This is a genomic window from Pseudomonas sp. S2_C11, from assembly GCF_054668395.1.
Map to the genome: position 1 here is coordinate 127,501 of NZ_CP162765.1, position 55,176 is coordinate 182,676.

The following is a 55,176-nucleotide window of genomic DNA, read 5'->3' on the forward strand; positions in this document are numbered from 1 at the left end:
CTTGGCGTTGGTTGTCCAAGTTTAAGGTGGTAGGCTGAGATCTTAGGTAAATCCGGGATCTTAAGGCCGAGAGCTGATGACGAGTGTTCTTTTAGAACACGAAGTGGTTGATGCCATGCTTCCAAGAAAAGCTTCTAAGCTTCAGGTAACCAGGAACCGTACCCCAAACCGACACAGGTGGTTGGGTAGAGAATACCAAGGCGCTTGAGAGAACTCGGGTGAAGGAACTAGGCAAAATGGCACCGTAACTTCGGGAGAAGGTGCGCCGGTGAGGGTGAAGGACTTGCTCCGTAAGCTCATGCCGGTCGAAGATACCAGGCCGCTGCGACTGTTTATTAAAAACACAGCACTCTGCAAACACGAAAGTGGACGTATAGGGTGTGACGCCTGCCCGGTGCCGGAAGGTTAATTGATGGGGTTAGCTAACGCGAAGCTCTTGATCGAAGCCCCGGTAAACGGCGGCCGTAACTATAACGGTCCTAAGGTAGCGAAATTCCTTGTCGGGTAAGTTCCGACCTGCACGAATGGCGTAACGATGGCGGCGCTGTCTCCACCCGAGACTCAGTGAAATTGAAATCGCTGTGAAGATGCAGTGTATCCGCGGCTAGACGGAAAGACCCCGTGAACCTTTACTATAGCTTTGCACTGGACTTTGAATTTGCTTGTGTAGGATAGGTGGGAGGCTTTGAAGCGTGGACGCCAGTTCGCGTGGAGCCATCCTTGAAATACCACCCTGGCAACTTTGAGGTTCTAACTCAGGTCCGTTATCCGGATCGAGGACAGTGTATGGTGGGTAGTTTGACTGGGGCGGTCTCCTCCTAAAGAGTAACGGAGGAGTACGAAGGTGCGCTCAGACCGGTCGGAAATCGGTCGTAGAGTATAAAGGCAAAAGCGCGCTTGACTGCGAGACAGACACGTCGAGCAGGTACGAAAGTAGGTCTTAGTGATCCGGTGGTTCTGTATGGAAGGGCCATCGCTCAACGGATAAAAGGTACTCCGGGGATAACAGGCTGATACCGCCCAAGAGTTCATATCGACGGCGGTGTTTGGCACCTCGATGTCGGCTCATCACATCCTGGGGCTGAAGCCGGTCCCAAGGGTATGGCTGTTCGCCATTTAAAGTGGTACGCGAGCTGGGTTTAGAACGTCGTGAGACAGTTCGGTCCCTATCTGCCGTGGACGTTTGAGATTTGAGAGGGGCTGCTCCTAGTACGAGAGGACCGGAGTGGACGAACCTCTGGTGTTCCGGTTGTCACGCCAGTGGCATTGCCGGGTAGCTATGTTCGGGAAAGATAACCGCTGAAAGCATCTAAGCGGGAAACTTGCCTCAAGATGAGATCTCACTGGAACCTTGAGTTCCCTGAAGGGCCGTCGAAGACTACGACGTTGATAGGTTGGGTGTGTAAGCGCTGTGAGGCGTTGAGCTAACCAATACTAATTGCCCGTGAGGCTTGACCATATAACACCCAAGCAATTTGCTGACCTGAAAAGGCACCAGATTGCGGTGTGTGAAGACGAAACGAACCGAAAGTTCGAAATTCACAAACACCTAGCTGTCACATACCCAATTTGCTGAAGCGAGGCCGTCTGGTCCCGAGTCAGTACCCGAATTTCTTGACGACCATAGAGCGTTGGAACCACCTGATCCCATCCCGAACTCAGCAGTGAAACGATGCATCGCCGATGGTAGTGTGGGGTTTCCCCATGTGAGAGTAGGTCATCGTCAAGATTAAATTCCGAAACCCCAATTGCGAAAGCAGTTGGGGTTTTGTTTTGCCTGCGAGAAATGTGCCCGCTTGATTTCTATGCAACGGCCCGGGGCATGGCTATTATGCGGGCCTCATTGTGAGGCGATACCTGCATGCTGACGTTGTTGAATCTACTGAAGGATGGACGATTCCATTCCGGACAGGACTTGGGCGTTGCCCTGGGAATTAGCCGAAGTGCTGTATGGAAGCAGCTACAACAGCTTGAAGCTGAACTTGGCCTGTCGATCCATAAAGTTCGCGGTCGCGGATATCAATTGTCGGCGCCTCTGATGCTCCTTGATCCTCTTGAAATAACCAGGAAGATGCCGCAATGGCCGGTGCGTGTGTTCGACTCCGTCGACTCGACAAATGCCGAAGCTCTGCGCTCCATCAGTGAGGGCACCCCCGCGCCGTTTTTGGTGCTCGCGGAGCGACAATTGGCAGGCCGTGGTCGTCGAGGCCGCAAGTGGGTGAGCCCATTTGCGGAAAATCTTTATTACAGCCTGGTTCTTCGAATAGATGGCGGCATGCGTCAGCTTGAGGGGTTGAGCCTTGTTGTTGGCTTGGCCGTGATGCAGACCTTGCGAAGCGCCGGCGTGCCCAATGCCGGTTTGAAGTGGCCCAACGATGTTTTGGTGGGTAACAAGAAAATAGCCGGCATCCTGCTCGAACTCGTCGGCGATCCGGCGGATGTATGTCATGTTGTATTGGGTATAGGAATCAACGTGAATATGCAGGTTGCCGATGAGGTCGACCAGCAATGGACTTCTATAAAACTGGAGTCAGGCAAAGCCTGCGATCGCAATGCTCTGGTGGTTGAGTTGAGTAATCAACTCAAAGCTTATACCCATAAACACCAGCTCAACGGGTTCGCAAGTCTGCAGGCAGAATGGGCGGAAAATCATCTGTGGCAGGGTCGATCCGTGTCGTTGATCGCGGGTAACAGCCATATCGATGGGATAGTGCTCGGGATTGATAGCCAAGGCGGGTTGCGCTTGATTGTAGATGGTGTTGAAAAAGTCTTTAGTGGTGGAGAGCTCAGCCTGAGGTTGCGTGATGATTCTTGAGCTTGACTGCGGCAATAGTTTTATCAAATGGCGCGTGCTGGATGCGTCGGCGAGTGGGCTGGTCTCGGAAGGAGTTGTAGATTCCAATCAGGCTTTGCTTGAGAGTCTACGGATCATAAAGTCGCTCTCGCTGCGCAAGTGTCGTTTGGTAAGCGTCAGGACTAACGAGGAAACCAGCGCTTTAACCGAAATGCTTGAGCGCGCGTTCGGTATTCCTATCGTGTGTGCGAAACCCGCCCGCGAGATGTCCGGTGTTCGAAACGGCTATGAAGACTATGAGCGTCTGGGGCTTGATCGCTGGCTGGCGATGCTCGGCGGCTTCCACCTGGCTGCCGGAAGTGCTTGCCTGGTTCTCGATTTCGGTACCGCGGTCACTGCCGATTTTGTCGCGGCTGACGGTGAGCATCTCGGGGGGTTCATTTGTCCTGGTATGCCTTTGATGCGAAACCAGTTGCGCACCCATACCCGTAAAATTCGTTATGGTGATGAAGCAGCAGAGCGCGCCCTTTCCAGTCACGTCCCGGGACAGACCACCGTTGAAGCGGTGGAGCGCGGTTGTTCTTTGATGCTGAGGGGCTTCGTTCTCACTCAATTAGAGCTGGCTCGAGCGTACTGGGGAGAGCAATTCGCCGTCTTTATTACGGGAGGGGATGCCGAGTTGGTTAAAGGCGTCGCGCCTGACGCCAGGGTTGTGCCCGACCTGGTTTTTGTCGGCTTGGCGATGGCTTGTCCCTTGTCTTGAGGTTTATATGCGTTGGTTGTTCCTGCTGCTGGTTGTACTCAATGTTTTTTACTATGTCTGGCATCAGCAGGAAGCGCCCTTGCGAGCCAAAGATGTAACGCCTCTTAATCTGTATCGTGGTTCGCAGCAGGATATCCGTCTGCTGAGCGAAACCGCAGGTGAAGGTCGAAGAGGCGAGGTGGCGCCGCGTCAGCAGTGCTTGTTCCTTGGTGGATTTTCTGACGAAGATTCAATTGCCAGGTTGCAACAGCGTCTGGTGGCGATGAAAGTCAATGTGCAATCCCTGCCGAAAGATGCTGCCGGAAGCGGGTACTGGCTGGCAGCTGCGCCGGACAGCCAGCGTTTGTTGGGCGATCTGCAGTTGCAAAACCTTTCCAAGGAATTCAATGAGTTAAAACATAAAATAATGCTGTGCGAAGGGGTTGCACCTGCTCAATAGTTTGCATAGAATGGCGCCCGCTCCACAGCGAACACCTTAAACGGGATTCGAAGTGAAGCGTGTCAACGCAGCTAACCTCAGGTTTTTAAATGAGAAAATGCTTGACAGGGGTTTGGCATGATATAGAATGCCGGCCTGATTAGGAGGGGTTCCCGAGCGGCCAAAGGGATCAGACTGTAAATCTGACGTCTACGACTTCGAAGGTTCGAATCCTTCTCCCTCCACCAGATTTAAGCGTGAGCTGCAGGCTCCGCGGGTATAGTTTAGTGGTAGAACCTCAGCCTTCCAAGCTGATGATGCGGGTTCGATTCCCGCTACCCGCTCCAAGTTTGCAGGTTGTGCAAAAGGGTTATGCTCTTGTAGCTCAGTTGGTAGAGCACACCCTTGGTAAGGGTGAGGTCAGCGGTTCAAATCCGCTCAAGAGCTCCATATAACAAGGCAGATATGAAAATATCTGCCTTTGTTTTAATGGTTGATATTGTTTGTCTAATTTCTTCTGTAGAGGGTGATATCGATGGCTAAGGAAAAATTTGATCGTTCCCTGCCCCACGTCAACGTTGGGACCATTGGTCACGTTGACCACGGTAAAACCACTCTGACTGCTGCTCTGACTCGCGTTTGCTCCGAAGTTTTCGGTTCTGCAATCGTTGACTTCGACAAGATCGACAGTGCACCAGAAGAAAAAGCTCGCGGTATCACCATCAACACCGCGCACGTTGAGTACAACTCGAAGATCCGTCACTACGCTCACGTTGACTGCCCAGGTCACGCTGACTACGTGAAGAACATGATCACCGGTGCTGCTCAGATGGACGGCGCTATCCTGGTTTGCTCGGCCGCTGATGGTCCGATGCCGCAAACCCGTGAGCACATCCTGCTGTCCCGTCAGGTTGGCGTTCCGTACATCGTGGTCTTCCTGAACAAGGCTGACCTGGTAGACGACGCTGAGCTGCTGGAACTGGTTGAGATGGAAGTTCGTGACCTGCTGTCGACTTACGACTTCCCGGGCGACGACACTCCGATCATCATCGGTTCGGCTCGTATGGCGCTGGAAGGCAAAGACGACAACGAGATGGGCACCACTGCCGTCAAGAAACTGGTTGAAACTCTGGATGCCTACATCCCGGAACCAGTTCGTATGATCGACAAGCCATTCCTGATGCCAATCGAAGACGTATTCTCGATCTCGGGTCGCGGTACTGTTGTGACTGGTCGTATCGAGCGCGGTATCGTTCGCGTTCAGGACCCGCTGGAAATCGTTGGTCTGCGTGACACCACCGTTACTACTTGCACCGGTGTTGAAATGTTCCGCAAGCTGCTCGACGAAGGTCGTGCTGGCGAGAACTGCGGCGTTCTGCTGCGTGGTACAAAGCGTGACGACGTTGAGCGTGGCCAGGTTCTGGTCAAGCCAGGTTCGGTCAAGCCGCACACCAAGTTCACCGCAGAAGTTTACGTTCTGAGCAAGGAAGAAGGTGGTCGTCACACTCCGTTCTTCAAAGGCTATCGTCCACAGTTCTACTTCCGTACTACTGACGTGACTGGTAACTGCGAGCTGCCAGAAGGCGTTGAAATGGTAATGCCAGGTGACAACATTCAGATGACTGTTACCCTGATCAAAACCATCGCGATGGAAGACGGTCTGCGTTTCGCTATCCGTGAAGGCGGTCGTACCGTCGGCGCTGGTGTCGTAGCCAAAATCATCGAATAAGCGGTTGTAATGTATTTTTCGGGCCGGCATAATGGTCGGCCTGATTTTGTTTTAGGTCAGTAGCTCAATTGGCAGAGCGACGGTCTCCAAAACCGTAGGTTGGGGGTTCGATTCCCTCCTGACCTGCCAGATTCACTCGGTGTGTCTGGCTTTCTTTTCACAGGATCTTCATAGATGACTCCTAAAGCTGAAGCTCAAGGCTCTCGCTTCGATCTGCTCAAGTGGCTTGTAGTAGTCGCTTTGGTGGTTGTTGGCGTTGTTGGCAATCAGTATTACGCTGCTTCGCCGATCCTGTACCGTGTACTCGCTTTGCTTGCCATTGCTGCTGTAGCTGCCTTTGTAGGCTTGCAGACCGCGAAGGGCAAGTCTTTCTTTGTGCTGGTTAAGGAAGCTCGCACCGAGATTCGTAAAGTCGTGTGGCCAACTCGCCAAGAAACCACGCAGACCACGCTGATTGTCGTGGCTGTTGTTCTGGTTATGGCGTTGCTGTTGTGGGGTCTTGATTCCCTGCTCGGCTGGCTTGTTTCCTTGATTGTCGGCTAAGGGTGTCCCGTGGCTAAGCGTTGGTATGTTGTGCATGCTTACTCGGGTTACGAGAAGCATGTGATGCGCTCGCTGATCGAGCGCGTAAAGCTGGCTGGCATGGAAGATGGCTTCGGCGAGATTCTGGTTCCCACTGAAGAAGTGGTTGAGATGCGTAACGGCCAGAAGCGCAAAAGCGAACGGAAGTTCTTTCCAGGCTATGTGCTGGTCCAGATGGATATGAACGAGGGTACTTGGCACTTGGTCAAGGATACTCCTCGGGTGATGGGTTTTATCGGCGGTACCGCTGACAAGCCTGCGCCAATTACAGATAAAGAGGCAGAAGCGATTCTGCGTCGCGTTGCTGATGGTAGCGACAAGCCGAAGCCGAAGACTTTGTTCGAGCCGGGCGAGACGGTACGTGTCAATGACGGTCCATTCGCTGATTTCAACGGCGTTGTGGAAGAAGTTAACTACGAAAAGAGCCGGATCCAAGTGGCAGTGCTCATTTTCGGTCGCTCTACTCCGGTGGAGCTCGAGTTCAGTCAGGTCGAGAAGGTCTAACTGGACAAGCAATCCCAACCCCGCAGCCTTAGGCTGTGGGGTTTTGTCGTCACTGGGATAAACGCGCAAGTAACCGGGGAGCCTTTCGAGGCGTTCGAACCCGTAATTGGAGTGCCTCATGGCCAAGAAGATTACCGCTTACATCAAGCTGCAAGTGAAGGCCGCTCAGGCTAACCCAAGTCCACCGGTTGGTCCTGCTCTGGGTCAGCACGGCGTGAACATCATGGAATTCTGCAAGGCTTTTAACGCCCGTACCCAGGGTCTTGAGCCAGGTCTGCCGACTCCAGTGATCATCACTGTCTACAGCGACCGTAGCTTCACTTTCGAAACCAAATCCACCCCTGCTTCGGTTCTGCTGAAGAAGGCGGCCGGTCTGACCAGCGGTTCCGCTCGTCCGAACACCGTTAAGGTTGGCACCGTTACCCGTGCTCAGCTGGAAGAAATCGCGAAAACCAAAAACGCGGATCTGACTGCAGCTGATATGGATGCAGCCGTGCGTACTATCGCCGGTTCTGCTCGTAGCATGGGCCTTAACGTGGAGGGTGTGTAATGGCTAAGCTGACCAAGCGTCAAAAGGCTATCGCCGGCAAAATCGAAGCAGGCAAGGCCTACAACATTGTAGACGCCGCTGCTCTGCTGGCCGAGCTGTCGACTGTCAAGTTCAGCGAGTCGTTCGACGTTGCTGTAAACCTGGGTGTAGACCCGCGTAAATCCGACCAGGTTGTTCGTAGCGCTACTGTGCTGCCACACGGCACTGGCAAGACCGTTCGCGTTGCTGTGTTCACCCAGGGTCCAGCTGCTGAGGCCGCTCTGGCTGCCGGCGCTGATCGTGTAGGTATGGACGACCTGGCTGCCGAAATGAAAGGCGGCGACCTGAACTATGACGTAGTGATCGCATCCCCGGATGCCATGCGCGTTGTAGGTCAGTTGGGTCAGATCCTCGGTCCACGTGGCCTGATGCCTAACCCTAAAGTCGGCACCGTAACTCCAGACGTAGCCAACGCGGTCAAGAACGCCAAGGCTGGTCAGGTTCGTTATCGCACCGACAAAAACGGCATCATCCACACTTCCGTTGGCAAGATCGGCTTCGACGCCGTCAAGCTGAAGGAAAACGTTGAAGCCCTGATCGCTGATCTGAAGCGTATCAAGCCAGCTTCCTCGAAAGGTATTTACGTCAAGCGCGTTACCCTGAGCACCACTATGGGCCCAGGTCTGGTTATCGACCAGAGCTCGCTCGACGCGTAAGACAAAGGTTGGCGCGGATTGTCGCGCCAATTGAAAGATTGGGGTCCCTGCCTGGCGGGGGCTATCCAAGACCGTAGGCGGCGCAAGCCTTAAACCTCAAGCCTACGCAGATGGTGCTCCCGGTTCCTTACCGAATCAGACACCAAAACGACATTCGGTTCCGATCGAATGAAACGGTAACAAGCAGGAGTTAAACCCGTGGCAATTAATCTCGAAGACAAGAAGGCCATCGTCGCTGAAGTCAACGAGGCTGCCAAAGTCGCTCTGTCCGCTGTCGTGGTTGATGCACGTGGCGTAACAGTAGGCGCAATGACCGGACTCCGTAAAGAGGCTCGTGAAGCTGGCGTTTACGTACGTGTTGTACGTAACACCCTGCTCAAGCGCGCTGTTGCTGACACTCAATACAGTGTCCTCAACGACGTGTTCACCGGCCCGACCCTGATTGCATTCTCGAACGAACATCCGGGCGCTGCTGCCCGTATCTTCAAAGAGTTTGCCAAGGGTCAGGACAAGTTCGAGATCAAGGCAGCTGCGTTCGAGGGCAAGTTCCTCGCAGCTAATCAGATCGACGTACTGGCAACTCTGCCGACCCGTGACGAAGCAATTTCTCAGCTGATGAGCGTGATTCAAGGCGCAACCAGCAAATTGGCTCGTACTCTGGCGGCAATTCGCGACCAGAAAGAAGCTGCCGCAGCCTAAGGCTCGTCACTTTTCGCGTTTTTTGTTTATTTCGATGGTCGCGTAGGCCGTCCCCCAATTCAGGAATTGAGTCATGTCTCTGACTAACGAACAAATCATCGAAGCAATCGGCCAGAAATCCGTAGTGGAAATCGTTGAGCTGATCAAAGCGATGGAAGAAACCTTCGGTGTTACCGCTGCTGCCGCTTCGGCTGGCCCAGCTGTAGCTGCTGCTGCTGTTGAAGAGCAAACCGAGTTCAACGTTGTTCTGCTGGAAGCTGGCGAGAAGAAGGTTAACGTGATCAAGGCAGTTCGTGAGCTGACTGGTCTGGGCCTGAAAGAAGCCAAAGAGAAAGTAGACGGCGCTCCTCAGGTTGTAGCTGAAGGCGTTTCGAAAGAAGCGGCTGAAGACGCCAAGAAGAAGCTGGAAGAAGCAGGCGCTAAAGTCGAGCTGAAGTAAGCATCGACTTTGCTCCTCCAGCCCGAGCGTCAAGCGACAGGCTGATGGCTGGTGGCTCTTGCCACCGGCCTTTTTCCGTTATTGGCAGCCGACTGGGTCGGTGCTGATAAAGGCGCTGTAACCACCCGATGCGGTGGCGCAAACCATGGGGTTTGCACGATTTTCTGGCTGCTCCCGTCGGGAGGGGCCAAACAAGCAGGTGACCAAGCTGGGGAACGCTGATGGCTTACTCATATACTGAGAAAAAACGTATCCGCAAGGACTTTAGCAAGTTGCCGGACGTCATGGATGTGCCTTACCTCCTGGCCATCCAGCTGGATTCGTATCGTGAATTCTTGCAAGCGGGAGCGACTAAAGATCAGTTCCGCGACGTGGGCCTGCATGCGGCCTTCAAATCCGTTTTCCCGATCATCAGCTACTCCGGCAATGCTGCGCTGGAGTACGTCGGTTATCGCCTGGGCGAACCGGCATTTGATGTCAAAGAATGCGTATTGCGCGGTGTAACTTTCGCCGTACCTTTGCGGGTAAAAGTGCGCCTGATCATCTTCGACAAAGAATCGTCGAACAAAGCGATCAAGGACATCAAAGAGCAAGAAGTCTACATGGGTGAAATCCCCCTGATGACTGAGAACGGTACCTTCGTAATCAACGGTACCGAGCGTGTTATCGTTTCCCAGCTGCACCGTTCCCCGGGCGTGTTCTTCGACCACGACCGCGGCAAGACGCACAGCTCCGGCAAACTGCTGTACTCGGCTCGCATCATTCCTTACCGCGGTTCGTGGCTGGACTTCGAATTCGACCCGAAAGACTGTGTCTTCGTGCGTATCGACCGTCGTCGCAAACTGCCGGCTTCGGTACTGCTGCGCGCACTCGGTTACACCACCGAAGAGGTGCTGGACGCGTTCTATACCACCAACGTATTCCACCTGAGCGGCGAAACCCTCAGCCTGGAACTGGTGCCATCGCGCCTGCGTGGTGAAGTTGCGGTTCTGGACATCCAGGACGAGAAGGGCAAGGTCATCGTTGAGCAAGGCCGCCGTATTACCGCGCGCCACATCAACCAGATCGAGAAAGCCGGTATCAAGACGCTGGACGTGCCACTGGACTACGTCCTCGGCCGCACCACCGCCAAGGCTATCGTGCACCCGGCTACCGGCGAAATCCTGGCCGAATGCAACACCGAGCTGAACACTGAAGTCCTGGCAAAGATCGCCAAGGCCCAGGTGGTTCGCATCGAGACCCTGTACACCAACGACATCGACTGCGGTCCGTTCGTCTCCGACACGCTGAAGATCGACTCCACCAGCAACCAATTGGAAGCGCTGGTCGAGATCTATCGCATGATGCGTCCAGGCGAGCCGCCAACCAAAGACGCTGCCGAGACCCTGTTCAACAACCTGTTCTTCAGCCCTGAGCGTTATGACCTGTCTGCGGTCGGCCGGATGAAGTTCAACCGTCGTATCGGTCGTACCGAGATCGAAGGTTCGGGCGTGCTGTGCAAGGAAGACATCGTCGCGGTCCTGAAGACTCTGGTCGACATCCGCAACGGTAAAGGCATCGTCGATGACATCGACCACTTGGGTAACCGTCGTGTTCGCTGCGTAGGCGAAATGGCCGAGAACCAGTTCCGCGTTGGCCTGGTACGTGTTGAGCGTGCGGTCAAAGAGCGTCTGTCGATGGCTGAAAGCGAAGGCCTGATGCCGCAAGACCTGATCAACGCCAAGCCAGTGGCTGCGGCGGTGAAAGAGTTCTTCGGTTCCAGCCAGCTGTCGCAGTTCATGGACCAGAACAACCCGCTGTCCGAGATCACCCACAAGCGTCGTGTCTCTGCACTCGGCCCTGGCGGTCTGACTCGTGAGCGCGCAGGCTTCGAAGTCCGTGACGTACACCCGACTCACTACGGTCGTGTCTGCCCGATTGAAACGCCGGAAGGTCCGAACATCGGCCTGATCAACTCCCTGGCTGCGTACGCTCGCACCAACCAGTACGGCTTCCTGGAAAGCCCGTACCGCGTGGTGAAAGAGGGTGTGGTCACCGACGAGATCGTGTTCCTGTCCGCTATTGAAGAAGCCGATCACGTGATCGCGCAGGCTTCGGCGACCATGAACGAGCAGAAAGTCCTGATCGACGAACTGGTTGCCGTACGTCACCTGAACGAATTCACCGTCAAGGCGCCGGAAGACGTCACCCTGATGGACGTTTCGCCGAAGCAGGTTGTGTCGGTTGCAGCGTCGCTGATTCCGTTCCTTGAGCACGACGACGCCAACCGTGCGTTGATGGGTTCGAACATGCAGCGTCAGGCTGTACCGACTCTGCGCGCTGACAAGCCGCTGGTAGGTACCGGCATGGAGCGTAACGTAGCCCGTGACTCCGGCGTTTGCGTCGTGGCTCGTCGTGGTGGCGTGATCGACTCCGTCGACGCCAGCCGTATCGTGGTTCGTGTTGCCGATGACGAAGTTGAAACCGGTGAAGCCGGTGTCGACATCTACAACCTGACCAAATACACCCGCTCGAACCAGAACACCTGCATCAACCAGCGTCCGCTGGTACGTAAAGGTGATCGGGTTCAGCGTAGCGACATCATGGCCGACGGCCCGTCCACCGACATGGGTGAGCTGGCACTGGGTCAGAACATGCGCATCGCGTTCATGGCATGGAACGGCTTCAACTTCGAAGACTCCATCTGCCTGTCCGAGCGTGTTGTTCAGGAAGACCGTTTCACCACGATCCACATTCAGGAACTGACCTGTGTGGCCCGTGACACCAAGCTTGGCCCAGAGGAAATCACTGCGGACATCCCGAACGTGGGTGAAGCTGCACTGAACAAGCTGGACGAAGCCGGTATCGTATACGTAGGTGCTGAAGTAGGCGCAGGCGACATCCTGGTGGGTAAGGTCACTCCGAAAGGCGAGACCCAACTGACTCCGGAAGAAAAACTGCTGCGTGCAATCTTCGGTGAAAAAGCCAGCGACGTTAAAGACACCTCCCTGCGCGTGCCAACCGGCACCAAAGGTACTGTCATCGACGTACAGGTCTTCACCCGCGACGGCGTTGAGCGTGATGCTCGTGCACTGTCGATCGAGAAGTCCCAGCTGGACGAGATCCGCAAGGATCTGAACGAAGAGTTCCGCATCGTTGAAGGCGCGACTTTCGAACGTCTGCGTTCCGCACTGGTAGGCCACAAGGCCGAAGGCGGCGCCGGCCTGAAGAAAGGTCAGGACATCACCGACGAAGTACTCGACGGTCTTGAGCACGGCCAGTGGTTCAAACTGCGCATGGCTGAAGATGCGCTGAACGAGCAGCTCGAGAAGGCTCAGGCCTACATCGTTGATCGTCGCCGTCTGCTGGACGACAAGTTCGAAGACAAGAAGCGCAAACTGCAGCAGGGCGATGACCTGGCTCCAGGCGTGCTGAAAATCGTCAAGGTTTACCTGGCAATCCGTCGCCGCATCCAGCCGGGCGACAAGATGGCCGGTCGTCACGGTAACAAGGGTGTGGTCTCCGTGATCATGCCGGTTGAAGACATGCCGCACGATGCCAATGGCACCCCGGTCGACGTAGTCCTCAACCCGCTGGGCGTACCTTCGCGTATGAACGTTGGTCAGATTCTCGAAACCCACCTGGGCCTCGCGGCCAAAGGTCTGGGCGAGAAGATCAACCGGATGGTCGAAGAGCAGCGTAAAGTCGCTGAACTGCGCACTTTCCTGGACGAGATCTACAACCAGATCGGCGGTCGTAACGAAGATCTGGACAGCTTCTCCGATCAGGAAATCCTCGATCTGGCGAACAACCTGCGTGGCGGCGTTCCAATGGCCACTCCAGTGTTCGACGGCGCCAAGGAAAGCGAAATCAAGGCCATGCTGAAACTGGCAGACCTGCCGGAAAGCGGCCAGATGCAGCTGACCGACGGCCGTACCGGCAACAAGTTCGAGCGTCCAGTTACCGTTGGCTACATGTACATGCTGAAGCTGAACCACTTGGTAGACGACAAGATGCACGCGCGTTCTACCGGTTCTTACAGCCTGGTTACCCAGCAGCCGCTGGGTGGTAAGGCGCAGTTCGGTGGTCAGCGTTTCGGGGAGATGGAGGTCTGGGCACTGGAAGCATACGGTGCTGCTTACACTCTGCAAGAAATGCTCACAGTGAAGTCGGACGATGTGAACGGCCGTACCAAGATGTACAAGAACATCGTGGATGGCGATCACCGTATGGAGCCGGGCATGCCCGAGTCCTTCAACGTGTTGATCAAGGAAATTCGTTCCCTCGGCATCGATATCGATCTGGAAACCGAATAACACGTGACGCGAATCGAGAGCGGGGCAGGATTGCCCGCTCTCTGCTCCGCCAGGAGGAAAGGCCTTGAAAGACCTACTGAATTTGCTGAAAAACCAGGGTCAAGTCGAAGAGTTCGACGCCATCCGTATCGGATTGGCCTCGCCGGAGATGATCCGTTCGTGGTCGTTCGGTGAAGTTAAAAAGCCGGAAACCATCAACTACCGTACGTTCAAACCTGAGCGTGACGGCCTGTTCTGCGCCAAGATCTTTGGCCCGGTAAAGGATTACGAGTGCCTGTGCGGTAAGTACAAGCGCTTGAAGCACCGTGGTGTGATCTGCGAGAAGTGCGGCGTTGAAGTTGCACTGGCCAAGGTTCGTCGTGAGCGCATGGCGCACATCGAGCTGGCTTCGCCGGTTGCCCACATCTGGTTCCTGAAGTCGCTGCCGTCCCGTATCGGCCTGCTGATGGACATGACCCTGCGTGATATCGAGCGCGTTCTCTACTTCGAGAGCTATGTCGTTATCGATCCAGGCATGACCACCCTTGAAAAAGGTCAGCTGCTGAACGACGAACAGTACTTCGAAGCGCTTGAAGAGTTCGGAGACGATTTCGACGCCCGCATGGGTGCCGAAGCTGTCCGTGAACTGCTGCACGCTATCGACCTGGAGCACGAGATTGGCCGTCTGCGCGAAGAGATTCCGCAAACCAACTCGGAAACCAAGATCAAGAAGCTGTCCAAGCGTCTGAAGTTGATGGAAGCCTTCCAGGGTTCCGGCAACCTGCCAGAGTGGATGGTGCTGACCGTTCTGCCGGTTCTGCCGCCAGATCTGCGTCCACTGGTCCCGCTGGATGGCGGTCGTTTCGCGACCTCCGACCTCAACGATCTGTATCGTCGAGTGATCAACCGTAACAACCGTTTGAAGCGCCTGCTGGATCTGTCGGCTCCGGACATCATCGTGCGCAACGAAAAGCGCATGTTGCAGGAAGCTGTCGATGCACTGCTCGACAACGGTCGTCGTGGCCGCGCTATCACCGGTTCCAACAAGCGTCCTCTGAAATCCCTGGCTGACATGATCAAGGGTAAGCAGGGTCGTTTCCGTCAGAACTTGCTCGGTAAGCGTGTTGACTACTCCGGTCGTTCGGTAATTACCGTAGGCCCGACCCTGCGTCTGCACCAGTGCGGTCTGCCGAAGAAGATGGCTCTCGAGCTGTTCAAGCCGTTCATTTTCGGCAAGCTGGAAATGCGTGGTCTGGCGACCACCATCAAAGCGGCCAAGAAAATGGTCGAGCGCGAACTGCCAGAGGTTTGGGACGTTCTAGCTGAAGTGATTCGCGAACACCCGGTTCTTCTCAACCGTGCACCAACCCTTCACCGTCTGGGTATCCAGGCGTTTGAACCGGTACTGATCGAAGGTAAGGCTATCCAGCTGCACCCGCTGGTCTGCGCCGCGTACAACGCTGACTTCGACGGCGACCAAATGGCCGTGCACGTACCGCTGACACTGGAAGCCCAGCTCGAAGCGCGTGCGTTGATGATGTCGACCAACAACATTCTGTCGCCAGCCAACGGTGAGCCAATCATCGTTCCGTCGCAGGACGTTGTATTGGGTCTGTACTACATGACTCGTGAAGCGATCAACGCCAAGGGCGAAGGTCGTGTGTTCGCGGATCTGCAGGAAGTCGACCGTGTGTTCCGTGCCGGCGAAGCCGCACTGCACGCCAAGGTCAAGGTTCGTATCAACGAAACCGTCAACGACCGTGACGGCAACAGCGTGAGCGGTACCCGTATCGTCGACACCACTGTCGGCCGTGCGCTGCTGTTCCAGGTTGTGCCGAAAGGTCTGTCGTTCGACGTCGTCAACCTGCCGATGAAGAAAAAGGCGATCTCCAAGCTGATCAACCAGTGCTACCGCGTGGTTGGTCTGAAAGAGACCGTGATCTTCGCTGACCAGTTGATGTACACCGGTTTCGCTTACTCGACCATCTCCGGCGTTTCGATCGGTGTTAACGACTTCGTTATCCCGGATGAAAAAGCCCGCATCATCGGTGCAGCCACCGACGAAGTGAAAGAAATCGAGAGTCAGTACGCCTCCGGCCTGGTAACCCAGGGCGAGAAGTACAACAAAGTGATCGACCTCTGGTCGAAAGCGAACGACGAAGTTTCCAAGGCGATGATGGCCAACCTCTCGAAAGAGAAAGTCATCGACCGTCACGGCGACGAAGTCGACCAAGAGTCTTTCAACTCGATGTACATGATGGCCGACTCGGGTGCGCGGGGTTCCGCAGCACAGATTCGTCAGCTGGCCGGTATGCGTGGTCTGATGGCCAAGCCGGACGGTTCCATCATTGAAACGCCGATTACTGCGAACTTCCGTGAAGGTTTGAGCGTACTTCAGTACTTCATCTCGACTCACGGTGCTCGTAAAGGTCTGGCGGATACCGCGTTGAAAACTGCGAACTCCGGTTACCTGACTCGTCGTCTGGTAGACGTGGCGCAGGATCTGGTAGTAACCGAGATCGATTGCGGCACCGAACACGGTCTGCTGATGACTCCGCACATTGAAGGCGGTGACGTTGTAGAGCCGTTGGGTGAGCGCGTATTGGGTCGTGTGATTGCCCGTGACGTGTTCAAGCCGGGTACCGAGGACGTTATCGTTCCTGCTGGCACTCTGGTTGACGAGAAGTGGGTCGAGTTCATCGAGCTGAACAGCATCGACGAAGTGATCGTGCGTTCGCCGATCAGCTGCGAAACCCGCTACGGCATCTGCGCCAAGTGCTACGGCCGTGATCTGGCTCGTGGTCACCAGGTGAACATCGGTGAAGCGGTCGGCGTTATCGCTGCCCAGTCCATCGGTGAGCCGGGTACCCAGCTGACCATGCGTACGTTCCACATCGGTGGTGCGGCAAGCCGTACTTCCGCAGCCGACAGCGTTCAGGTGAAGAATGGCGGTACCGTCCGTCTGCACAACCTGAAGCACGTTGAGCGAGTGGATGGCCATCTGGTTGCTGTGTCCCGTTCCGGTGAGCTGGCAATCGCGGACGATTTCGGTCGTGAGCGCGAGCGTTACAAGCTGCCGTACGGTGCTGTGATTTCGGTTAAAGAAGGTGACAAGGTCGACGCTGGCGCAATCGTGGCCAAGTGGGATCCGCACACTCACCCGATCGTTACCGAAATGAAAGGTACCGTGACCTACGTGGGCATGGAAGAAGGCATCACGATCAAGCGTCAGACTGACGAATTGACCGGTATGACCAACATTGAAGTACTCGACGCGAAAGATCGTCCAGCTGCCGGCAAGGAAATCCGTCCAGCAGTGAAGATGGTCGACGACAACGGCAAGGATCTGTTGCTGCCAGGCACTGACGTTATCGCTCAGTACTTCCTGCCAGCCAACGCCCTGGTCGGTGTGGCTGACGGTGCGAAGATTGCGATCGGTGATGTTATCGCTCGTATCCCGCAGGAAACTTCGAAGACCCGTGACATCACCGGTGGTCTGCCGCGTGTTGCCGACCTGTTTGAAGCGCGTCGTCCGAAAGAAGCGTCGATTCTGGCTGAAGTCAGCGGCACCATCGCGTTCGGTAAAGAGACCAAGGGCAAGCGCCGTCTGGTCATTACCCCGAACGACGGTAGCGATCCGTACGAAGAGCTGATTCCGAAGTGGCGTCACCTGAACGTCTTCGAAGGCGAACAGGTAAACCGCGGCGAAGTTATCTCCGACGGTCCAAGCGATCCGCACGACATCCTGCGTCTGCTGGGTGTAAGCGCGCTGGCCAAGTACATCGTCAACGAGATCCAGGACGTTTATCGTCTGCAAGGCGTGAAGATCAACGACAAGCACATCGAGACCATCCTGCGTCAGATGCTGCGTAAAGTTGAGATCTCCGAATCCGGCGATTCCAGCTTCATCAAGGGCGACCAGATGGAACTGACTCACGTTCTGGTAGAGAACGAGCGTCTGAGCGCGGAAGACAAGTTTGTCTCCAAGTTTACTCGCGTTCTGCTGGGTATCACCAAGGCGTCGTTGTCCACCGAATCGTTCATCTCGGCGGCTTCCTTCCAGGAAACCACCCGCGTACTGACCGAAGCGGCAGTCACCGGCAAGCGCGATTACCTGCGCGGCCTGAAAGAAAACGTAGTCGTGGGTCGTCTGATCCCGGCCGGTACCGGTCTTGCCTATCACAGCGAGCGCAAGCGTCGCCGTGATGCCGACAAGCCGTTGCGCGTAAGCGCCAGTGAAGTGGAAGCTGCACTGACCGAAGCGCTGAACTCGAGCGGTAACTGAGTTCTGCGATAAACGAGAGTGAGGCCCTGATCGCTCCGTTCGTCGAATCGAGACATCAAGTCAAGGTTCGATGGGCGGGGAGGTCGGGGCCTTGCCTTGACTGGAATCAAGATCCTCTTTAGACTCTTGATCCCCTAAATTTGGCGGGAATTCGTTCCTGCCATTTTGCTTTTCTTGCAAGACAATAGCGTCGCAAGACAACAGTGGAGCTAGTAGATGGCAACTATCAACCAGCTGGTACGTCAGCCGCGTAAGCGTATCGTCGAGAAATCCGACGTACCTGCGCTGCAGAACTGCCCGCAACGTCGTGGCGTGTGCACCCGTGTGTACACCACCACGCCGAAAAAACCTAACTCGGCACTGCGTAAAGTATGCCGTGTGCGTCTGACCAACGGTTTCGAGGTTTCCTCGTACATCGGTGGTGAAGGCCACAACCTGCAAGAGCACAGCGTGGTACTGATCCGCGGCGGTCGTGTAAAAGACTTGCCAGGTGTTCGTTACCACACCGTTCGCGGCTCCTTGGATACTTCCGGCGTTAAAGGCCGTAACCAGGGTCGTTCGAAGTACGGTACCAAGCGTCCGAAGTAATCGGCCGTTTTGCAGATTTTTATTTTATTGAGTCGATAAGAGTAAGGTCGGGCACGCATCCTCTGGATCTGTCCCGAGCTAACCTGAAGACCGCTTGAGGGCTTATCATGCCAAGACGTCGCGTAGCAGCAAAGCGTGAGATTCTGGACGATCCGAAATACGGAAGCCAGATCCTCGCCAAATTCATGAACCACGTTATGGAAAGCGGCAAGAAAGCCGTTGCCGAGCGTATCGTTTATGGTGCCCTGGAAACCGTTGCGGCCCGTAAGGCTGGCACCGATCCCCTGGAACTCTTCGAAAAAGCACTCGACGCCATCGCTCCGCTGGTCGAAGTGAAGTCGCGCCGCGTTGGTGGTGCTACTTACCAGGTTCCGGTCGAGGTTCGTCCTTCCCGTCGTAACGCTCTGGCAATGCGCTGGTTGGTAGACTTCGCCCGTAAGCGCGGCGAGAAGTCTATGGCTCTGCGTTTGGCTGGCGAACTGCTGGATGCTGCTGAAGGTAAAGGTGCTGCTGTTAAGAAGCGTGAAGACGTGCACCGTATGGCCGAAGCTAACAAAGCTTTCTCGCACTACCGCTTCTAATTTTAGCTTCACTAATTTTGCGAGGGCTTTATGGCTCGTACTACTCCGATTAGCCGCTACCGTAACATCGGTATCGTCGCTCACGTGGATGCTGGTAAAACCACCACCACCGAGCGCGTACTGTTTTACACCGGCAAAAGTCACAAAATGGGCGAGGTGCATGATGGCGCCGCGACCACAGACTGGATGGTTCAGGAGCAGGAGCGTGGTATTACCATTACTTCTGCTGCCATTACCGCCTTCTGGAAAGGTTCCGAGAAGCAGTACTCTCACGAGCACCGTTTCAACGTAATCGATACCCCGGGCCACGTTGACTTCACCATTGAAGTTGAGCGTTCCCTGCGCGTACTCGACGGCGCTGTCGTTGTGTTCTGCGGTACTTCGGGTGTTGAGCCGCAGTCGGAAACCGTATGGCGTCAAGCCAACAAATACGGCGTTCCACGTCTTGTTTACGTAAACAAGATGGACCGTGCCGGCGCCAACTTCCTGCGCGTGATCGGTCAGATCAAGCAGCGTCTGGGTCACACTCCGGTGCCGATCCAGTTGGCCATCGGTTCCGAAGACAACTTCCAGGGTCAGATCGATCTGATCAACATGCAAGCTGTCTACTGGAACGACTCCGACAAAGGTATGGTTCCTGTTCGCAAGGACATTCCTGCCGAGCTGCAAGAGCTGGCGGAAGAGTGGCGCAACAACATGGTTGAAGCTGCCGCCGAAGCCAACGAAGAGCTGATGAACAAGTACCTGGAAGGCGAAGAGCTGTCGATCGAAGAGATCAAGGCTGCTTTGCGTCAGCGTACTATCGCCGGCGAAATCGTTCTGGCCGTTTGCGGTTCTTCGTTCAAGAACAAGGGCGTTCCCCTGGTTCTCGACGCCGTTATCGACTACCTGCCTGCTCCGACCGACATTCCTGCTATCAAGGGTTCCAACCCTGATAACGAGGAAGAAGAGATGGAGCGTCATGCAGACGACAACGAGCCTTTCGCGGCTCTGGCGTTCAAGATCGCTACCGACCCATTCGTGGGTACTCTGACCTTCGTCCGCGTTTACTCGGGCGTGTTGAACTCCGGCGACGGCGTGATCAACTCGGTCAAAGGCAAGAAAGAGCGCGTGGGTCGTATGGTGCAAATGCACGCAAACGCCCGTGAAGAGATCAAGGAAGTACGCGCTGGTGACATCGCGGCCCTGATCGGCATGAAGGACGTCACCACTGGTGAAACCCTCTGCAACGCTGACAAGCCAATCATCCTGGTTCGCATGGACTTCCCGGAGCCGGTTATTTCGGTTGCTGTAGAGCCTAAGACCAAGGATGACCAGGAAAAAATGGGTATCGCTCTGGGCAAACTTGCTCAGGAAGACCCGTCTTTCCGCGTTAAAACTGATGAAGAGACTGGTCAGACGATCATCTCCGGCATGGGCGAGCTGCACCTGGACATCCTGGTTGACCGGATGCGCCGTGAGTTCAACGTCGAAGCCAACATCGGCAAGCCTCAGGTTTCGTATCGTGAGCGCATCACGAAGAACTGTGAAATCGAAGGCAAGTTCGTTCGTCAGTCCGGTGGTCGCGGCCAGTTCGGTCACTGCTGGATCCGTTTTGCTCCTGCTGACGAAGGTCAGGAAGGTCTGCAATTCGTGAACGAAGTTGTAGGTGGTGTGGTTCCTAAGGAATACATCCCGGCTATCCAGAAGGGTATCGAAGAGCAGATGAAGAACGGCGTTGTTGCCGGCTATCCGCTGATCGGCCTGAAGGCTACCGTGTTCGATGGTTCTTACCACGACGTCGACTCCAACGAGATGGCGTTTAAAGTGGCTGCTTCCATGGCGACCAAGCAACTGGCCCAGAAGGGTGGTGGTGAGTTGCTCGAGCCGATCATGGCGGTAGAGGTTGTTACGCCTGAAGACTATATGGGTGATGTGATGGGCGACCTTAACCGTCGTCGCGGCATGATCCAGGGTATGGAAGACACAGTGTCCGGCAAGGTTATCCGTGCCGAGGTTCCACTGGGTGAGATGTTCGGTTATGCGACCGACGTTCGTTCCATGTCCCAGGGTCGCGCAAGCTACTCTATGGAATTCAAAAAATATGATACGGCTCCGTCGCACATCGTCGAATCCGTAACCAAAAAACAAGGCTGATTCAGCCCCTTTAGGCTAGGAGTTAATTGTCGTGGCTAAAGAAAAATTTGATCGTTCCCTACCGCACGTCAACGTTGGCACCATCGGTCACGTTGACCACGGTAAAACCACTCTGACTGCTGCTCTGACTCGCGTTTGCTCCGAAGTTTTCGGTTCTGCAATCGTTGACTTCGACAAGATCGACAGTGCACCAGAAGAAAAAGCTCGCGGTATCACCATCAATACCGCGCACGTTGAGTACAACTCGAAGATCCGTCACTACGCTCACGTTGACTGCCCAGGTCACGCTGACTACGTGAAGAACATGATCACCGGTGCTGCTCAGATGGACGGCGCTATCCTGGTTTGCTCGGCCGCTGATGGTCCGATGCCGCAAACCCGTGAGCACATCCTGCTGTCCCGTCAGGTTGGCGTTCCGTACATCGTGGTCTTCCTGAACAAGGCTGACCTGGTAGACGACGCTGAGCTGCTGGAACTGGTTGAGATGGAAGTTCGTGACCTGCTGTCGACTTACGACTTCCCGGGCGACGACACTCCGATCATCATCGGTTCGGCTCGTATGGCGCTGGAAGGCAAAGACGACAACGAGATGGGCACCACTGCCGTCAAGAAACTGGTTGAAACTCTGGATGCCTACATCCCAGAGCCAGTTCGTATGATCGACAAGCCATTCCTGATGCCAATCGAAGACGTATTCTCGATCTCGGGTCGCGGTACTGTTGTGACTGGTCGTATCGAGCGCGGTATCGTTCGCGTTCAGGATCCGCTGGAAATCGTTGGTCTGCGTGACACCACCGTTACTACTTGCACCGGTGTTGAAATGTTCCGCAAGCTGCTCGACGAAGGTCGTGCTGGCGAGAACTGCGGCGTTCTGCTGCGTGGTACCAAGCGTGACGACGTTGAGCGTGGCCAGGTTCTGGTCAAGCCAGGTTCGGTCAAGCCGCACACCAAGTTCACCGCAGAAGTTTACGTTCTGAGCAAGGAAGAAGGCGGTCGTCACACTCCGTTCTTCAAAGGCTACCGTCCACAGTTCTACTTCCGTACTACTGACGTGACTGGTAACTGCGAGCTGCCAGAAGGCGTTGAAATGGTAATGCCAGGTGACAACATTCAGATGACTGTTACCCTGATCAAAACCATCGCGATGGAAGATGGTCTGCGTTTCGCTATCCGTGAAGGCGGTCGTACCGTCGGCGCTGGCGTCGTAGCCAAAATCATCGAGTAAGACTTTTAAAGTCAGCTTGATGAATTGAAAAAGCCCCCGCTCAGCGGGGGCTTTTTTATTGGGTTGACACCTATCGGGGGCGTCTATAGAATTGCGCCTCCTTTTAACGGGCGTATTGCGCCCGGTGGGAATAGCAGCCGGAGTCTGAAATCCAATGCAAAATCAGCAAATCCGTATCAGGTTGAAGGCTTTTGACCATCGCCTGATCGACCAATCAACCCAGGAAATCGTGGAAACCGCGAAACGTACTGGTGCTCAAGTGCGTGGTCCAATTCCACTGCCTACCCGTAAAGAGCGGTTCACCGTTCTGGTTTCCCCGCACGTCAACAAAGACGCGCGTGACCAGTACGAGATCCGCACTCATAAGCGTGTTCTGGACATCGTCCAGCCAACGGATAAAACCGTTGACGCGCTGATGAAGCTTGATCTTGCGGCCGGTGTGGAAGTGCAGATCAGCCTCGGCTAAGACTCGGTCTTGGTCGTGTAACGCTCTGAAATGGGCGGCCATAGCGGGTGAAAGCCCCGTACACTCATGAGGTTTACAACATGACTATTGGTGTAGTCGGTCGTAAATGCGGTATGACCCGTATTTTCACCGAAGAAGGTGTCTCCATTCCGGTCACGGTCATTGAGATCGAGCCGAATCGCGTCACCCAGTTCAAAACTGAAGAGACCGATGGCTATCGTGCAGTGCAAGTCACTGTCGGCGAGCGTCGCGCTTCGCGTGTAACAGCAGCTCAGGCTGGCCACTTCGCTAAAGCGAACGTTGCCGCTGGTCGCACCACCATGGAATTCCGCCTTGAAGAAGGCGAGTACCAGGCTGGCGATCTGATCAACGCTGAAATCTTCGCCGCTGGTCAACTGGTTGATGTAACCGGTCAGTCCAAGGGTAAAGGCTTCCAGGGTACGATCAAGCGTTGGAATTTCCGCGGGCAAGATAACACCCACGGTAACTCCGTATCCCACCGCGTCCCAGGCTCTATCGGCCAGTGCCAGACTCCTGGTCGTGTATTCAAGGGCAAAAAAATGTCCGGTCATATGGGCGCTGAGCGCGTGACCGTGCAGTCCCTGGAAGTAGTGCGCGTGGACGCTGAACGCAATCTGTTGTTGGTCAAGGGTGCTGTTCCTGGCGCTACTGGCGGCAACCTGGTTGTACGTCCAGCAGCCAAGGCTCGCGGTTAAGGGGAAGCTGACATGCAATTAAATGTAAATGACGCTCAAGCGATCGAAGTTTCCGAACTGACATTTGGCGGCGAATTCAACGAGACGCTGGTTCACCAAGCAGTCGTGGCCTACATGGCCGGCGGCCGTCAAGGTAGCAAGCAGCAGAAGACCCGTTCCGACGTTCGTGGTGGCGGCAAGCGCCCATGGCGTCAGAAAGGTACTGGCCGTGCTCGTGCCGGTACTATCCGTAGCCCAATCTGGCGTGGCGGCGGTACCACTTTCGCAGCTCGTCCACAGGATCACTCCCAGAAGCTGAACAAGAAGATGTATCGCGCAGCAATGCGCTCCATCCTTGCTGAGCTGGTGCGTACTGATCGTCTGGTCGTGGTTCAGGATTTCGCTGTTGAAACTCCGAAAACCAAAGATCTGCTGGGCAAACTGAACAACATGAGCCTGACCGACGTTCTGATCGTGTCGGACGCTGTTGATCAGAACCTGTACCTGGCTGCTCGCAACCTGCCGCACGTAGATGTACGTGACGTGCAAGGTTCCGATCCAGTTAGTCTGATCGCATACGACAAGGTGTTGATCACCGTGTCGGCCGTGAAGAAATTCGAGGAGCTGCTGGGATGAACCAGGAACGCGTATTTAAAGTTCTGCTTGGCCCGCACGTTTCCGAGAAGGCTACGGTTCTGGCAGACAAGAAAGGCCAGTTCGTTTTCAAGGTTGCTACTGATGCAACCAAGCTGGAAATCAAGAAGGCCGTCGAAAGCCTGTTCAGCGTGAAAGTAGAGCGCGTCACTACCCTGAACGTTCTGGGTAAGAGCAAGCGCACTGCTCGCGGTCTGGGCAAGCGTAATGACTGGAAGAAGGCAGTTATCTCCCTTCAGCCAGGCCAAGATCTCGATTTCAGCAGCAGTGCTGAGTAAGGAAGGGGTGCATCATGGCAATCGTTAAATGCAAACCGACTTCCCCTGGCCGCCGTTTTGTGGTCAAGGTGGTCAACCAGGAGCTGCATAAAGGCGCTCCTCACGCACCGCTGCTCGAGAAAAAATCGAAGTCTGGTGGTCGTAACAACAATGGCCGTATTACCACTCGTCACATCGGTGGTGGTCATAAGCAGCATTACCGTATGGTCGATTTCCGTCGCAACGACAAAGATGGCATCGTCGCCACTGTCGAGCGTATCGAATACGATCCAAACCGTACTGCTCACATCGCACTGCTGTGCTACGCAGACGGCGAGCGTCGCTACATCATCGCCCCTAAAGGCGTGAGTGCTGGCGACCAGCTGATCGCAGGCGCTCTGGCTCCAATCAAGCCAGGCAACGCTCTGCAACTGCGCAACATTCCAGTCGGTTCTACCGTACACGGCATCGAATTGAAGCCAGGTAAAGGTGCACAGATCGCTCGTTCCGCTGGTGCTTCGGCTCAGCTGATCGCTCGTGAAGGTGTCTACGTGACCCTGCGTCTGCGTTCCGGTGAAATGCGTAAAGTCCTGGCTGAATGCCGTGCGACCCTGGGTGAAGTCTCGAACTCCGAGCACAGCCTGCGTTCGCTGGGTAAAGCTGGTGCCAAACGCTGGCGTGGCGTTCGCCCAACCGTTCGTGGTGTTGCCATGAACCCGGTTGACCACCCACATGGTGGTGGTGAAGGTCGTACCTCTGGTGGTCGTCATCCGGTATCGCCATGGGGCTTCCCGACTAAGGGTGCGAAGACTCGTGGTAATAAGCGTACCGACAAAATGATCGTCCGTCGTCGCAAGTAAATAGAGGGATACGACAGTGCCACGTTCTCTGAAAAAAGGTCCTTTTATTGATCTTCACCTACTGAAGAAGATCGAAGTGGCGGCGGAAAAGAACGATCGCAAACCAATTAAAACCTGGTCGCGTCGTTCGATGATCCTGCCACAAATGGTCGGTCTGACCATTGCAGTACACAACGGTCGTCAGCACGTCCCAGTTCTCGTTAACGAAGACATGGTCGGCCACAAACTGGGCGAGTTCGCCGGTACCCGCAACTATCGCGGGCACGTGGCTGACAAGAAAGCCAAGCGTTAAGGGGTAAGGAAATGGAAGTAGCCGCTAAGTTGTCGGGCGCTCGAATCTCCGCCCAGAAAGCCCGCTTGGTCGCCGACCAGATCCGCGGGAAGAAGGTGGGCGAAGCGCTCAACCTGTTGGCTTTCAGCAGTAAGAAAGCCGCCGAGATCATGAAGAAAGTGCTGGAGTCGGCCGTAGCCAACGCCGAGCATAACGAAGGCGCAGACGTTGATGACCTGAAGGTCAGCACCGTTTTCGTCAACGAAGGGCGTTCGCTGAAGCGCATCATGCCACGTGCCAAAGGCCGTGCTGATCGCATCGTCAAGCGGTCTTGCCATATCACTGTCAAGGTTGCTGACAAGTAACGGAGTCGAAGAGATGGGTCAGAAAGTACATCCCATTGGCATTCGCCTGGGAATCGTCAAGGAGCACACCTCCGTCTGGTACGCAGACGGTCGGACTTATGCGGACTACTTGTTCGCAGATCTGAAAGTGCGTGAGTATCTCCAAGACAAACTAAAAAGCGCGTCCGTAAGCCGTATCGATATCCATCGTCCGGCCCAAACTGCACGCATCACCATCCACACCGCTCGTCCAGGTATCGTTATCGGGAAGAAAGGTGAAGATGTTGAGAAACTGCGTCAGGACCTGACCAAGCAAATGGGTGTGCCTGTGCACATCAATATCGAAGAGATCCGCAAGCCGGAGCTCGACGGTATGCTGGTTGCGCAGAGCGTAGCTCAGCAGCTGGAGCGTCGTGTAATGTTCCGTCGCGCTATGAAGCGCGCTGTACAGAACGCCATGCGCATTGGTGCCAAAGGCATCAAAATCCAAGTGAGCGGTCGTCTCGGCGGTGCTGAAATCGCACGTACTGAATGGTATCGCGAAGGTCGTGTGCCACTGCACACCCTGCGTGCCGACATCGACTATGCCAACTACGAAGCTCACACCACTTACGGTGTGATCGGTGTAAAGGTTTGGATCTTCAAAGGCGAAGTTATTGGTGGTCGCCAAGAAGAACTGAAACCACAAGCACCAGCGCCTCGTAAAAAAGCTGCTAAGTAAGGGGTACGCCAAATGTTGCAACCAAAGCGTACGAAGTTCCGCAAGCAGATGACCGGCCACAACCGTGGTCTGGCACTGCGCGGTAGCAAAGTCAGCTTCGGCGAGTTCGCGCTGAAGTCTGTTGCTCGTGGTCGTCTCACCGCTCGTCAGATCGAGTCAGCGCGTCGTGCTCTGACCCGTCACGTAAAACGTGGCGGCAAGATCTGGATCCGTGTATTCCCGGACAAGCCGATTTCCAAGAAACCTCTCGAGGTTCGTATGGGTAAAGGTAAGGGTAACGTGGAGTACTGGGTTGCCCAGATTCAGCCAGGCAAAGTCCTGTATGAAATCGAGGGTGTTTCTGAAGAGCTGGCGCGTGAGGCTTTCGCCCTGGCTGCTGCAAAGCTGCCGCTCGCCACCTCCTTTGTTAAACGGACGGTGATGTGATGAAAGCGAATGAACTTCGTGAAAAATCCGCACAGCAGCTGAACGAGCAACTGCTCGGCTTGCTGCGCGACCAGTTCAATCTGCGCATGCAGAAAGCAACTGGCCAGTTGGGGCAGTCTCATCTGCTCTCGCAAGTTAAGCGTGACATCGCTCGCGTGAAGACTGTGCTCAACCAGCAGGCAGGTAAGTGATCATGGCTGAAGCCGAAAAAACTGTCCGTACGCTGACTGGCCGTGTTGTCAGCGACAAGATGGACAAAACCATCACCGTTCTGATCGAGCGTCGCGTAAAGCACCCGATCTACGGTAAATACGTTAAGCGTTCGACTAAGCTGCACGCGCACGACGAAACCAATCAGTGCCACATCGGCGACAAAGTCACTATTCGTGAAACTCGTCCGATGGCCAAGACCAAGTCTTGGGCGCTGGTTGATGTTCTCGAACGCGCTGTGGAAGTCTAAGGGCTAGGGGTCGGAGAAATTATATGATTCAGACTCAATCCATGCTCGATGTGGCCGATAACAGCGGCGCTCGCCGTGTTATGTGCATCAAGGTGCTGGGTGGCTCCCATCGTCGTTACGCTGGTATCGGTGACATCATCAAAGTTACCGTGAAGGAAGCAATTCCTCGCGGTAAAGTGAAAAAAGGCCAAGTGATGACTGCTGTTGTAGTCCGCACTCGTCACGGCGTACGTCGTGCTGATGGCTCCATTATCCGCTTTGATGGCAACGCTGCTGTTCTTCTGAACAACAAGCAAGAGCCGATCGGCACCCGTATCTTTGGGCCAGTGACCCGTGAACTTCGTACTGAGAAGTTCATGAAGATCGTCTCGCTCGCCCCAGAAGTGCTGTAAGGAGATCCGACATGCAAAAGATTCGTCGTGACGACGAGATCATCGTGATCGCCGGCAAAGACAAAGGTAAGCGCGGTAAGGTGCTGAAGGTTCTTGCTGACAACCGTCTGGTTGTTGGTGGTCTGAACCTGGTCAAGCGTCATACCAAGCCTAACCCGATGTCGGGCGTACAGGGCGGTATCGTCGAGAAAGAAGCGCCACTGCACGCTTCCAACGTCGCCATCTTCAACGGCGAAACCAACAAGGCTGACCGCGTTGGTTTCAAAGTAGAAGACGGTAAGAAAATTCGTGTCTTCAAGTCGACCCAAAAAGCGGTTGATGCTTGAACACTGCTAGGTAGAAGACCATGGCACGACTAAAAGAGATTTACCGGAAGGAAATCGCTCCGAAACTTAAGGAAGAACTTAAGCTTTCGAACGTGATGGAAGTTCCGCGCGTTACCAAAATCACCCTGAACATGGGTCTGGGCGAAGCGATCGGCGACAAAAAAGTCATCGAGCACGCTGTTGCTGACCTGGAAAAGATCACCGGCCAGAAAGTCGTTGTGACCTACGCTCGTAAATCCATCGCTGGCTTTAAAGTCCGCGAAGGATGGCCGATCGGCGTCAAAGTGACCCTGCGCCGTGAGCGTATGTACGAGTTCCTGGATCGTCTGCTGTCGATCTCCCTGCCTCGGGTTCGCGACTTCCGCGGCCTGAATGCCAAGTCCTTCGATGGTCGTGGCAACTACAGCATGGGCGTGAAAGAGCAGATCATCTTCCCGGAAATCGACTACGACAAGATCGATGCTCTCCGCGGTCTGGACATTACCCTGACCACCACTGCCAAGAACGATGATGAAGGCCGCGCTCTGCTGCGTGCTTTCAAATTCCCGTTCCGCAACTGATTGGAGTAGGAAAATGGCCAAGAAGAGCATGAAGAACCGTGAGCTGAAGCGTCAGCTCACCGTTGCCAAGTACGCCACCAAGCGTGCAGCGCTGAAAGCTATCATCGTCGATCTGAACGCAAGTCCAGAAGCGCGTTGGGAAGCTACCGTAGCTCTGCAGAAGCAACCACGTGACGCAAGCGCTTCGCGCATGCGTAACCGTTGCCGCCTGACTGGTCGTCCGCACGGCGTGTACCGCAAGTTCGGCCTCGGCCGTAACATGCTGCGTCAAGCTGCAATGCGTGGTGACGTGCCAGGTCTGGTTAAAGCCAGCTGGTAATTGTTGTCAAAGTCTCGATGTTCGGGTTCGCAAGAACCTGACCATCGGTGGCCTTGAATCTGAATCAAGCCCCTTTTGGGGCTTGATTCATTTCTGGGGTGTGTCTAGAATGACCGGCTCGCCTGAGCCCGTGTTTTTCTGCCCGGAAGTTCTCGGCGACAAGTAGTAGCCGCAAGGCTAATTTTTTTGTATTAGGAGCGTCTAGCCCATGAGTATGCAGGACCCGTTAGCGGACATGCTAACTCGAATCCGTAATGCCCAGATGGCTGAAAAGTCTGTCGTAAGCATGCCGTCTTCCACGTTGAAGGCTGCTGTAGCAAAAGTCCTGAAGGACGAAGGTTACATCGCGGATTTTCAGATCACCACCGACGCCAAGCCGTCGCTGTCCATCTCGCTGAAGTACTTCGAAGGCCGTCCGGTTATCGAAGAAGTGAAGCGCGTTAGTCGTCCAGGCCTGCGTCAGTACAAGTCCGTTGAAGATCTGCCGAAAGTTCGTGGCGGTCTTGGCGTGTCTATCGTCTCCACCAACAAAGGTGTGATGACTGATCGTGCTGCGCGCGCTGCCGGTGTCGGCGGCGAAGTTCTTTGCACTGTGTTCTAAGGGGGGATAAGCATGTCTCGCGTCGCTAAGAACCCCGTTAAGCTGCCAGCCGGTGTCGAAGTCAAATTCGCAGGCCAACAGCTTTCGGTGAAGGGTGCCAAGGGCACTCTTGAACTGAACATCCATTCGTCCGTTGAGATCGTTGAAGAAGCTGGTGAGCTGCGTTTCGCTGCTCGCAATGGCGATCAACAAACTCGCGCAATGGCCGGTACCACGCGTGCGTTGGTAAACAACATGGTCCAGGGCGTAAGCCAAGGCTTCGAGCGCAAGCTCCAGCTGGTCGGTGTTGGTTACAAAGCGCAAGCAAAAGGTCAGGTTCTGAACCTGGCTCTTGGCTTCTCGCACCCAGTGGATTACGAACTGCCGGAAGGCATCACCGCTGAGACTCCTAGCCAGACCGATATCCTGATCAAGGGCATCGACAAGCAGCTGGTAGGTCAAGTGGCCGCCGAGATCCGCGACTTCCGTCCACCAGAGCCGTACAAAGGCAAAGGTGTGCGCTACGCGGACGAAGTCGTCCGTCGTAAAGAAGCCAAGAAGAAGTAGGGCATAGCAAATGACCGACAAAAAAGTTACTCGACTGCGTCGCGCTCGCAAAGCACGCCTGAAAATGCACGAACTCGAAGTCGTGCGTCTCTGCGTGTTCCGCTCGTCGCAGCACATCTACGCCCAGGTCATCTCGGCCGACGGCAACAAAGTCCTGGCAAGTGCCTCGACTTTGGATAAAGAACTGCGTGATGGTGCCACTGGCAACATCGACGCGGCCACAAAGGTTGGCCAGCTGGTCGCTACGCGTGCTAAGGCCGCTGGCGTATCGCAAGTGGCTTTCGACCGCTCTGGCTTCAAGTACCATGGCCGCGTTAAAGCGCTGGCTGATGCTGCTCGTGAAGCTGGGCTGGAGTTCTAAGTTATGTCAAATAACGACCAAAAGCGCGACGAAGGCTACATCGAGAAGCTGGTTCAAGTTAACCGCGTAGCCAAAACCGTTAAAGGCGGCCGTATCTTCACTTTCACCGCGTTGACCGTGGTTGGTGATGGTAAAGGGCGTGTTGGCTTCGGCCGTGGCAAGTCGCGTGAAGTGCCTGCTGCGATCCAGAAGGCAATGGAAGCTGCTCGCCGTAACATGATTCAAGTTGACCTGAACGGCACCACTCTGCAGTACGCGATGAAGTCCGCTCACGGCGCTTCGAAGGTGTACATGCAGCCTGCTTCTGAAGGTACCGGTATCATCGCTGGCGGCGCTATGCGTGCTGTCCTCGAAGTTGCTGGCGTTCAGAACGTTCTGGCCAAGTGCTACGGCTCGACTAACCCGGTAAACGTGGTTCACGCCACTTTCAAGGGTCTGAAGGCTATGCAGTCTCCTGAGTCCATCGCTGCCAAGCGTGGCCTGCGTGTTGAGGAGATCAAGTAATCATGGCTACCGTTAAAGTTACGCTGATCAAAAGCATGACCGGCCGCATCCCTAACCACAAACTGTGCGTTAAGGGTCTGGGTCTGCGTCGCATCGGTCACACTGTAGAAGTCCAGGATACTCCCGAGAATCGCGGGATGATCAACAAGGCTTACTACATGCTGCGTGTCGAGGGTTAATCGATGAAACTCAATGATCTGAGTCCAGCGCCGGGTTCCCGTCGCGAAAAGCATCGTCCGGGCCGTGGTATCGGTAGTGGTTTGGGCAAGACTGGTGGCCGTGGTCACAAAGGTCAGACCTCCCGCTCCGGTGGCACCATCGCTCCAGGCTTTGAAGGCGGTCAACAGCCGCTGCATCGTCGTCTGCCTAAGTTCGGTTTCGTTTCCCTGAAAGCCATGGATCGCGCAGAAGTGCGTTTGTCCGAGCTGGCTAAAGTGGAAGGCGACATCGTTACTGTGCAGTCCCTGAAAGATGCCAACGTGATCAACGTCAACGTACAGCGTGTGAAAATCATGCTGTCCGGTGAAGTGACTCGCGCTGTCACTATCGGCAAGGGAATCGGCGCCACCAAAGGTGCGCGTGCGGCTATCGAAGCAGCTGGCGGCAAGTTCGAGGAATAAATGGCTAAGCAAGGTGCTCTCTCTGCGCTCGGCAAAGGCGGTATGTCTGAACTCTGGGCTCGTCTGCGTTTTCTGTTCCTGGCGATTATCGTCTACCGAATAGGCGCACACATCCCGGTTCCAGGTATCAACCCGGACCGACTCGCAGACCTGTTTCGACAGAATGAGGGGACCATTCTTAGCTTGTTCAACATGTTCTCCGGCGGCGCGCTGGAACGGATGAGCATCTTTGCACTGGGGATCATGCCGTACATTTCGGCATCGATCATCATGCAATTGATGACCGCCGTCAGCCCGCAGCTGGAGCAGTTGAAGAAGGAAGGTGAAGCTGGCCGTCGCAAGATTAGCCAGTACACCCGCTACCTCACCGTCGCTCTCGCTCTGGTCCAGGCTATTGGCATGTCCATTGGTCTGGCGGGGCAGGGCGTCGCGTTCACTGGTGACTTTGGCTTCCATTTCGTCGCGGTAACCACATTTGTGGCTGGTGCGATGTTCATGATGTGGCTGGGTGAGCAGATTACTGAGCGTGGTGTTGGCAACGGTATCTCGATGTTGATTTTTTCGGGTATCGTCGCCGGTCTTCCGAGAGCAATCGGGCAGTCTTTCGAGTCTGCGCGTCAGGGTGATATCAACATCTTCGCCCTGGTTGCCATCGGTTTGCTGGCAGTAGCGATTATCGGTTTCGTGGTGTTCATTGAGCGTGGTCAGCGTCGTATCGCTGTTCATTACGCCAAGCGTCAGCAGGGCCGCAAGGTTTTTGCTGCGCAGACAAGCCACTTGCCGCTGAAGGTGAACATGGCCGGTGTTATTCCGGCTATTTTCGCGAGCAGCATTTTGCTGTTCCCGGCTTCGTTGGGTGCCTGGTTCGGTCAGTCTGAAGGTATGGGCTGGTTGCAGGACATCTCGCAGTCGATCGCTCCTGGTCAGCCGTTGAATATTCTGCTGTTTAGTGCAGGGATTATTTTCTTCTGCTTCTTCTATACGGCGTTGATGTTCAATCCGAAAGACGTAGCGGAAAACCTGAAGAAGTCCGGTGCCTTTATTCCGGGCATTCGTCCAGGTGAGCAGTCTGCGCGCTATATTGATGGCGTTCTGACCCGCTTGACCCTGTTCGGTGCTCTTTACATGACGGCCGTGTGCCTGTTGCCCCAATTCCTGGTGGTTGCAGCAAACGTTCCGTTCTACCTTGGCGGGACCTCGTTGCTGATCGTGGTCGTGGTTGTGATGGACTTCATGTCCCAAGTACAATCGCACCTCGTTTCGCACCAGTACGAATCCCTGATGAAGAAAGCCAACCTGAAGGGTTACGGCAGCGGCATGTTGCGCTGAGTACCCATAAGGTTCGAGGAGTTGGTGATGAAAGTTCGTGCATCGGTGAAAAAGCTGTGCCGTAACTGCAAGATTATTCGCCGCGAAGGTGTTGTTCGAGTAATTTGCAGCGCGGAACCGCGTCACAAACAGCGCCAAGGCTGAGTGTGATTGTGCTTCAAGCCCGGTAGCTAGTGCGCTACCGGGTTGATTATTTGTTATTACAGCGATATTATCTCGCGCCCTATTTCTTGGCTTCCGGGGCGTAGGTAGCTGTCAATTGGAGTCCCACTGAATGGCCCGTATTGCAGGCGTTAACATTCCAGATAACAAGCATACTGTTATCTCGCTGACCTACATCTATGGTGTTGGTCGCACTACTGCGCAGAAGATCTGTGCAGTGACTGGGGTAAACCCAGCAGCAAAGATCAAAGATCTGAGCGACGAGCAAATTGAACAGCTGCGTGGCGAAGTGGCGAAGTTCACCACTGAAGGTGACCTGCGTCGCGAAATCAACATGAAAATCAAGCGCTTGATGGACCTCGGTTGCTATCGCGGTCTGCGTCATCGTCGTGGTCTGCCAGTACGCGGTCAGCGTACCAAGACCAACGCGCGTACCCGTAAAGGTCCGCGTAAGCCGATCCGCAAGTAATCGCCCCAGCGAATCGACAGGAATTTAATCATGGCAAAACCTGCTGCTCGTCCTCGTAAAAAAGTTAAAAAGACAGTGGTTGATGGCATCGCCCACATCCATGCATCTTTTAACAACACCATCGTGACCATTACCGACCGTCAAGGTAACGCTCTTTCCTGGGCTACCTCCGGTGGTTCGGGTTTCCGCGGTTCCCGCAAGTCCACCCCGTTCGCTGCTCAAGTAGCTGCTGAACGTGCTGGTCAAGCTGCGCTGGAATACGGCCTGAAAAACCTCGACGTCAACGTCAAGGGTCCAGGTCCAGGTCGTGAATCCGCAGTCCGCGCTTTGAACGGCTGTGGCTACAAGATCGCCAGCATCACCGACGTGACGCCAATCCCGCACAACGGGTGCCGTCCGCCGAAGAAGCGCCGCGTGTAATCCAGGAGATTGTAAAGAATGGCTCGTTACATTGGTCCAAAATGCAAACTCGCTCGTCGCGAAGGCACCGATCTCTTCCTGAAGAGCGGCGTGCGCGCGATCGAATCGAAGTGCAACATTGAAGCAGCACCTGGTATCCACGGCCAGCGCCGCGGTCGCCAGTCCGACTACGGCACCCAACTGCGTGAAAAGCAGAAGGTCCGTCGTATCTACGGCGTTCTCGAGCGTCAGTTCAGCGGCTACTACAAAGAAGCTGCTGGCAAGAAAGGTGCAACCGGTGAAAACCTGCTGCAACTGCTCGAATGCCGTCTGGACAACGTTGTATACCGTATGGGCTTTGGTTCGACTCGTGCCGAATCCCGTCAACTGGTATCGCACAAGTCGATCAGCGTTAACGGTCAGACCGTAAACGTTCCGTCGTATCAGGTTCGTGCTGGTGACGTGGTTGCAGTTCGCGAGAAAGCAAAAAACCAGCTTCGCATTGTCCAAGCTCTCGATCTGTGTGCCCAACGTGGCCGCGTAGAATGGGTAGAAGTAGACACTGAGAAGAAGTCGGGCGTTTTCAAGAACGTTCCTGCTCGCAGTGATCTGTCCGCCGACATCAACGAAAGCCTGATTGTCGAGCTCTACTCCAAGTAAGGGCTAGAAAATAGGTGCATCCATGCAGATTTCGGTAAATGAGTTCCTGACACCCCGCCACATTGATGTGCAGGTTGTCAGTCCAACCCGCGCCAAGATCACTCTCGAGCCTCTCGAGCGTGGTTTTGGCCACACCCTGGGCAACGCGCTGCGCCGCATCCTGTTGTCCTCAATGCCCGGCTGCGCAGTAGTCGAGGCCGAGATTGACGGTGTGCTCCACGAGTACAGCGCCATCGAAGGTGTACAGGAAGACGTAATTGAAATCCTGTTGAACCTTAAAGGTCTGGCCATCAAGCTGCACGGTCGTGACGAAGTTACGCTGACCTTGTCGAAGAAGGGTTCGGGGGTGGTTACCGCTGCCGATATTCAGCTGGATCATGATGTCGAGATCGTTAATCCCGATCACGTAATCGCTAACCTGGCGTCTAACGGCGCCCTGAACATGAAGCTCACCGTAGCTCGTGGTCGTGGTTATGAACCAGCCGACTCGCGTCAGAGCGATGAAGACGAAAGCCGCAGCATCGGTCGCTTGCAGCTCGACTCTTCGTTCAGCCCGGTTCGCCGTATCGCTTACGTGGTGGAAAACGCCCGTGTCGAACAGCGTACCAACCTGGACAAGCTGGTTATTGATCTGGAAACCAACGGTACCCTGGATCCTGAAGAGGCTATCCGTCGCGCTGCAACCATCCTGCAACAGCAGCTGGCTGCGTTCGTCGACCTCAAAGGTGAAAGTGAGCCGCTGGTTGTCGAGCAGGAAGATGAGATCGATCCGATCCTGCTTCGCCCGGTTGACGATCTGGAACTGACTGTACGTTCGGCTAACTGCCTTAAGGCGGAAAACATCTACTACATCGGCGACCTGATTCAGCGTACCGAAGTAGAGCTGTTGAAGACTCCGAACCTGGGCAAGAAATCCTTGACTGAAATCAAGGACGTTCTGGCCTCCCGCGGTCTGTCCCTCGGCATGCGCCTCGACAACTGGCCGCCTGCAAGTCTTAAGAAGGACGACAAGGCGACTGCCTGATCGTCGTAATCACCGAACGTAGTGTTTGGTAAGGAATGAACCATGCGTCATCGTAAAAGTGGTCGTCACCTGAGCCGCACCAGCTCGCACCGCAAGGCCATGTTCCAAAACATGGCGGTGTCGCTGTTCGAGCACGAGCTGATCAAAACTACTCTGCCAAAAGCCAAAGAACTGCGCCGCGTTGCCGAGCCGCTGATCACTCTGGCCAAGACAGACAGCCTGGCTAACCGCCGTCTGGCTTTCGACCGTACTCGTTCGAAAGCTATCGTTGGTAAGCTCTTCAACGACCTGGGCAAGCGTTACGCTACCCGTGAGGGTGGCTACCTGCGCATCCTCAAGTGCGGTTTCCGCGCTGGCGACAACGCGCCTATGGCGTACGTCGAGTTGGTTGATCGTGCTACTGCTGGCGAAGCTGTATCCGCCGAGTAAGACGTCAGTCTGAAACGAAAAACCGGGCCTAGTGCCCGGTTTTTTGTGTCTGTAAGAAATGCGCCGTCCATACAAGTTTCTGACATGGTTGAACTGCCACTATGTGCCGGGAAAACATAATTAGTAATTATCTATCGATGCTTGCAGGTTAATGAATTTGTAGCTGTAACGTCGATGATCAATACTTCCCGCCAAGCCCATTAGCCGGCAGTTCAAGACTGACAGAGGAAGAAGACCGCATGAGCCAGACCAAGACGCTTACAACCGCCAGTGGCGCGCCAGTCGCTGATAACCAGAATTCCCGTTCCGCCGGCCCACGCGGTCCGCTGCTTCTCGACGATTTCCATCTCATCGAAAAACTCGCGCACTTCAACCGTGAAAACATTCCCGAGCGCCGTGTCCACGCTAAAGGTTCGGGCGCTTACGGTACGTTCACCGTCACCCGTGACATCACGGAATACACCAGTGCCAAGCTGTTTGAATCGGTAGGCAAACAAACGCCAACCTTTCTGCGCTTTTCTACCGTAGGTGGCGAGCGTGGTTCGGCCGACACTGAGCGCGATCCGCGCGGCTTCGCCTTGAAGTTCTACACCGAGGAAGGCAACTGGGACATCGTTGGCAACAACACGCCAGTGTTCTTCATCCGTGATCCGCTGAAGTTTCCTGACTTTATCCACACGCAAAAGCGTCTGCCGCAAAGCAACCTGAAAAGCGCGCAGATGATGTGGGATTTCTGGTCGCATTCGCCTGAGGCGCTGCACCAGGTCACTATCCTGTTTTCTGATCGTGGCATCCCTGACGGCTATCGCCATATGCATGGCTTCGGCAGCCACACTTATAGCCTGATCAACGCCAAAGGCGAGCGGCACTGGGTGAAGTGGCACTACAAGACTCAGCAAGGTATCAAGAATCTGGCACCAGCCGAGGCCGCCCGTTTGGCCGGTACCGACCCGGACTATGCGCAGCGCGACCTGTTCGAGGCCATCGAGCGTGGTGAATTCCCGAAATGGCGCGTGTGCATTCAGATCATGACCGAAGCGCAGGCGGCGGCTCATTATGAGAATCCGTTTGATGTGACCAAGACCTGGTCGCAGAAAGAGTTTCCGTTGATCGAAGTTGGTGAGCTGGAATTGAACCGCAACCCGCTTAACTACTTCGCTGAAGTCGAGCAGGCTGCGTTTGGCCCGAGCAACATGGTGCCAGGCGTGGGGCTGTCGCCAGACCGCATGCTGCAAGGTCGCGTATTCGCCTACGCTGACGCGCACCGCTACCGTGTGGGCACCAACCACCAGCAATTGCCGGTGAACGCTCCGCGCAGCCCGGTGAATACTTATCAGCGTGACGGCTCTATGGCGTTCGGCAGCAATGGCGGCGCGGCGCCGAACTATGAACCGAACAGCTACGTTGAATCGCCGAAGCAAGCGCCGCATTACGCGGAGCCAGCGCTGGCCTTGAGCGGTGCCGCTGATCGCTATGATCACCGCGAAGACACCGACTACTACAGCCATGCCGGTGCCTTGTTCCGCTTGATGAGCGACGAGCAGAAAGCATTGCTGGTCAGCAACATTGCCGGTGCGATGGCGGGTGTTTCCAGCGACGTCGTCGATCGTCAGTTGCAGCATTTCTACAAAGCCGATCCGGCGTATGGAGAAGCAATCGCAAAGCTGCTCAACTGACAGCTTAACGTAGTCTAAACGAGAAGCAGAACCGCCCTCATTTGGGCGGTTTTTGCGTTATTTGGCCTGCTTTTCTCAGAATATCTTCGCTTTTATTGCGTGCGGTGAGTGACCTTCCAGTCAGGTTGGTTCAAACTACAGACTTTCAGGAAGGGAGATGTAGGGCGATGCAAGGCCACCCAGATGTAATCGATTACCTCAATACGTTGCTGACCGGCGAGCTGGCCGCGCGTGACCAATATTTCGTTCATTCGCGGATGTATGAGGACTGGGGGTTTACCAAGCTCTACGAGCGCATCAACCACGAGATGGAAGAAGAGGCCGGCCACGCCGATGCATTGATGCGGCGGATTCTGATGCTCGAAGGCACGCCGCGCATGCGTCCGGATGATCTGGATGTCGGCACCACCGTGCCTACGATGCTCGAAGCTGATCTGCGCCTCGAGTACAAAGTCCGCGCTGCGCTGTGCAAAGGCATCGAACTTTGCGAGCAACACAAGGACTACGTCAGTCGCGAAATTCTGCGGGTTCAGCTCAACGACACCGAAGAAGATCACACCTACTGGCTGGAAAAGCAGTTGGGCCTGATCAAGCTGATCGGTCTCGAGAACTACCTGCAATCCCACGCGTCCTGATTGCACCAGCTACAAAAAAGCCCCTGGCACCTCAACGGTGACAGGGGCTTTTTCATGCCTGGCAGTTAAGCCCGATCGCGGATCAGCAGTGGCTTGAGGTAATGGCCGGTGTGAGATTGCTTCATCTCGGCGACTTCCTCCGGCGTACCGGTGGCAATGATCTGCCCGCCCTTGGAACCGCCTTCAGGACCGAGGTCCACCAGCCAGTCAGCGGTCTTGATCACATCGAGGTTATGCTCGATCACCACCACGGTGTTGCCGTGGTCGCGCAGGCGATGGAGGACGTCGAGCAATTGCTGGATATCGGCGAAGTGCAGACCGGTGGTTGGCTCGTCGAGGATGTACAGGGTCTTGCCGGTATCGCGTTTGGACAGCTCGCGCGACAACTTGACCCGCTGTGCTTCACCGCCGGACAGGGTCGTTGCCGACTGCCCGAGCTTGATGTAGGACAGGCCGACATCCATCAGCGTTTGCAGCTTGCGCGCCAGTGCCGGCACTGCATCGAAGAACTCCCGAGCTTCCTCGATGGTCATTTCGAGGGTTTCGTGGATGCTCTTGCCCTTGTATTTGATCTCAAGGGTTTCGCGGTTGTAGCGCTTGCTCTTGCACACATCGCAGGGCACGTAGATGTCCGGCAGAAAGTGCATTTCCACCTTGATCAGGCCGTCGCCCTGGCACGCTTCGCAGCGACCGCCCTTGACGTTGAACGAGAAACGCCCCGGGCCGTAACCCCGGGAGCGCGACTCGGGCACGCCGGCAAACAGTTCGCGGATCGGCGTGAATAGCCCGGTATAGGTCGCGGGGTTGGAACGCGGCGTACGACCGATCGGGCTCTGGTCGATGTCGACGACTTTGTCGAGATGTTCCAGACCTTTGATGCTGTCATGCGCAGCCGCTTCCAGCGTGGTCGCACCATTGAGCGCCGTGGCGCTCAGCGGGAACAGCGTGTTGTTGATCAGTGTCGATTTGCCCGAACCGGATACGCCAGTCACGCACGTCAGCAAGCCGATCGGGATGTCCAGATCGACATTGCGCAGATTGTTGCCGCGCGCACCCTTGAGCGACAGGTTGAGCTTCTTGTTGCGCGGCGTGCGTTTGGCCGGCACTTCGATCTTCACCCGGCCGGACAGGTATTTGCCGGTCAGCGAATCCGGGTGTGCCATGACTTCGTCCGGCGTACCCTCGGCAACGATCTGCCCGCCGTGCACACCGGCGCCCGGGCCGATATCGACGACATAGTCAGCCAAACGAATCGCGTCTTCATCATGCTCGACCACGATCACCGTGTTGCCGATATCGCGCAAATGCTTGAGCGTACCGAGCAGCCGGTCGTTGTCGCGCTGATGCAGACCAATGGATGGTTCATCGAGGATATACAGAACGCCGACCAGACCGGCGCCAATCTGGCTGGCCAGACGAATCCGTTGCGCCTCGCCACCGGACAATGTGTCGGCACTGCGATCCAGCGACAGATAGTCGAGGCCGACGTTGACCAGGAATTGCAGGCGCTCGCGGATTTCCTTGAGGATCTTGTCGGCGATCTCGCCGCGGCGACCGGTCATCTTCAGCGCGCCGAAATATTCGCAGGCATCGCCGATCGGCAGATTGGTCACTGCCGGCAAGGTTTTCTCGCCGACCCAGACGTGCCGCGCTTCACGGCGCAGACGCGTGCCACGGCAATCCGGGCAGGCCTGATGGCTGAGGAATTTGGCCAGCTCTTCGCGCACGCTCGCCGATTCGGTTTCGCGATAGCGACGCTCAAGATTCGGCACGATGCCTTCGAACGGGTGCGAGCGTTTGACGATGTCGCCACGGTCGTTCAGGTATTTGAAGTCGACGTTCTGCGAGCCGCTGCCATGCAGGATGAACTTCTGCTGCTCGGCGCTCAGCTCGTTGAAGGGCTTGTCCAGGCTGAACTTGTAGTGCGAGGCGAGTGAGCCAAGCATCTGGAAGTAATAGACGTTGCGCCGGTCCCAGCCACGGATCGCGCCCTCGGCCAGGGTCAGCTCGCCATTGACCAGACGCTTGATGTCGAAGAACTGCTTCACACCCAGGCCATCACAGGTCGGGCAGGCGCCGGCCGGGTTGTTGAAGGAAAACAGCTTGGGTTCCAGCTCGCTGATCGCATGGCCGCAGATCGGGCAGGCGAAGCGTGCGGAGAAGATCATTTCTTCGCCGGGCTCGTCGTCCATCGGCGCGACCAGGGCAATGCCGTCGGCGAGTTTCAGCGCAGTCTCGAAAGACTCGGCGAGGCGCTGCTGCAGATCGGCGCGGACCTTGAAGCGGTCAACGATCACATCGATCGAATGCTTCTTCTGTTTATCCAGCTTCGGCAGCTCGTCGAGCTCGCAAATGCGTCCGTTGACCCGGGCGCGGACGAAACCCTGCGCACGCAATTCTTCGAAGACCGACAGGTGTTCGCCTTTGCGTTCGCGGATCACCGGTGCCAGCAACATCAGTTTGCTGCCTTCCGGCTGCGCCAGCACCAGATCGACCATCTGGCTGACGGTCTGCGCCTCCAGTGGAATGTCGTGATCCGGGCAACGCGGCGTACCCACGCGGGCATAGAGCAAGCGCAGGTAGTCGTAGATTTCGGTGATGGTGCCGACCGTCGAACGCGGGTTGTGCGAGGTCGACTTCTGTTCGATGGAGATCGCCGGCGACAGGCCTTCGATGGTGTCGACGTCGGGTTTTTCCATCATCGACAGGAACTGCCGGGCATAGGCCGACAGCGATTCGACATAGCGGCGCTGACCTTCGGCATACAGCGTGTCGAACGCCAGGGACGACTTGCCGGATCCGGACAGGCCGGTGATGACGATCAGCTTGTCCCGTGGCAGGGTCAGGTCGATGTTCTTCAGGTTGTGGGTACGGGCCCCACGTATCAGGATCTTGTCCAAAGTGGCCTCGCTTGGCGGGCGTCGAAAACGTAGGAGTATACGGGCAAATACTGGATGGATGCACACTATCAAACGAAGGGCGTTTTGCCGTTCATGAAGAGAGTTTCATCTATACGCGTCATAGCGTCGCGATATACCCCGTCTTCCGATGGGACTGGTAGAATCGCCGCCGGTTCACACGAGGTTTTTCCATGCACGATCCCCACAGCGAACGCATGAGTGGCAGCGAGACCCGCGCGGCGAGCGGTCTGGCCCTGGTGTTCGCCTTCCGTATGCTTGGCATGTTCATGGTGTTGCCGGTGCTGGCGACCTATGGCATGGATCTGGCGGGAGCGACCCCGGCCCTGATCGGGCTGGCGATTGGCGCTTACGGTCTGACCCAGGCAATTTTCCAGATTCCGTTCGGGATCATTTCCGACCGCATCGGTCGCCGGCCGGTGATCTACCTCGGCCTGATCGTCTTCGCTCTCGGCAGTGTTCTGGCTTCCCAGGCCGATTCGATCTGGGGCGTGATCGCCGGGCGAATCCTGCAGGGCGCCGGGGCGATTTCTGCAGCGGTGATGGCGCTGCTTTCCGACCTGACCCGCGAGCAGCATCGCACCAAAGCCATGGCGATGATCGGCATGACCATCGGCCTGTCGTTTGCCGTGGCCATGGTGGTCGGGCCGTTACTGACCAGTGCGTTCGGGCTGTCCGGGCTGTTCCTCGCCACTGGCGCCATGGCGCTGGTCGGCATCCTGATCATCATGTTCATGGTGCCGCAGTCCACCGGGCCGTTGCAGCACCGGGAATCCGGGGTGGCCCGGCAGGCGCTGATGCCGACGCTCAAGCACCCGGACCTGCTTCGCCTGGATCTGGGCATCTTTGTGTTACATGCCATGTTGATGTCGAGCTTCGTGGCCTTGCCGCTGGCACTGGTGGAAAAAGCCGGTTTGCCCAAGGAACAGCACTGGTGGGTCTACCTCACCGCGCTGCTGATTTCGTTCTTCGCCATGATCCCGTTCATTATCTACGGCGAGAAGAAACGCAAAATGAAACGAGTTTTGCTCGGCGCCGTCATGACATTGATGCTGACTGAACTATTCTTCTGGCAGTTCGGCGACAGCCTGCGTGCTCTGGTGATCGGTACGGTGGTGTTTTTCACCGCGTTCAATCTGCTCGAGGCATCGTTGCCGTCGCTGATCAGCAAGGTTTCACCGGCAGGCGGCAAGGGCACGGCCATGGGCGTGTACTCCACCAGCCAGTTCCTCGGTTCGGCACTCGGCGGGATACTCGGCGGCTGGTTGTTCCAGCATGGCGGTCTGTCGGTTGTGTTCCTCGGATGCGCCGCGCTGGCTGCACTTTGGCTGGCCTTTGCTGTTACCATGCGCGAACCTCCCTACGTGACGAGCCTGCGCTTGCCGTTGTCGCCCGAAGCGATCCGCGAAGCGGGTCTGGTCGAGCGCCTCAAGGCCCTGGTAGGGGTAACAGATGCAGTGATAGTCGCCGAAGAGGCGGCTGTTTACATCAAACTGGACAAAGAATTAGTGGATCGCACCACCCTCGAACGCCTGGTCAACAACCCGGCCGGGGCTGCGTGCGACGCTTAGGAGAACGTTATGGCCCGTGGGGTTAACAAAGTCATATTGGTCGGCACTTGCGGCCAGGATCCCGAAGTTCGCTACCTGCCTAACGGTAATGCCGTGACCAACCTGAGTCTGGCCACCAGCGAACAATGGACCGACAAGCAGACCGGTCAGAAGGTCGAGAAAACCGAGTGGCACCGTGTGTCGATGTTCGGCAAGGTTGCCGAGATCGCCGGTGAATACCTGCGCAAGGGTTCGCAGGTCTACATCGAAGGCAAGCTGCAGACCCGCGAGTGGGAAAAGGACGGCATCAAGCGTTACACCACTGAAATCGTGGTCGACATGCAAGGCACCATGCAACTGCTCGGCGGCCGTCCACAACAGGGCGACCAGCAAGGCGGCGGCAACAACTACCAGCAGCAGGCGCCACGTCAGCAGGCACCGCGCCCGCAGCAGTCGGCTCCACAGCAGCGTTCGGCTCCGCAAGCACCGCAGCAGGCCGCACCGCAACCGGCTCCGGATTTCGACAGCTTCGATGACGATATTCCGTTCTGATTTGCCGCTGTAACCGTCTTGAATGAAAAAGGCCCGTCGCTTAAACGACGGGCCTTTTTTGTGAGGCTATTTCAGCGCGACCCCTATCACCTGTAGGAGCTGACGAGTGCAACGAGGCTGCGATCTTTTGACGTTGCTTCTGAAGATCAAAAGATCGCAGCCTCGTTGCACTCGTCAGCTCCTACATGAGGAATTGTTTCAGTCGAGGATCAGGTGCGGCAAAAATCGACTTGAATCCTTGGTGATCAGACTATTGTCTTCACGCACACCAATCCCCGCTGCCTCATCGCCAATCACCCACGAGCCAATCAGCGTGTAGCTGTCGCCAAACTTCGGCAGCGGTGCGAACTCCTGCAGGATGAACGGCGCATCGGTGTAAGGCCCGTCCTCTTTGACGATCAGACCTTCCGTCGTTTGCAGCTCGATGTTGGCGCCTTCGCGGGAAAAGTACGGCTTGCGCACCCAGCCCTTCGGCACCGCACTCTGCGGATTCGGATCAAGGTGCGCAGCGAGCAGATTCGGATGGCCCTTGTGCAATTCCCACAGCAGCGGCAGGGCACCTTTGTTCGACAGAATCGCCTTCCACGCCGGTTCGAAAAACTGCGTATCGCATTCGGCGATCGCTGCGCCGAACGGCTCGTGGAAGATGAATTCCCAGGCGTGCAGCTTGAACAGGTGCGGGATCCAGCGATCCTGCAGATCGACGAAACGACCTTCAGCCGTCAGGCCAATGTCTTCGATATCGATGTGGCGTGATTCGATGCCGACCTTTTCCGCGATCAGCCGCAGGTAATCGGTGGTGCCTTTGTCCTCGACCGAATCCTTCATCGACGCAAAGTAGAACGGCCGCTTCAACTGCAACTCGGCGAAGGCCTGATGCAGCTTGGTGTCGATGCTGTTGAACTGGTCGGCATGCGGCGGCAGCGTGCCACGCTCGATGCACTGTTCCAGCCAGCCCCATTGAAAGGCTGCCGCTTCATAGAGGCTGGTCGGCGTGTCGTAGTTGAGCTCCAGCAGTTTCGCCGGCCCGTTGCCGCTGTAGGAAAAGTCCATGCGACCGTACAGATGCGGATGACCCTCGCGCCAGGAGGTGCGGATCATGTCGTAGTACGCCGCCGGGATACTCAGGCGATCGAGCAACTCCTCGCTGTTGACGACGCGATCCACCAGGTCCATGCACATCTCATGCAGTTCGGTGGTCGGGTCTTCCAGATCGTTTTCGATCTGCGCGAGGCTGAACTGGTAGTAGGCGCTTTCGTCCCAGTACGGTTCGTCGTCGATGGTGTGGAACAGGAAACCGAGGCTTTCAGCGGTGTGTTTCCAGTCGGGGCGCTCGGCGCAGTGGATCTTTTTCATGTCAGCTGCTCGAGCGTCCGGAACTGCTGCCCCAGCCACCCCAACCGCTGCGGGCGCTGGACTGGCTGCCGAAGCCGCCGCGCGAAGTCGACGACGCAACGTTCACCGGTTTGCTCTTGCTGCTCTCGTAATCCGACTGGCTGCGCGAGGTTGTGTCAGCTCGGCGGTACTGCGTTGAGGTGTTGTACGGCTGGCGCGTTTCGCGATCACGGTAAACGGTGCGTTCGGCGTTGTTGCTCATTGCGTTGCCGATCAGCCAGCCGGTCAGCCAGCCATTGCCGCCGCCACCTGAGCCACCGGAATAGTGCGAGCCGCCGTGGCTGGCACTGCTGCTGGTGGTGTCTCCCGCCGGCATTTGCGAATTGGCGATGGCATCGAGATCCTGCGGCGTCTCGGCATTGCCCGGCACTTTGAAGCCGCCGAGTTTCGGCACGAAACGGCCATCGGAATTTTTCTGACACCAGCCAGCGGCAAAGTCTGCGTCGCACTTGGCCTTGTCGTTGTAGGCCGGGGCGATGCGCCGGTGTTCGTTCAGGGCGGCGACGTAGGCGCTGGAGCAGAGATCGGCGGCCAATTCGGCGTCGACACACTGTTCAACGCTCTGGAAGTTGCGCGGCTGATCCAGCGCCGCTGCTTCACCGGAAATCGCCATCGCCACCGATGCGGCGAGGGACAATTGCACGTATTTGCTGCGTTTCATCGAGAGGCTTCCTGCCGGTCAGTGGGACGGGGTCATGCACGCGGCATTGAGCATGCCGACGCTGATCGCCACGGCGGCGACATAAATGCCGGCCGCGACTTCACCGTTGGCGATGCGCTGGGACGTGCCCTTGAGCACCAGCCCGGTCATAACGAACGCCAACAGCTGCACGACGGCGGCGATGACCGCCCAGAGGACGAAGTCGAGCACGTTGACCGAGTAGGCGATCACGTTGCTCGCCGGAATCGCGAAACCGATGATTGCCCCGGACAGGGCAATGGCGGCGGCAGTGTTGCCGGCGCGGATCAGCTCGAATTCCTTGTGCGCGGTGATGCGCGTGTAGACGAATTGAAACAGCATGAACAGCAACACGGCGCCGATCAGGTAGACGACAAAACCGACCAGCGCGGTTTTGTTCAGAGAAACGGCCAAGACTTCCAGCATGAAAAACTTCCTTTTTTAAATGGCGCTCAAATCAGTCGTGTACAGCGAGATGCCCAGCGAAGTGCTCAGGCTGACGGTGCCTTCTTCGTCCTGTTCGACGGAGAACAGCAGCAGTTCGCGGCGATCGGTCAGGCCGGTGTCGCGGGCATACAGCATGGCGTGGTGCTTGATGGTGTAGGACTCGTCCGGATTGACCACGTGTTCGGTCATTGGCACCAGTTCAGTCTGATGCAGTTCGGTGCCCCATTCACGGCTGTATTCAACACCGTCGTGGTTGTAGGTCGGCAGACCGATCAGGCTGTTCGGGCCGGCCAGACGCTGCAGTTCGGCGTCACTGTTGACCGTTACGTAGCTGAGGTAATTGAACAGGGTGACCGACTCGACCTGATCATCGCCGGTGACGTGGATCTGCACCCAGAAATCCTCGTCGTTCATGTAATAGCGGTGCAGTTTGTTGGACTGGCCGAGATCGACCCAGCCGGCGCTCCACACCGCTTGATCGAATGGCACCCGCACCGAAGTCGAGCCTTCCAGCAGCAACGCCAGGGTCGTGTCGAAGCGCACGCCTTTGCCTTGTGCCATGCCCAGCGGACCGCTGGCGGCGGTGGTCGTTGGCGCAGCGGTCTGCCAATTGCTGGTGCCGAGCAAGTCTTTAAACCATCCCATGGGTACGTTCCTTGAAGCGGGTGGAGGTGTTCGGGTGAAAAAGTGGCGGTAGTGTAACGGGCGAAGCGGTGAACGAGCAGGGGCAATTACGCCGCAAAACCATGTGGGAGCGAGCCTGCTCGCGAATGGGTTGTGTCAGTCACTCGATTATTTGACTGTCACGACGCTTTCGCGAGCAGGCTCGCTCCCACAAGTTACCGTTCAGTCATTACTGCGCGGACTTCTGCTTCAGGCGCTCAAGGATCGCATTGGCGCTGCCTTCGTTCGGCGTGATGCCGGCGTCGCGCAGTTTGCGTTCCAGGTCGTTACCGGTAGAGGCGTCGGCCAGTTCGTCCGCTGCGCTCAGCTCGGCAGCGCGTTGCTGCTGCTTGGCTTGCAGGCGGTTCAGGGTGCCGACCGCGGTTTCCAGTTTGCCGTTGGCGCCGCCGCTGGCAATCGAGGCGCTGACCTGGGCTTTCTGCACGCTGTCGCGGGCCTTGGCCATGTCCACTTGCTGGCGCAGGCTCTTGATCCGCGATTCGGCTTTGCTGATGTCTTTGCGCATGTTGTCGGCGTAGGCGCCGAATTCATCGCTGAGTTTCTTCTCGGCAGCGAGGTCGTTGGTCAGGGTCGAAATCGCTTCGGCCACTTCCAGCGCCAGGTCTTCACGGCCGGCATTCAACGCGGCCACAGCCTTGGCTTCGAGGTCCTTGATCTTGGCGTCGTATTCGCTGACGCGGTCGGCGGCCAGTTTGTGCTTGGCCATGATCGTTACCAGTTCGCGGCGGGCATTGGACAGCGCGGTGTCCGCGTCGCGGATTTCCTGATCGAGGATGCGCAGGGCCTGCTGGTCGGCGATGGCTTCGCCGACTTCATTGGCGCCGCCGCGCAGTGCGGTGAACAACTTGCTCCAGATGGACTGAGTCATTGGATATTCCCTGTTGATTATTTGAAGAAGTGTTCGAAGGCTTCGCTGGCGCGCTGCACGTTGTCGACCAGGGTTTTAACCTCGGTGACGACGTTGGTCAGGCTTGAATCAGCACTGAGGGCGCCGAACATGTTGTAGACGGTCTGCCCGTTCGGCATCGATTCGATCCCGATCGAAGACAGCGGGAACATCTCGCGGCTGCGCAGCACGGCATCGTTGAACGCCTGGACGTTGCTGATCGAATCGATGTCCACCAGCACGGTGTCGACGATGATCTGCTGGCCGGCCAGGGCGATGTGAATCGGCAGGCCGCCGAATTCGTTCATTTCCAGCTTGATGCTCGGCTCGGAGCTCTGGATCAGGGACAGCGAAATCTCTTGGGAAGCCACCTCGTCCAGCGCCTTGAGGGCATTGAAGAGGCTGTCGATGGTCCAGTTGTTGCCTGCGCTCATGTATTTCTCCGACATGAAAGAGCCAGCCAGAATCGGTTGGCGTAGCTGTTGCTCCATTTGCTTGAGCAAGCTTCGGTTTTCCGGAAGCACCCAAGTTTCGTGTTTCACATAACCGGCGGCGGCCAGGCCTGCGCGCATCTGCTTCATGTAGAAGCTCGACGGTTTTTTCGCTGACGTCTTGCCACGCTCGCCCTTGGGGCTGGCTGCGGCAGGCGTAGGAGTGCGGCTTGTCATGGCTGGAATCCGGTTATGAGCGTCTCACGCGTGGGCCACACTACAACCAATGCAAAGTGCCATCAATGACTCACGCGTGAGATTTTCATGACAGACGTAAAAAGGCCCGCAACATGGCGGGCCTGTAGGTTGAGCAGTTGTTGCTAGGCGTTGCTGTGCAGGAACTGCTCAGTGGATACCACGCTGGCATAGGCGAAACCCAGCGCCGCCATGAAGGCTGCGTGCACATGGGCGGCCGGCACCGTCAGGCCATTGAATTCCAGATCACGGCTGGCGCAGGCATCGTGAATCACGATCACGCTGTAACCCATGTCTGCCGCCGCGCGGGTGATGCCATCGACGCACATATGGCTCATGCTGCCGACCACCACCAGGTCGGTGATGCCGTGTTCGTCGAGCACCGCTTTCAGTTCGGTTTCGCGGAACGAGTTGACGAAGTGCTTGAGCACCACCGGCTCGTCGGCGCGGTTGAGCACTTTCGGATGCAGTTTCGCGCCTTCGGAGCCGGGAGTGAAAAACGGCGCGTCTTCGGAGGTGAATTCATGGCGAATGTGCACCACCGGATCGCCCGTTTCGCGGAAGGCTGCGATCAGCCGTGCGGCGTTATCGGCAGCGGCGTCGGCGCCGACCAGCGGCCACTTGCCTTGGGGGAAGTAGTCGTTCTGGATATCGACTACGATGAGCGCTTGCTTGGCCATGGGATTGTCCTCGAGACGGTGATTGGGTGTGGCCTCAGTATTGACGCTGGCCGAGGATTCGAGGATTGGCCGCACCGACAATAGACGGGGGAAAACTGACAATGGCTGCACAAAGAGCCGCCACCGCTGAACTGGGCGTGCTGATTTACCCCGGCGCGCAACTGGCGGCGGTGCACGGTCTGACAGATCTGTTCGCCGTGGCCAATCGCATCGCTGCCGAGTATCGGGCTGTGCAATTGCCCGTGCTGCGAGTCAGTCACTGGCAGGTCGATGGCGAGCAGTTGCCGGCGCGGGTCTATGACAGTCATCCGGGCGACGAGGACGGTTTGCTCGCCGTGCTGATTCCGCCGTCCCTCGGCGGGTTCGATGCGGCGCAGATGACCGTGAGTCTTGCGCAATGGCTGCGCGATCAGCATGCGCGCGGCGCAACGCTTGGTGGTGTCTGTGTGGGCTCGTTGATGCTCGCCGAAAGCGGCTTGCTCGACGGTCGCAGCGCCACCACCCACTGGACCTCGGCCCAGGCTTTCGCCGAGCGTTACCCGAAGATCAAGCTGAAGGCCGACACGCCGATTGTCGACGACGGCGACCTGATCACCACGGCCGGGCTGATGGCCTGGTCGGAATTGGGGTTGCGCCTGGTCGATCGCTTGCTCGGCCCGAGCATCGCCACCGCGACCGCGCGTTTTCTGGTGATGGAACACAGCGACAGCGCCAGTGAATGCGGAAGCAATTTCGCACCGATCCTCAGCCATGGCGACGCGGCGATTCTCAAGGTCCAGCACTGGCTGCAAAGCACCGGGGCGACGGATGTTTCGCTGACGGCAATGGCCGAGCGTGCGGGACTTGAAGAGCGTACTTTCCTGCGCCGATTCCGCGCCGCGACAGGCTTGAAACCGACCGAGTATTGCCAGCACTTGCGGGTCGGCAAGGCGCGGGAAATGCTCGAGTTCACCAATGGCACGATCGACCACATTGCCTGGACTGTCGGCTATCAGGATCCGGGGGCGTTTCGTGCGATCTTCAAGAAGATTACCGGGCTTGGGCCGAGTGAGTACCGGGGGCGGTTTGGTGTGAATCCCGCTCCCAGAACGACGATGAACTAATGTGGGAGCGAGCCTGCTCGCGAAGGCGCTGGATCTACAGAATTGTAGTCGGCTGACACTACGCTTTCGCGAGCAGGCTCGCTCCCACAATGATCGCGGCGAGGGTGAGAGATCGTGCAATTTGCCGGAGTTTTGCGCGCTGTCGTGCAGTTTGAAACAGGCGTGATGCCAGCACAGTCACGGCAAGCTCCCGATTATCGGGCGGTTCGTGGGGATCGCTGATTGGCCTGATCTCTGCAATTTCCTTTGAGAACCCATCGACTGATAAAAGGGGAACGCATGACCCCGACACCCAGCAACAAAATCGTCGTGGCCCATTCGGTGCGTGCCGAGGCGCCGCAACATGAAGTCGAGACCAACAAGGCTCTGGCGCGCTGGTTGGCGCAGATTCTCGGCTGCAAATTCGGCGGCAGTTACGATCCGGCCAAACATCGGGGCCGCGAGCTGTATCTGCTGCCAACGCAAACCATCGTCGGCGCCGCCCACGCGCAAGCGCTCGGCATCAAAGGCCCCGATGACTTGTGGGGCGGTTACGTCGAATACGATTTCATCTGCACCAAAGCCATCAGCCACGGTTTGCGCAGTCATCTGGCGCACGCGCCGCAGGGCTGGTCGCCGCTGTTTTCGGAGCGGGTGCGCAACGTTGTGCTCGACGGTCTCAGCGTATTCGCCCTGGAAGATGCGCGGCCCGCCGCCGAGCATCTGTTGTACGCCGGGCCGATTCGCTTGAAGCCGATTCACGCTTGCGCCGGTCGCGGTCAGGAAGTGATCAAAAGCCTCGACGCGTTCGATGAGATCCTCGCGCGGCCCGAGGCGCAAAATCTGTTCAAGGACGGCGTAGTGCTGGAGCAGGACTTGAGCAACGTCGTCACCCACAGCGTCGGCCAGTCGTTCATCGGCGGCAAAGTGTTGAGCTACTGCGGTGATCAATACTTGACTGAGGACGGTCAGGGCGAAGAGGTCTACGGCGGCTCGAATCTGCTGGTGGTGCAGGGCGGCTATGATCAATTGCTCGCGCTGGATCTGCCTGATGATGTGCGTCTGGCCATCGAACAGGCACAGGTCTTCGACAGCGCCGCCAACGAAGCCTACCCGCACTTCTTCGCCTCGCGGCGCAATTACGATATCGCCCAAGGCCTCGACGCCAGCGGCAACCCGCGCAGCGGCGTGCTCGAACAATCCTGGCGCATGGGCGGTGCCAGCAGCGCTGAAGTGGCGGCGCTGCAGAGCTTCGTCAACGATCCACAGATGCGCGCGATTCGCGTGTCGTCGGTGGAAACCTATACCGATCAGGCGCTGCCGGCGGACGCCATCGAGGTCTATCGCGGCCCGGCGGAAAACAGCGCATTTCTTCTCAAATATGTGACGGTCCAATCTTATGACGGCTAGAAGCGAAAGCATTCAAATCGACATTGATGACGAACAGATGAGCGGGACTTTTCTCAGTCCCAAATCGAAAGTCCCGGGGGTGTTGTTTGTTCACGGTTGGGGGGGCAGTCAGGAACGTGATCTGGAGCGGGCCAAAGGCATCGCCGGCCTGGGTTGTGTGTGCCTGACTTTCGACCTGCGCGGGCACACCGGCGGCACCGGAATCCCGCTGACCCGCGTGACCCGTGAAGACAATCTGCGTGATTTGCTGGCGGCCTACGATCGCCTGCTGGCGCACCCGGCCCTCGACACTTCGGCGATCGCCGTGGTCGGCACCAGTTATGGCGGTTATCTGGCCTCGATCCTGACGTCACTGCGCCCGGTGCGCTGGCTGGCGCTGCGCGTGCCGGCGCTGTACCGGGATGAACAATGGCACACGCCCAAGCGCGATCTGGACAAGGCCGACCTGCGCGATTATCGCAATACGCTGGTGCGCGCCGACAGCAATCGCGCCCTGCATGCCTGCTCGCAATTCACGGGTGACGTGCTGTTAGTGGAATCGGAAACCGACGATTTCGTGCCCCACGCGACGATCATGAGTTACCGCGCCGCCTGTCAGCAGACTCACTCGTTGACCCATCGGATTATTGATGGCGCCGATCACGCGTTGAGTGATCCGGTTTCGCAGCAGGCCTACACCTCGATCCTGGTGGACTGGATTACCGAGATGGTGGTGGGGGAGCGGTTGAGCATTATCCAATCCAGATGATCTGTCGCGAGTACCGGCCCCTTCGCGAGCAGGTTCGCTCCCACAGGTTGAACGCATTTCAAATGTAGGAGCTGCCGAAGGCTGCGATCTTTTGATCTTGATTCTAATGTGTGGGTTTCTTCTCGATCCGCAGTGCCTTTGCCTTGGCCTCCACCACCAGATACATCACCACCGTGATCAACAGCGGCAGCAGAAAATAAATCGCCCGATACGCCAGCAATCCCGCGACCAGACTGCCGCGCGACGCCTCGTGCTGCAGCAGCGCCACGAACACCGCCTCCAGCACACCCAGCCCCGCCGGAATGTGCGTAATGACCCCGGCAATCGCGCTGATCAACAGCACCCCAAGCACCAGCGGATAATCCAGTTTGCTTGGCAGCAGAGTGAAGATCACCGCCGCCATCAGCGACCAGTTCAACGCGCCCAAGAGCAATTGCAGCACCGCCATGCGCAGCGACGGCAGGTTGATTTCCACGCCGCGAATCGACCACTCGCGGCGTTTGGAAAACTGACACGCCGCCAGATAGCCGGCGCTGACCAGCAGCAATAACACCCCGACCAGTTGCAAGGCCGAACTGCTGAGTTTCCAGCCCGGCGGCATAGTCACCAGACCGCTGCTGAACACTACGCCAGCGATGGTCATGTAGCCGAACCAGTTGGTTGCCAGGCTCAGGCCGAGAATCTTGGCAATGTTGCCTTTGCTCACGCCCAGCCGCGAATACAAGCGATAACGCATGGCGATGCCGCCGACCCAGGCGCTGAGATTGAGGTTGAAGGCGTAGCTGATGATGCCCACCGGCAGGATCTGCTTCCAGGTCAGGTCTTGCCGAATGTAAGTGCGGCCGATCAGGTCGAAACTGGCGTACACCAGAAAACTCAGCAGGGTCAGGCTGGCGGCGATGATCAGTGTGCGCACCTTGAAATCGGCGAGGGTCTCCAGCACCTCGGCCCATTCGATGCGCGTGGCGAACATCGTCAGCAAGACGATCAGCGCGAGAAAAAACAGGATGGTCAGCGGACGTTTCCAGCGGCTCCATTTCGACGGCGCCGCTTGTGTCGAATGGCTATCGGAATGGACTTCGGAATGACTCATGGACGCGCACCTCGGAAAGGCTTCAGACGCGGTTTATGCGCCGGCAGCCAACCGGCCATGGCCGGGAAGTGCCGCAGGAAGTGGAACACGAGAAAGCCCACGGTCATGTGCCAGATGCGCCCGCGCGGCAACAGCTTGGCGTCCATGGCCTTGCAGTGGTTCTGGCTGAGGTCTTCGAGGCGTTCGTACAGGTGCTGATTGAACGCGCGGTCGCGGATCAGCACGTTGGCTTCCAGATTCAGCGACAGGCTCAGCGGGTCGAGATTGCTCGAGCCCACGGTGCTCCAGTCATCGTCGACCAGCGCGACCTTGCCGTGCAGCGGGCGTTGGCAGTATTCGTGAATCTGCACGCCGGCACGCAGCAGATAATCGTAGGTCATGCGCGCTGCCAGTTTGGCTACGAGCATGTCCGGCTGGCCTTGCAGAATCAGCCGCACCTCGACGCCACGGCGGGCGGCGTTGCGGATTTCACGCAGCAGCCGGTAACCGGGAAAGAAGTAGGCGTTGGCAATGATCACCCGGCGCTTGGCCTTGCGCAGCACCTGCAGATAGACGTCTTCAATATCGGTGTTGTGTTGATCGTTATCGCGGAACACCAGACGTACCTGGCCGTCGTGATCGGTGAAGGCCATTTCCTCCAGGCGCTGGCGCCGGCGCTGCCACCAGAACCGCGCGCGTCCGGGACGACCGCTTTGCAGCAGGGCGAAGTGATGAATATCGGCGACCACCGGGCCCTGGATCTCCACCGAATAATCCTGCTTGGCTTCAGGGCCGAAATCGGCCAGGTGATCGCCGGAAAAATTGATCCCGCCAATGAACGCGATCAAGCCGTCGACCACTACGATCTTGCGGTGCAAGCGGCGGAACCAGTTGGTGCGGATGCCCAAATGCTTTGGCGCCGGATCGAAGATTTGCAGATGCACGCCGGCATCGCTCAAGGCCGACAGATAGCCGGTGCTCAGCTCGCCACAGCCGAAGCCGTCGAGGCTGACCGTGGTGCGCACGCCGCGCTGGGCGGCTTCGATGAGGATTTGCTGCAACTCGGCGCCGACCTTGTCTTCGAAAACGATGAAGGTCTCCAGCAGGATCTCGCTCTTGGCTGCGCGCATCGCTTCGAATACCCGGGGGAAATATTCCTCGCCGTTTTCCAGCAATTGCACGCGGTTGTTGCTGTGCCATTGATACTCGACGTCAACGTGGCCGGGCTCGCGCACCGGCGGGTTCAGCGGGACCGGGTCGACGGCGGATTTTTCCAGTGGCGCACTGTTCATAGTTCAATCTCCACCGATAACGGTGCGTGGTCGGAAAGGTGGGACCAGGGCCGGTTGGTCAAAACTTTCGGGCGGCTGGCCTTGAGGTTGCGTACGTAGATGCGGTCGAGTCGTAGCGCTGGCAGCCGTGCGGGAAAACTGCGCGCCGGTTTGCCGTACCGCTCGGCGAACACTTCGCGCAGGCCACAGGGCTTGAGCTGCGCATCGGCACGCTGGCGCCAGTCGTTGAAATCGCCAGCGACGATCACCGGGGCATCAGCGGGCAATTCGGCGAGACGTTGCATCAGCAGATCCAGTTGCGCGTTGCGGTGGCTCTCGCGCAGGCCCAGATGCACGCAGATCGCATGCACTTCGGTGCCGTCGCCAGGCAGGCGCAGCACGCAATGCAGCAGGCCACGGTTTTCATGGCCGCTGATCGACACGTCGAGGTTGTCGTGGCGGATGATCTGGAATTTCGACAGCAGCGCATTGCCGTGGTCGCCCGCCGGGTACACGGCATTGCGCCCGTAGGCGAATTGCGGCCAGAGGCTGTCGGCGAGAAATTCGTATTGCGGCATCGTCGGCCAGTTGTCGTAGCGTTTCGGATGCTGCTCGTGCGTGCCGTGGACTTCCTGCAGAAACACCACGTCGGCGGCGACGCTGCGCACCGCTTCACGCAGCTCCGGCA

General features: G+C 56.8%; 62 protein-coding genes, 4 tRNA genes and 2 rRNA genes (2 of these 68 cut by a window edge). 57 read left to right on the forward strand and 11 right to left on the reverse strand.

Going from position 1 to position 55,176, the window contains the following annotated elements:
* The 52 genes from AB4N48_RS00565 to bfr all read left to right on the forward strand — a co-directional run.
* Positions 1-1,459: ribosomal RNA gene (locus tag AB4N48_RS00565) — 23S ribosomal RNA — on the forward strand; it begins 1,435 nt to the left of the window's first position.
* A 154-nt stretch (positions 1,460-1,613) separates the two neighbouring features.
* Positions 1,614-1,729, forward strand: a 5S ribosomal RNA gene (gene rrf, locus AB4N48_RS00570).
* A 132-nt stretch (positions 1,730-1,861) separates the two neighbouring features.
* Positions 1,862-2,815, forward strand: a complete 954-nt coding sequence (gene birA, locus AB4N48_RS00575) for a bifunctional biotin--[acetyl-CoA-carboxylase] ligase/biotin operon repressor BirA (protein WP_460094625.1) — start codon at positions 1,862-1,864, stop codon at positions 2,813-2,815.
* A complete protein-coding gene (locus AB4N48_RS00580; RefSeq protein WP_460094626.1) occupies positions 2,805-3,557 on the forward strand; it encodes a pantothenate kinase in 753 nt (250 codons plus the stop codon). The genes birA and AB4N48_RS00580 overlap by 11 nt, the downstream gene beginning before the upstream one ends.
* A gap of 7 nt (positions 3,558-3,564) precedes the next feature.
* A complete protein-coding gene (locus AB4N48_RS00585) occupies positions 3,565-3,996 on the forward strand; it encodes a hypothetical protein (protein WP_095181969.1) in 432 nt (143 codons plus the stop codon).
* 142 nt (positions 3,997-4,138) lie between these two features.
* Positions 4,139-4,223: transfer RNA gene (locus tag AB4N48_RS00590), tRNA-Tyr, on the forward strand.
* 25 nt (positions 4,224-4,248) lie between these two features.
* Positions 4,249-4,322: transfer RNA gene (locus tag AB4N48_RS00595), tRNA-Gly, on the forward strand.
* Positions 4,323-4,349: 27 nt separating this feature from the next.
* A tRNA-Thr gene (locus AB4N48_RS00600) sits at positions 4,350-4,425 on the forward strand.
* Positions 4,426-4,510: 85 nt separating this feature from the next.
* Positions 4,511-5,704, forward strand: coding sequence for an elongation factor Tu (tuf, locus tag AB4N48_RS00605; protein ID WP_064361246.1), 1,194 nt, complete (start codon positions 4,511-4,513; stop codon positions 5,702-5,704).
* Between the two features lie 53 nt (positions 5,705-5,757).
* Positions 5,758-5,833 (forward strand) — tRNA-Trp (locus AB4N48_RS00610).
* 45 nt (positions 5,834-5,878) lie between these two features.
* Complete coding sequence (secE, locus tag AB4N48_RS00615) at positions 5,879-6,247, forward strand: preprotein translocase subunit SecE (RefSeq protein ID WP_016772937.1); 369 nt, start codon at positions 5,879-5,881, stop codon at positions 6,245-6,247.
* A 9-nt stretch (positions 6,248-6,256) separates the two neighbouring features.
* Positions 6,257-6,790, forward strand: coding sequence for a transcription termination/antitermination protein NusG (nusG, locus tag AB4N48_RS00620; RefSeq protein WP_007957598.1), 534 nt, complete (start codon positions 6,257-6,259; stop codon positions 6,788-6,790).
* Positions 6,791-6,908: 118 nt separating this feature from the next.
* Positions 6,909-7,340: a 50S ribosomal protein L11 gene (gene rplK / locus AB4N48_RS00625; RefSeq protein WP_003176435.1), complete on the forward strand. Its 432-nt coding sequence runs from the start codon at positions 6,909-6,911 to the stop codon at positions 7,338-7,340.
* A complete protein-coding gene (gene rplA, locus AB4N48_RS00630) occupies positions 7,340-8,035 on the forward strand; it encodes a 50S ribosomal protein L1 (RefSeq protein ID WP_024014523.1) in 696 nt (231 codons plus the stop codon). Before rplK ends, rplA begins: the two co-directional genes overlap by 1 nt.
* A 198-nt stretch (positions 8,036-8,233) precedes the next feature.
* On the forward strand, positions 8,234-8,734 hold the full coding sequence (gene rplJ, locus AB4N48_RS00635; protein WP_008081912.1) for a 50S ribosomal protein L10: 501 nt from the start codon (positions 8,234-8,236) through the stop codon (positions 8,732-8,734).
* A 73-nt stretch (positions 8,735-8,807) separates the two neighbouring features.
* Positions 8,808-9,173: a 50S ribosomal protein L7/L12 gene (gene rplL, locus AB4N48_RS00640; protein WP_007962228.1), complete on the forward strand. Its 366-nt coding sequence runs from the start codon at positions 8,808-8,810 to the stop codon at positions 9,171-9,173.
* Positions 9,174-9,394: 221 nt separating this feature from the next.
* Positions 9,395-13,468 (forward strand): DNA-directed RNA polymerase subunit beta, encoded by a 4,074-nt coding sequence (rpoB, locus tag AB4N48_RS00645; RefSeq protein WP_016772939.1) that lies wholly within the window; start codon positions 9,395-9,397, stop codon positions 13,466-13,468.
* 64 nt (positions 13,469-13,532) lie between these two features.
* Positions 13,533-17,732, forward strand: a complete 4,200-nt coding sequence (gene rpoC, locus AB4N48_RS00650) for a DNA-directed RNA polymerase subunit beta' (protein WP_016772940.1) — start codon at positions 13,533-13,535, stop codon at positions 17,730-17,732.
* A 216-nt stretch (positions 17,733-17,948) separates the two neighbouring features.
* Positions 17,949-18,320: a 30S ribosomal protein S12 gene (gene rpsL / locus AB4N48_RS00655; RefSeq protein WP_003186084.1), complete on the forward strand. Its 372-nt coding sequence runs from the start codon at positions 17,949-17,951 to the stop codon at positions 18,318-18,320.
* A gap of 107 nt (positions 18,321-18,427) precedes the next feature.
* A complete protein-coding gene (rpsG, locus tag AB4N48_RS00660; protein WP_016772941.1) occupies positions 18,428-18,901 on the forward strand; it encodes a 30S ribosomal protein S7 in 474 nt (157 codons plus the stop codon).
* 30 nt (positions 18,902-18,931) lie between these two features.
* Positions 18,932-21,037, forward strand: a complete 2,106-nt coding sequence (gene fusA, locus AB4N48_RS00665; protein ID WP_016772942.1) for an elongation factor G — start codon at positions 18,932-18,934, stop codon at positions 21,035-21,037.
* Positions 21,038-21,068: 31 nt separating this feature from the next.
* Positions 21,069-22,262, forward strand: a complete 1,194-nt coding sequence (gene tuf, locus AB4N48_RS00670; protein WP_064361246.1) for an elongation factor Tu — start codon at positions 21,069-21,071, stop codon at positions 22,260-22,262.
* Between the two features lie 154 nt (positions 22,263-22,416).
* On the forward strand, positions 22,417-22,728 hold the full coding sequence (gene rpsJ / locus AB4N48_RS00675; protein WP_003186070.1) for a 30S ribosomal protein S10: 312 nt from the start codon (positions 22,417-22,419) through the stop codon (positions 22,726-22,728).
* Between the two features lie 80 nt (positions 22,729-22,808).
* Positions 22,809-23,444, forward strand: coding sequence for a 50S ribosomal protein L3 (gene rplC, locus AB4N48_RS00680; protein ID WP_003228738.1), 636 nt, complete (start codon positions 22,809-22,811; stop codon positions 23,442-23,444).
* A gap of 12 nt (positions 23,445-23,456) precedes the next feature.
* Positions 23,457-24,059 carry a 50S ribosomal protein L4 gene (rplD, locus tag AB4N48_RS00685; protein ID WP_003228735.1) on the forward strand — a complete coding sequence of 201 codons (603 nt, stop codon included), beginning with the start codon at positions 23,457-23,459 and terminating at the stop codon, positions 24,057-24,059.
* A complete protein-coding gene (rplW, locus tag AB4N48_RS00690) occupies positions 24,056-24,355 on the forward strand; it encodes a 50S ribosomal protein L23 (RefSeq protein ID WP_002555488.1) in 300 nt (99 codons plus the stop codon). Before rplD ends, rplW begins: the two co-directional genes overlap by 4 nt.
* 14 nt (positions 24,356-24,369) lie before the next feature.
* Complete coding sequence (gene rplB, locus AB4N48_RS00695; protein ID WP_016772943.1) at positions 24,370-25,194, forward strand: 50S ribosomal protein L2; 825 nt, start codon at positions 24,370-24,372, stop codon at positions 25,192-25,194.
* Positions 25,195-25,210: 16 nt separating this feature from the next.
* Positions 25,211-25,486, forward strand: a complete 276-nt coding sequence (gene rpsS / locus AB4N48_RS00700; protein ID WP_011336172.1) for a 30S ribosomal protein S19 — start codon at positions 25,211-25,213, stop codon at positions 25,484-25,486.
* Between the two features lie 11 nt (positions 25,487-25,497).
* A complete protein-coding gene (gene rplV, locus AB4N48_RS00705; protein ID WP_003103908.1) occupies positions 25,498-25,830 on the forward strand; it encodes a 50S ribosomal protein L22 in 333 nt (110 codons plus the stop codon).
* A 13-nt stretch (positions 25,831-25,843) separates the two neighbouring features.
* Positions 25,844-26,530 (forward strand): 30S ribosomal protein S3, encoded by a 687-nt coding sequence (gene rpsC, locus AB4N48_RS00710; protein ID WP_003176422.1) that lies wholly within the window; start codon positions 25,844-25,846, stop codon positions 26,528-26,530.
* Positions 26,531-26,542: 12 nt separating this feature from the next.
* Positions 26,543-26,956 (forward strand): 50S ribosomal protein L16, encoded by a 414-nt coding sequence (rplP, locus tag AB4N48_RS00715; RefSeq protein ID WP_003228729.1) that lies wholly within the window; start codon positions 26,543-26,545, stop codon positions 26,954-26,956.
* Complete coding sequence (rpmC, locus tag AB4N48_RS00720; protein WP_002555481.1) at positions 26,956-27,147, forward strand: 50S ribosomal protein L29; 192 nt, start codon at positions 26,956-26,958, stop codon at positions 27,145-27,147. The genes rplP and rpmC overlap by 1 nt, the downstream gene beginning before the upstream one ends.
* Before the next feature lie 2 nt (positions 27,148-27,149).
* A complete protein-coding gene (gene rpsQ / locus AB4N48_RS00725) occupies positions 27,150-27,416 on the forward strand; it encodes a 30S ribosomal protein S17 (protein ID WP_003194644.1) in 267 nt (88 codons plus the stop codon).
* A gap of 23 nt (positions 27,417-27,439) precedes the next feature.
* On the forward strand, positions 27,440-27,808 hold the full coding sequence (gene rplN / locus AB4N48_RS00730; protein ID WP_002555479.1) for a 50S ribosomal protein L14: 369 nt from the start codon (positions 27,440-27,442) through the stop codon (positions 27,806-27,808).
* An 11-nt stretch (positions 27,809-27,819) separates the two neighbouring features.
* On the forward strand, positions 27,820-28,134 hold the full coding sequence (gene rplX / locus AB4N48_RS00735; protein ID WP_003186046.1) for a 50S ribosomal protein L24: 315 nt from the start codon (positions 27,820-27,822) through the stop codon (positions 28,132-28,134).
* A 20-nt stretch (positions 28,135-28,154) separates the two neighbouring features.
* A complete protein-coding gene (rplE, locus tag AB4N48_RS00740) occupies positions 28,155-28,694 on the forward strand; it encodes a 50S ribosomal protein L5 (protein WP_003210069.1) in 540 nt (179 codons plus the stop codon).
* Between the two features lie 13 nt (positions 28,695-28,707).
* The gene (gene rpsN / locus AB4N48_RS00745; RefSeq protein ID WP_003186042.1) at positions 28,708-29,013 is read left to right on the forward strand and encodes a 30S ribosomal protein S14; all 306 of its coding nucleotides are present in this window, start codon (positions 28,708-28,710) and stop codon (positions 29,011-29,013) included.
* 208 nt (positions 29,014-29,221) lie between these two features.
* Positions 29,222-29,614: a 30S ribosomal protein S8 gene (gene rpsH, locus AB4N48_RS00750; protein ID WP_016772944.1), complete on the forward strand. Its 393-nt coding sequence runs from the start codon at positions 29,222-29,224 to the stop codon at positions 29,612-29,614.
* 12 nt (positions 29,615-29,626) lie between these two features.
* On the forward strand, positions 29,627-30,160 hold the full coding sequence (rplF, locus tag AB4N48_RS00755; RefSeq protein ID WP_003228722.1) for a 50S ribosomal protein L6: 534 nt from the start codon (positions 29,627-29,629) through the stop codon (positions 30,158-30,160).
* A gap of 10 nt (positions 30,161-30,170) precedes the next feature.
* Positions 30,171-30,521 (forward strand): 50S ribosomal protein L18, encoded by a 351-nt coding sequence (rplR, locus tag AB4N48_RS00760; protein WP_003186037.1) that lies wholly within the window; start codon positions 30,171-30,173, stop codon positions 30,519-30,521.
* A 3-nt stretch (positions 30,522-30,524) separates the two neighbouring features.
* Positions 30,525-31,025 (forward strand): 30S ribosomal protein S5, encoded by a 501-nt coding sequence (gene rpsE / locus AB4N48_RS00765; RefSeq protein WP_007955637.1) that lies wholly within the window; start codon positions 30,525-30,527, stop codon positions 31,023-31,025.
* 2 nt (positions 31,026-31,027) lie between these two features.
* A complete protein-coding gene (gene rpmD / locus AB4N48_RS00770; protein ID WP_003176408.1) occupies positions 31,028-31,204 on the forward strand; it encodes a 50S ribosomal protein L30 in 177 nt (58 codons plus the stop codon).
* Positions 31,205-31,207: 3 nt separating this feature from the next.
* A complete protein-coding gene (gene rplO / locus AB4N48_RS00775; RefSeq protein WP_003228720.1) occupies positions 31,208-31,645 on the forward strand; it encodes a 50S ribosomal protein L15 in 438 nt (145 codons plus the stop codon).
* Positions 31,646-32,974, forward strand: a complete 1,329-nt coding sequence (secY, locus tag AB4N48_RS00780) for a preprotein translocase subunit SecY (RefSeq protein ID WP_016772945.1) — start codon at positions 31,646-31,648, stop codon at positions 32,972-32,974.
* Between the two features lie 27 nt (positions 32,975-33,001).
* Positions 33,002-33,118: a 50S ribosomal protein L36 gene (rpmJ, locus tag AB4N48_RS00785; RefSeq protein ID WP_002555468.1), complete on the forward strand. Its 117-nt coding sequence runs from the start codon at positions 33,002-33,004 to the stop codon at positions 33,116-33,118.
* Positions 33,119-33,248: 130 nt separating this feature from the next.
* Positions 33,249-33,605 (forward strand): 30S ribosomal protein S13, encoded by a 357-nt coding sequence (rpsM, locus tag AB4N48_RS00790; protein ID WP_003186020.1) that lies wholly within the window; start codon positions 33,249-33,251, stop codon positions 33,603-33,605.
* A gap of 30 nt (positions 33,606-33,635) precedes the next feature.
* Complete coding sequence (gene rpsK, locus AB4N48_RS00795; protein ID WP_002555466.1) at positions 33,636-34,025, forward strand: 30S ribosomal protein S11; 390 nt, start codon at positions 33,636-33,638, stop codon at positions 34,023-34,025.
* 18 nt (positions 34,026-34,043) lie between these two features.
* Positions 34,044-34,664 carry a 30S ribosomal protein S4 gene (gene rpsD / locus AB4N48_RS00800; RefSeq protein WP_003176404.1) on the forward strand — a complete coding sequence of 207 codons (621 nt, stop codon included), beginning with the start codon at positions 34,044-34,046 and terminating at the stop codon, positions 34,662-34,664.
* 22 nt (positions 34,665-34,686) lie between these two features.
* Positions 34,687-35,688, forward strand: a complete 1,002-nt coding sequence (locus AB4N48_RS00805) for a DNA-directed RNA polymerase subunit alpha (protein ID WP_016772946.1) — start codon at positions 34,687-34,689, stop codon at positions 35,686-35,688.
* A gap of 42 nt (positions 35,689-35,730) precedes the next feature.
* Positions 35,731-36,117, forward strand: a complete 387-nt coding sequence (gene rplQ, locus AB4N48_RS00810; RefSeq protein ID WP_003176402.1) for a 50S ribosomal protein L17 — start codon at positions 35,731-35,733, stop codon at positions 36,115-36,117.
* A 239-nt stretch (positions 36,118-36,356) separates the two neighbouring features.
* Positions 36,357-37,793: a catalase gene (locus tag AB4N48_RS00815; RefSeq protein WP_024014520.1), complete on the forward strand. Its 1,437-nt coding sequence runs from the start codon at positions 36,357-36,359 to the stop codon at positions 37,791-37,793.
* Between the two features lie 167 nt (positions 37,794-37,960).
* The gene (gene bfr / locus AB4N48_RS00820) at positions 37,961-38,428 is read left to right on the forward strand and encodes a bacterioferritin (protein WP_016772947.1); all 468 of its coding nucleotides are present in this window, start codon (positions 37,961-37,963) and stop codon (positions 38,426-38,428) included.
* Positions 38,429-38,493: 65 nt separating this feature from the next.
* On the opposite strand, the gene uvrA is transcribed toward bfr, so the two are convergent.
* Entirely contained in the window at positions 38,494-41,328 is a 2,835-nt protein-coding gene (gene uvrA / locus AB4N48_RS00825; RefSeq protein ID WP_041477664.1) for an excinuclease ABC subunit UvrA, read from the reverse strand.
* A 191-nt stretch (positions 41,329-41,519) separates the two neighbouring features.
* Here uvrA and AB4N48_RS00830 point away from each other — a divergent pair, with 191 nt between their 5' ends.
* Together AB4N48_RS00830 and AB4N48_RS00835 are read left to right on the forward strand one after the other, a co-directional pair.
* The gene (locus AB4N48_RS00830; protein WP_041477665.1) at positions 41,520-42,917 is read left to right on the forward strand and encodes an MFS transporter; all 1,398 of its coding nucleotides are present in this window, start codon (positions 41,520-41,522) and stop codon (positions 42,915-42,917) included.
* 9 nt (positions 42,918-42,926) lie between these two features.
* Positions 42,927-43,448 (forward strand): single-stranded DNA-binding protein, encoded by a 522-nt coding sequence (locus AB4N48_RS00835; RefSeq protein WP_041477666.1) that lies wholly within the window; start codon positions 42,927-42,929, stop codon positions 43,446-43,448.
* A 198-nt stretch (positions 43,449-43,646) separates the two neighbouring features.
* Here AB4N48_RS00835 and AB4N48_RS00840 read toward each other — a convergent pair whose 3' ends face one another.
* The 7 genes from AB4N48_RS00840 to AB4N48_RS00870 all read right to left on the reverse strand — a co-directional run bounded on the left by AB4N48_RS00840 (position 43,647) and on the right by AB4N48_RS00870 (position 48,905).
* Positions 43,647-44,804, reverse strand: a complete 1,158-nt coding sequence (locus AB4N48_RS00840; protein ID WP_252876986.1) for a glutathionylspermidine synthase family protein — start codon at positions 44,802-44,804, stop codon at positions 43,647-43,649.
* Position 44,805: 1 nt separating this feature from the next.
* Positions 44,806-45,504 carry a DUF1190 domain-containing protein gene (locus tag AB4N48_RS00845; RefSeq protein WP_056790788.1) on the reverse strand — a complete coding sequence of 233 codons (699 nt, stop codon included), beginning with the start codon at positions 45,502-45,504 and terminating at the stop codon, positions 44,806-44,808.
* Between the two features lie 18 nt (positions 45,505-45,522).
* A complete protein-coding gene (locus AB4N48_RS00850; RefSeq protein WP_310219977.1) occupies positions 45,523-45,948 on the reverse strand; it encodes a DUF350 domain-containing protein in 426 nt (141 codons plus the stop codon).
* Positions 45,949-45,963: 15 nt separating this feature from the next.
* Positions 45,964-46,614, reverse strand: a complete 651-nt coding sequence (locus AB4N48_RS00855; RefSeq protein ID WP_323621183.1) for a DUF2491 family protein — start codon at positions 46,612-46,614, stop codon at positions 45,964-45,966.
* Between the two features lie 208 nt (positions 46,615-46,822).
* Complete coding sequence (locus AB4N48_RS00860; protein ID WP_041477670.1) at positions 46,823-47,521, reverse strand: PspA/IM30 family protein; 699 nt, start codon at positions 47,519-47,521, stop codon at positions 46,823-46,825.
* A 17-nt stretch (positions 47,522-47,538) separates the two neighbouring features.
* The gene (locus AB4N48_RS00865) at positions 47,539-48,120 is read right to left on the reverse strand and encodes a YjfI family protein (RefSeq protein ID WP_225914461.1); all 582 of its coding nucleotides are present in this window, start codon (positions 48,118-48,120) and stop codon (positions 47,539-47,541) included.
* A 230-nt stretch (positions 48,121-48,350) separates the two neighbouring features.
* Entirely contained in the window at positions 48,351-48,905 is a 555-nt protein-coding gene (locus AB4N48_RS00870; protein ID WP_460094630.1) for a cysteine hydrolase family protein, read from the reverse strand.
* 101 nt (positions 48,906-49,006) lie between these two features.
* Between AB4N48_RS00870 and AB4N48_RS00875 the strand changes: the two genes are divergently transcribed.
* From AB4N48_RS00875 to AB4N48_RS00885, 3 genes are all read left to right on the forward strand, one after another.
* Positions 49,007-50,008, forward strand: a complete 1,002-nt coding sequence (locus AB4N48_RS00875) for a GlxA family transcriptional regulator (RefSeq protein ID WP_252868370.1) — start codon at positions 49,007-49,009, stop codon at positions 50,006-50,008.
* A 279-nt stretch (positions 50,009-50,287) separates the two neighbouring features.
* Entirely contained in the window at positions 50,288-51,397 is a 1,110-nt protein-coding gene (locus tag AB4N48_RS00880) for a DUF3182 family protein (RefSeq protein WP_460094632.1), read from the forward strand.
* Positions 51,387-52,145, forward strand: coding sequence for an alpha/beta hydrolase family protein (locus tag AB4N48_RS00885; protein WP_042610641.1), 759 nt, complete (start codon positions 51,387-51,389; stop codon positions 52,143-52,145). The genes AB4N48_RS00880 and AB4N48_RS00885 overlap by 11 nt, the downstream gene beginning before the upstream one ends.
* A gap of 103 nt (positions 52,146-52,248) precedes the next feature.
* On the opposite strand, the gene AB4N48_RS00890 is transcribed toward AB4N48_RS00885, so the two are convergent.
* The 3 genes in view from AB4N48_RS00890 to AB4N48_RS00900 are tightly spaced (each overlapping or abutting the next) and all read right to left on the reverse strand, a layout consistent with a single transcriptional unit that may run on beyond the window.
* Positions 52,249-53,238 carry a lysylphosphatidylglycerol synthase domain-containing protein gene (locus AB4N48_RS00890; protein ID WP_041477676.1) on the reverse strand — a complete coding sequence of 330 codons (990 nt, stop codon included), beginning with the start codon at positions 53,236-53,238 and terminating at the stop codon, positions 52,249-52,251.
* Positions 53,235-54,509 carry a cardiolipin synthase ClsB gene (gene clsB / locus AB4N48_RS00895; protein WP_423520144.1) on the reverse strand — a complete coding sequence of 425 codons (1,275 nt, stop codon included), beginning with the start codon at positions 54,507-54,509 and terminating at the stop codon, positions 53,235-53,237. The genes AB4N48_RS00890 and clsB overlap by 4 nt, the downstream gene beginning before the upstream one ends.
* Positions 54,506-55,176, reverse strand: the 3' portion of a protein-coding gene (locus tag AB4N48_RS00900) for an endonuclease/exonuclease/phosphatase family protein (RefSeq protein WP_460094633.1). Its footprint extends 127 nt past the window's final position; the window shows 671 of its 798 coding nt (coding positions 128-798); its start codon lies off the right edge, out of view; the stop codon is at positions 54,506-54,508. Before AB4N48_RS00900 ends, clsB begins: the two co-directional genes overlap by 4 nt.

Coding starts and splice junctions, on each gene's coding strand:
- birA (WP_460094625.1), top strand. CDS start 1,862: ATGCTGACGTTGTTGAATCTACTGAAGGATGGACGATTCCATTCCGGA.
- AB4N48_RS00580 (WP_460094626.1), top strand. CDS start 2,805: ATGATTCTTGAGCTTGACTGCGGCAATAGTTTTATCAAATGGCGCGTG.
- AB4N48_RS00585 (WP_095181969.1), top strand. CDS start 3,565: ATGCGTTGGTTGTTCCTGCTGCTGGTTGTACTCAATGTTTTTTACTAT.
- tuf (WP_064361246.1), top strand. CDS start 4,511: ATGGCTAAGGAAAAATTTGATCGTTCCCTGCCCCACGTCAACGTTGGG.
- secE (WP_016772937.1), top strand. CDS start 5,879: ATGACTCCTAAAGCTGAAGCTCAAGGCTCTCGCTTCGATCTGCTCAAG.
- rplK (WP_003176435.1), top strand. CDS start 6,909: ATGGCCAAGAAGATTACCGCTTACATCAAGCTGCAAGTGAAGGCCGCT.
- rplA (WP_024014523.1), top strand. CDS start 7,340: ATGGCTAAGCTGACCAAGCGTCAAAAGGCTATCGCCGGCAAAATCGAA.
- rplL (WP_007962228.1), top strand. CDS start 8,808: ATGTCTCTGACTAACGAACAAATCATCGAAGCAATCGGCCAGAAATCC.
- rpoB (WP_016772939.1), top strand. CDS start 9,395: ATGGCTTACTCATATACTGAGAAAAAACGTATCCGCAAGGACTTTAGC.
- rpsL (WP_003186084.1), top strand. CDS start 17,949: ATGGCAACTATCAACCAGCTGGTACGTCAGCCGCGTAAGCGTATCGTC.
- rpsG (WP_016772941.1), top strand. CDS start 18,428: ATGCCAAGACGTCGCGTAGCAGCAAAGCGTGAGATTCTGGACGATCCG.
- fusA (WP_016772942.1), top strand. CDS start 18,932: ATGGCTCGTACTACTCCGATTAGCCGCTACCGTAACATCGGTATCGTC.
- rpsJ (WP_003186070.1), top strand. CDS start 22,417: ATGCAAAATCAGCAAATCCGTATCAGGTTGAAGGCTTTTGACCATCGC.
- rplC (WP_003228738.1), top strand. CDS start 22,809: ATGACTATTGGTGTAGTCGGTCGTAAATGCGGTATGACCCGTATTTTC.
- rplD (WP_003228735.1), top strand. CDS start 23,457: ATGCAATTAAATGTAAATGACGCTCAAGCGATCGAAGTTTCCGAACTG.
- rplW (WP_002555488.1), top strand. CDS start 24,056: ATGAACCAGGAACGCGTATTTAAAGTTCTGCTTGGCCCGCACGTTTCC.
- rplB (WP_016772943.1), top strand. CDS start 24,370: ATGGCAATCGTTAAATGCAAACCGACTTCCCCTGGCCGCCGTTTTGTG.
- rplV (WP_003103908.1), top strand. CDS start 25,498: ATGGAAGTAGCCGCTAAGTTGTCGGGCGCTCGAATCTCCGCCCAGAAA.
- rpsC (WP_003176422.1), top strand. CDS start 25,844: ATGGGTCAGAAAGTACATCCCATTGGCATTCGCCTGGGAATCGTCAAG.
- rplP (WP_003228729.1), top strand. CDS start 26,543: ATGTTGCAACCAAAGCGTACGAAGTTCCGCAAGCAGATGACCGGCCAC.
- rpmC (WP_002555481.1), top strand. CDS start 26,956: ATGAAAGCGAATGAACTTCGTGAAAAATCCGCACAGCAGCTGAACGAG.
- rpsQ (WP_003194644.1), top strand. CDS start 27,150: ATGGCTGAAGCCGAAAAAACTGTCCGTACGCTGACTGGCCGTGTTGTC.
- rplN (WP_002555479.1), top strand. CDS start 27,440: ATGATTCAGACTCAATCCATGCTCGATGTGGCCGATAACAGCGGCGCT.
- rplX (WP_003186046.1), top strand. CDS start 27,820: ATGCAAAAGATTCGTCGTGACGACGAGATCATCGTGATCGCCGGCAAA.
- rplE (WP_003210069.1), top strand. CDS start 28,155: ATGGCACGACTAAAAGAGATTTACCGGAAGGAAATCGCTCCGAAACTT.
- rpsN (WP_003186042.1), top strand. CDS start 28,708: ATGGCCAAGAAGAGCATGAAGAACCGTGAGCTGAAGCGTCAGCTCACC.
- rpsH (WP_016772944.1), top strand. CDS start 29,222: ATGAGTATGCAGGACCCGTTAGCGGACATGCTAACTCGAATCCGTAAT.
- rplF (WP_003228722.1), top strand. CDS start 29,627: ATGTCTCGCGTCGCTAAGAACCCCGTTAAGCTGCCAGCCGGTGTCGAA.
- rplR (WP_003186037.1), top strand. CDS start 30,171: ATGACCGACAAAAAAGTTACTCGACTGCGTCGCGCTCGCAAAGCACGC.
- rpsE (WP_007955637.1), top strand. CDS start 30,525: ATGTCAAATAACGACCAAAAGCGCGACGAAGGCTACATCGAGAAGCTG.
- rpmD (WP_003176408.1), top strand. CDS start 31,028: ATGGCTACCGTTAAAGTTACGCTGATCAAAAGCATGACCGGCCGCATC.
- rplO (WP_003228720.1), top strand. CDS start 31,208: ATGAAACTCAATGATCTGAGTCCAGCGCCGGGTTCCCGTCGCGAAAAG.
- secY (WP_016772945.1), top strand. CDS start 31,646: ATGGCTAAGCAAGGTGCTCTCTCTGCGCTCGGCAAAGGCGGTATGTCT.
- rpmJ (WP_002555468.1), top strand. CDS start 33,002: ATGAAAGTTCGTGCATCGGTGAAAAAGCTGTGCCGTAACTGCAAGATT.
- rpsM (WP_003186020.1), top strand. CDS start 33,249: ATGGCCCGTATTGCAGGCGTTAACATTCCAGATAACAAGCATACTGTT.
- rpsK (WP_002555466.1), top strand. CDS start 33,636: ATGGCAAAACCTGCTGCTCGTCCTCGTAAAAAAGTTAAAAAGACAGTG.
- rpsD (WP_003176404.1), top strand. CDS start 34,044: ATGGCTCGTTACATTGGTCCAAAATGCAAACTCGCTCGTCGCGAAGGC.
- AB4N48_RS00805 (WP_016772946.1), top strand. CDS start 34,687: ATGCAGATTTCGGTAAATGAGTTCCTGACACCCCGCCACATTGATGTG.
- rplQ (WP_003176402.1), top strand. CDS start 35,731: ATGCGTCATCGTAAAAGTGGTCGTCACCTGAGCCGCACCAGCTCGCAC.
- AB4N48_RS00815 (WP_024014520.1), top strand. CDS start 36,357: ATGAGCCAGACCAAGACGCTTACAACCGCCAGTGGCGCGCCAGTCGCT.
- bfr (WP_016772947.1), top strand. CDS start 37,961: ATGCAAGGCCACCCAGATGTAATCGATTACCTCAATACGTTGCTGACC.
- AB4N48_RS00830 (WP_041477665.1), top strand. CDS start 41,520: ATGCACGATCCCCACAGCGAACGCATGAGTGGCAGCGAGACCCGCGCG.
- AB4N48_RS00835 (WP_041477666.1), top strand. CDS start 42,927: ATGGCCCGTGGGGTTAACAAAGTCATATTGGTCGGCACTTGCGGCCAG.
- AB4N48_RS00840 (WP_252876986.1), bottom strand. CDS start 44,804: ATGAAAAAGATCCACTGCGCCGAGCGCCCCGACTGGAAACACACCGCT.
- AB4N48_RS00845 (WP_056790788.1), bottom strand. CDS start 45,504: ATGAAACGCAGCAAATACGTGCAATTGTCCCTCGCCGCATCGGTGGCG.
- AB4N48_RS00850 (WP_310219977.1), bottom strand. CDS start 45,948: ATGCTGGAAGTCTTGGCCGTTTCTCTGAACAAAACCGCGCTGGTCGGT.
- AB4N48_RS00855 (WP_323621183.1), bottom strand. CDS start 46,614: ATGGGATGGTTTAAAGACTTGCTCGGCACCAGCAATTGGCAGACCGCT.
- AB4N48_RS00860 (WP_041477670.1), bottom strand. CDS start 47,521: ATGACTCAGTCCATCTGGAGCAAGTTGTTCACCGCACTGCGCGGCGGC.
- AB4N48_RS00865 (WP_225914461.1), bottom strand. CDS start 48,120: ATGAAGCAGATGCGCGCAGGCCTGGCCGCCGCCGGTTATGTGAAACAC.
- AB4N48_RS00870 (WP_460094630.1), bottom strand. CDS start 48,905: ATGGCCAAGCAAGCGCTCATCGTAGTCGATATCCAGAACGACTACTTC.
- AB4N48_RS00875 (WP_252868370.1), top strand. CDS start 49,007: ATGGCTGCACAAAGAGCCGCCACCGCTGAACTGGGCGTGCTGATTTAC.
- AB4N48_RS00880 (WP_460094632.1), top strand. CDS start 50,288: ATGACCCCGACACCCAGCAACAAAATCGTCGTGGCCCATTCGGTGCGT.
- AB4N48_RS00885 (WP_042610641.1), top strand. CDS start 51,387: ATGACGGCTAGAAGCGAAAGCATTCAAATCGACATTGATGACGAACAG.
- AB4N48_RS00890 (WP_041477676.1), bottom strand. CDS start 53,238: ATGAGTCATTCCGAAGTCCATTCCGATAGCCATTCGACACAAGCGGCG.
- clsB (WP_423520144.1), bottom strand. CDS start 54,509: ATGAACAGTGCGCCACTGGAAAAATCCGCCGTCGACCCGGTCCCGCTG.